Source organism: Azospirillum soli, from assembly GCF_017876165.1.
In the GTDB taxonomy this organism is placed as follows: Bacteria; Pseudomonadota; Alphaproteobacteria; order Azospirillales; family Azospirillaceae; genus Azospirillum; species Azospirillum soli.
This window is the reverse complement of the sequence record NZ_JAGINQ010000004.1, coordinates 224516-281094: the sequence shown is the minus strand read 5'-3', so window position 1 is coordinate 281094 and position 56579 is coordinate 224516. Positions and strand designations below refer to the sequence as shown.

Here is a 56579-nt window from a genome sequence, read left to right as displayed (position 1 = left end):
GAGATGTATCCGGAGGGCTTCGCCACCTCCATGGCGGTCGGCGGCCCGGCGGAGGGGCTGTGCGGCACCTTCCGCCCGCAGATGTTCGGCGGCGTGGCTCTGGTCGTCACCAAGCTGTTCCTCCAGGCGCTGCCCGATGTGGCGGTGTTCGGCGAAAAGGATTACCAGCAGCTGATGGTGATCCGCCGCTTCACCCGCGACCTTGACATCCCCGTGCGGGTGGAAGGGCTGCCGACCGTGCGCGAGGCCGATGGGCTGGCCCTGTCCTCGCGCAACGCCTACCTGTCCGCCGATGAGCGCGCCCGCGCGCCGGAGTTGAACCGCGCGCTGGTCGAGGCGGCGACGGCGCTGTCCGCTGGCGTGGATGCCGGCGCGATCCTGGAGGCGGCCAAGGCGCGCATCACCGCCGCCGGCTTCGGCACCATCGACTATGTGGAACTGCGCGACGCCGAGACGCTGGAGCCGGTCCGCCGCGTGGAGCGCCCGGCGCGCCTGCTCGCCGCCGCCTGGATGGGCAAGGCGCGGCTGATCGACAATGTGCCGGTCGCGGTGGGGCCTGTCCCGGCGGAATAAGCCCTCACCCTTCCTTGGAAAGCAGTCCGGACGGCAGCAATCCCGACAGGGCTTCGCGCAGCAGGGCGGGCGACACCGGCTTGTGCAGCACGGAGCAGCCGAAGGCCTTCGCCTCCAACAAGGGGGCGGAGCCGGTCTCGCCGGTCAGCAGGATGCTGCGCACCGGGCCGTCGTACAGGTCCTGGATGGCGCGCAAGACAGCGACCCCGGTGATCTCGTTGCGCAGGCGGTAGTCGGCAATGACCGCGTCCGGCGGGCGCGGCGAGGCGCGCAGCTGCTGGTCCGCCTCCTCCCATGACCCGGCGTCCAGCGTCGCGTAGCCCCACTGCCGGATCATGGCGACCAGCCCGGCGCGGACCAGCGAATCGTCGTCCAACACCATCACCAGCTGGCCGTCGCCGTCGGACGGGTTCGCGCCGACAACGGCAGGCTCCGGCAGCGGCTGGGCGGCGGCGAGGGGAACGATGACCGAGAATTCGGACCCGACGCCGAAGCGCGAGCGAACCTCCACCGGATGCCCCAGCAGGCGCGACAGGCGCCGCACGATGGCGAGGCCCAGGCCGATGCCCAGGTTGCGGTCGCGTTCCGGGTTGGAAAGCTGGGTGAACTCCAGAAAGATGTCTTCCAGCTTTTCTTCCGGGATGCCGATGCCGCTGTCGCGTACGGTGATGGTCAGCGCTTCGGAGTCGGCCCTGCACTCCATCTCGATGCCGCCGTCCAGCGTGTAGGCCAGCGCGTTCTCGATCAGGTTGCGCAGGATTCGGCCCAGCAGCCCCTGATCGCTGCGCACCGCGACGGCGCAGGGGGCGAGCGTCCACGCCAGCCCCTTGGCGGCGGCACGCGGGGCGTAGGTGGCGTTCAACTCGTCCAGCAGGTTGGACACGGGGAAGTCCGACAGGCGCGGCTGAACGGCGCCCGCGTCGAGCTTGGAGATGTCGAGCAGCTGGTCGAGCAGGGAGCGCAGGCCGTCCAGGCTCTTTTCCAGATTGGCGACCATGGTCCGCCCGCGCTCGCCCGCGACGTGGGGGCCGAGGGCGGCGGCGAACAGCAGGGCCGATTGCAGCGGCTGGCGCAGGTCGTGGCTGGCGGCGGCCAGGAACTTGGACTTGGCGAGGCTGGCGCGCTCCGCCTCCTTGCGGGCCAGGATTTCGGCGCGCATTTCCACGGCAGCGCGTTCGTGCGCCTTGCGGTCGGTCAGGTCGGTGGAAATGCCGACGAATCCGATCAGCTCCCCCGCCTCGTTGTGCAGGGGTGAGATGGCGAGAAGAACGGCGAACCGCGACCCGTCCTTGCGGACGTAGATCCACTCGCGCTCCGAACGCAGGCCGCGCCGGGCCTTGGCGACGAAGACCTCGAATCCGGGTTCGACGGAAACGCCCAGCTCGCGGGACAGGCGTTCGGCCTCGTCGGCGATCTCTCGGGGATCATGGAAAGTCGCGGGCGTGGCGCGGCCGATCAGCTCGTCGCGCGAATAGCCCAGCTGCCGTTCGGCGGCCGGGTTGATGTCCACGATGATGCCGTGCTCGTCCGTCGCGACGATGAGGTGCGTGGCGCCCGCAAAGATGGCGTCGCGAATTGCCCGGTGCCGCTCGGCTGTCGCCGGCAGGCCGCCGTTGCCGCTTTCCATGCTCTCCATCCCCTCAGCACGCTCTGCGTGCATTATTCGTCCGCCGCTCAGGCTTTGGGCGGTGCATTCGCTGGGGGTGCATGCTGCCGAATGCGGCGGCGGCAAGTCCAGGGCAAAGTGCCTTGAACCAGCGAAGAAATGCCGCACTGCATCCCGGCGGTCGCAGCCGCGACGAAGCGCCCTATACTCCTTCCTAAACAAACATTGAGGGAAGGAAGGCACGATGCCGTACGATTCCGTGGACACCGCCGCCCGGCTTGGACTGAAGGACGCCGAACTGCTGCGTTTCCAGTGCTTTATCGACGGGCGCTGGGTCGATGCCGACAGCGGCAAGACGGTGGAGGTCACCAACCCTGCCGACGGCACCGTCCTGGGCGCGGTGCCGATGATGGGCGCCGACGAGACGCGCCGCGCCATCGAAGCCGCCAACCGCGCCTGGCCGGCGTGGCGCGCGAAGACCGCCAAGGAGCGCGCCGCCGTGCTGCGCCGCTGGTTCGAGTTGATGATGGCCGCGCAGGAGGACATCGCCCGCATCATGACGGCGGAGCAGGGCAAGCCGCTGGCCGAGGCGCGGGGCGAGGTGGCCTACGCCGCCTCCTTCATCGAATGGTTCGCGGAGGAGGGCAAGCGCGTCTACGGCGACACCATCCCGCAGCATCTGGAAGGCCGCCGCATCGTCGTCACCAAGGAGCCGATTGGCGTCACCGCTGCGATCACGCCCTGGAATTTCCCGGCCGCGATGATCACGCGCAAGGCCGGGCCGGCGCTGGCCGCCGGTTGCCCGATGGTCATCAAGCCGGCGACGGCGACGCCGCTGACCGCGCTCGCCATGGCGGTGCTGGCGGAACGGGCGGGACTGCCGGCGGGGGTGTTGAGCGTCGTCACCGGGTCGGCCCGCGCCATCGGCGACGAGATGACCGGCAACCCCATCGTGCGCAAGCTGTCCTTCACCGGATCGACGGAGATCGGCAAGGAGCTGATGGCCCAGTGCGCCGGCACGGTGAAGAAGATCTCGCTGGAGCTGGGCGGCAACGCGCCCTTCCTCGTGTTCGACGACGCCGATCTGGACGAGGCGGTGAAGGGCGCCATGGCGTCCAAGTACCGCAACACCGGCCAGACCTGCGTGTGCGCCAACCGCATCCTGGTCCAGTCCGGCGTCTACGACGCCTTCGCGGCCAAGCTGGCCGAGGCGGTGAAGGCGCTGAAGGTCGGGCCGGGCCTGACGACCGAGGGCGCGCAGCAGGGGCCGCTGATCGACATGGCGGCGGTGGAGAAGGTGGAGGACCACATCCGCGACGCGCTGGACAAGGGCGCCCGCGTGGTGACCGGCGGCAAGCGGCATTCGTTGGGCGGCAGCTTCTTCGAACCGACGATCCTCGCCGACGTGACCCCGGCCATGAAGGTGGCGCGGGAGGAGACCTTCGGCCCGGTCGCCCCGCTTTTCCGCTTCGACAATGAGGACGAGGCGGTGCGCATGGCCAACGACACCGAATTCGGGCTGGCCGCCTATTTCTACAGCCGCGACATCGGCCGGGTGTGGCGTGTGGCCGAGGGGCTGGAATACGGCATCGTCGGCATCAACGAGGGCATCATCTCCACCGAAGTGGCGCCGTTCGGCGGCGTGAAGGAAAGCGGCATCGGCCGCGAGGGCTCCAAATACGGCATCGAGGACTATCTGGAGATCAAATACTTGTGCATGGGCGGCGTCGGTCGCTGATTTCGCGCGGGAAAGTGGGGCCGGTCGCGTGCGGCGATTTGACCGGCCCCACGTTCTTCCATACACTCGCTTGTCCGATTATTGCCACAGCCCCGCTTGGGGTGGAAAGGCGGCGTGGTGCGGTTTGTCCGGCGCGGCGAGAATGGGGAAACGGTTTCCCTGACACCGCTGGTCATTGCGGTGGCGCTGGTGCTCCTCGCGGCGGCGGGGGCCGGCGGTGTGGCGGCCATCAAGTCGTCCGCGCGCCAGCCCGACGCCAGCGACCGCATGGGGCCGAAGAAGAACTACGCGGCCCTGCCGACCATGACCTTCACGCTGGGCGGTGGGGACGCGCGCATCGTGGACGTCCGCGTGCTGCTGGAAATCGACCCGAATGTGGACAACAAGGTCGCCGATCCGTACGTCCCGCGCATCGCCGACCAGATCTCCGACCGGCTGCGCCAGATCGAGCCGGGCCAGCTCAGCGGGGCCGAAGGGGCCAAGCTGATGAAGGAGACCATCGCGTCGGTGGTGGACCGCGAAATCCGCCCGGTGCGCGTCCGCGACGTGCTGCTGGACCGGATGGTCGTTCGGTGATGTGGCAAGGTTGCGGAGCGCCCGTCCGGACGCTCCCAACCATGTCCGGAACTCAATTCGCGGCGTAGGAGTATGTGCCGCAGGTCTGGTTGCGGGCAAAGCTGTAGAGCGCCAGCGGCATCCGGCCGATGTTCGAGTGCGACTGGACGGACGTCGGGCTGCACATCGTCGCCGACGGCGTGCCGGCCGGCAGCAGCGGCTGCTTCGTGCCGGTCCCCTGGGCGGAGGGCGGCGGCGGGGGCGGAGGAGCCTTGAAGGTGTAATTGACGATGGGAGTCGGCGGCGTCCCATTCTGCCACGGCGACGTGATGGTGATTTGCGCGCCCTCCGGGAATGGCGCCCCGTGGAACCCGACATTGGTCCCCGCGCCGGTGCCGGTCGGTGCCGCCGGGCAGACCGATGGGTAGTCCTTGTCGTTGACCCACACGTTCATGGCGGACATGCCGGTGTCGAGCAGCATGGTGCCGCACTGCGCCGCGGTCGGGGTGCCGCCGCCCGGCGGGGTCACCTGGAAGCAGCCTTCGGCGCTCATCGCCGGCGTGCCGTCCTGCGTGGTCTGCAACAGCGGAGCCCAGGCGGAGAATTTCCGCGTCACCTGCTGGTTCAGGCCGACGACGACCTGATCGCCCTGAAAGATCCAGCCCTGCGTCTCGATGCCGGGAATCTGCTGGAACACGTTGGTCAGCGTCGGCAGCTTGCCGGTCTTGAGCGTCACGCTTGCCGGAGGCGTCTGGAAGCCGATGCCCATCATGCCGGGACCGCCGACCTTGCCGGGAGCCGGCTGAACCAGCGCCTCGCAGTTGGTGGGCGACTCGGTGTTGTTGCTGCCCTTCACGAACGAGCATTTCTCGACGGCGGCGTACAGTTCCACCGGGGAACTGTTCACCGTGGTTCCCAGCCGGTCCTTCAACTGCACGGTCGTCCTGACCATGTAGCCCAGGTAGCCGTTTCCGCTGCTGCCGTAAACGTACTGGGACTTGGCGGAAATCACGAAGCCCGAGGTGTCGTTGTCCGGATCGCTGGGAAATCCGGCGACGGCGTAATGGGGAATGACCAGAACGTTCGAGCCGGTGTCGAGCATCACGTCCGCGAACAGACGCCCACCGTCGGCGGACACCTGCAGGAAGTAACCGTCGTCCAGTGAAAAGGGCTGGTTCGGCTGGGTCAGCGCCGACAGGGTGTAGGACTTGCCGGTGGCCGAGATGGTGCAATTCTGAGCCAGGGCCGGTGATGCAACGCTGGCCATCAGGACACCAGCGGCGGCGATGCGCGCGGTACGCTTCATGAGACCTCCGGGACGATCGTGAAAGCGATCAATATCCTGGAGGCATATCCAAATAATTGTGTTGGAGAAAGAAAACTCTCGCACGCGTGCGGCAATGTCACACTCTCTCCCTGCCGCCTCTCCCGTCCAGGGACGGGAGAGGGAACGGCGGAGAGGGTTACTCCGCGGCGGCGGCGGCGCGGCGTTCGCTGTCGCGCTGGAGGCGGACGCGCTTCAACTCCTCGGCGAGGAGGAAGGCCAGCTCCAGCGACTGGCTGGCGTTCAGGCGCGGGTCGCAGGCGGTGTGGTAGCGCAGCGCCAGCTTGTGATCGGTGATCGCCTGGGCGCCGCCGGTGCACTCCGTCACGTCCTGGCCGGTCAGCTCGAAATGGACGCCGCCGGCGTGGGTGCCTTCGGCCTGATGGACGGCGAAGAAGTTCTTCGCCTCCGCCAGGACCTTGTCCACCGGACGGGTCTTGTAGCCGTTCGACGCCTTGATGGTGTTGCCGTGCATCGGATCGCACGACCAGACCACGACGCGGCCCTCGCGCTGAACCTTGCGGAGCAGGGGCGGGAACTTTTCCGCGACCTTGTCGGCGCCCATGCGGACGATCAAGGTCAGGCGGCCGGCCTCGTTGGTCGGGTTCAGGACGTCGATCAGGCGGATCAGCTCGTCCGGGTCGGTCGTCGGACCGCACTTCAGGCCGATCGGGTTCTTCACGCCGCGCAGGAATTCGACGTGCGCGCCGTCCAACTGGCGGGTGCGGTCGCCGATCCACAGCATGTGGGCCGACACGTCGTACCAGTCGCCGGTGGTGCTGTCCACGCGGGTCAGCGCCTGCTCGAACGGCAGCAGCAGCGCTTCGTGGCTGGTGAAGAACTCGGTCTCGCGGATCTGCGGGGTGGTCTGGGCGGTGATGCCGCAGGCCGCCATGAAGGCCAGCGTCTCGTCCAGGCGGTTGGCGATCTCGCGGAAATGCTCGCCGGCCGGCGACCGTTCCACGAAGCCCAGCGTCCACTGGTGAACCTTGTGCAGGTCGGCGTAACCGCCCTGGGAGAAGGCGCGCAGCAGGTTCAGCGTCGCGGCGGCCTGGGTGTAGGCCTGCATCATGCGCTCCGGATCCGGAACGCGGGCGTCGGGGGTGAAGTCGAAGCCGTTGATGATGTCGCCACGGTAGGACGGCAGCTCGATGCCCTCGATCTCCTCCGTGTCGGCGGAGCGCGGCTTGGCGAACTGACCGGCCATGCGGCCGACCTTCACCACCGGGATGGACGCGCCGAAGGTCAGCACGACCGCCATCTGCAGCAGGACGCGGAAGGTGTCGCGGATGTTGTTCGGGTGGAACTCCGCGAAGCTCTCGGCGCAGTCGCCGCCCTGCAGGAGGAAGGCGTTGCCGGAGGCGGCGGCGGCGAGGCTTTCCTTCAGCCGGCGCGCCTCACCGGCGAAGACGAGCGGCGGATAGGAGGACAGACGCTGCTCCACCGCCTCGACCTTGGACGGGTCCGGATAGGTCGGCATCTGCTTCGCAGGCTTCGACCTCCAGCTGTCGGGGGACCAACGCTCGACCATGACGCCTACTCTTCCTTTGCTAAGGGTGGGCCTCCATTAGGCCGATGATCGGCCCAAGGGGTCAACTCTATAGTCGTGTTTTTGAAACTTTTCCACAGTTTCTGGCGCAACGTTTGCAATTGTATGTGCGTCATGGCGCCCGAAAAAGCGCTCTGGCGGCTGATGTACGGGCGTCCTATACACGGAAGAGACCGATTTTGAAGGGCTTTATCCGGTGAAACCGTCGTCCTGGGGCGAAGCGGCCTCCGTCTATCTGGACCGGCGCGTGCTGGCCATCCTGTTCCTGGGCTTTTCCGAAGGGCTGCCGCTGGCGCTGACCGGGGCGACTCTGTCGGTCTGGTTGCGGGAAGGCGGGATCAGCAAGACGGCCATCGGCCTGTTCGCCCTGGTCACCATGCCCTACGCGCTGAAGTTCGTCTGGGCGCCGCTGATCGACCGGCTGCGGCTGCCGGTCGTCACGCGGCTGTTCGGGCGGCGGCGCGGCTGGGCGCTGGTCACCCAGGTCGGGCTGATGGCGGCGCTGGTCGGGCTGGGCAGCACGGACCCGGTGACGCAGCTGTGGTGGACGGCCTTCTTCTCGGTCGTGGTCGCCTTCTGCTCGGCCAGCCAGGACATCGTCATCGACGCCTTCCGCGTCGAGGTGCTGGAGGAAAGCCAGCAGGCGGCGGGGGCGGCGGTGCTGGTGCTGGGCTACCGCTTCGGCATGCTGGCGGCAGGGGCGGGGGCGCTCTACATCGCGGAATTCTTCGGCTGGCACATGGCCTATTACGCGATGGCGGGCCTCGTGTCGGTCGGCATGGTCACGATCCTGCTGAACCGGGAGCCGCGCGTCGCGGCCTCGGCGGAATCGCAGGCGCGGGAACGGCACGTGGCGGAATGGCTGGCCGCGCGTCCGCACCTGACCGGGCGGCAGGCGGACCTGCTGGCCTGGTTCTACGGGGCGGTGGTGGCGCCGTTCGTGGAGTTCATGACGCGCCCGGCCTGGGCCGGCGTGCTGCTGTTCATCGCCTGCTACAAGCTGGGCGACGTGCTGGCCGGGGTGATGGCGGCGCCCTTCTACGTGGACCTGGGCTTCGAGAAGACGGAAATCGCCAACGTCACCAAGCTGTTCGGTCTGTGGGCGACGATCATCGGCGGGCTGGCCGGCGGGGTGCTGGTCGGCCGGATCGGCGTCATGCGCGGGCTGCTGGTCGGCGGCCTGATGCAGATGGCGTCGAATCTCGGCTACGTCATGCTGGCCTGGGTCGGGCACGACGTGTCGGCGCTGGCCGTGACGGTGGCGGTGGAGAACGTCTGCGGCGGCATCGCCACGGCGGCCTTCGTGGCCTACCTGTCGAGCCTGTGCAACGTGGCCTACACGGCGACGCAGTACGCGCTGCTGAGCAGCTTCTACAAGCTGGGCGGCGATTTGTTCGGGGCGTCGTCGGGCTGGCTGGCGGACCGCATGGACTGGGTGAGTTTCTTCCTGCTGTCGATGGGCGGCGCCCTGCCGGGGCTGATGGTGCTGCTGTGGCTGATGAGCCGGCCGCGACCCAAAGTTCCTTCTCCCCTCTGGGGAGAAGGTTAGGATGAGGGGGTTCGGCACCAGCCGAAGACCCAGCCAAAGACATTGTAGCCGAAGAGCATGAGGCGCGCGGCCCCCTCACCCTGACCCTCTCCCCAGAGGGGAGAGGGAATTGGGGAGCCGAACGCGGCCTTTACTTCGCGGCCTTGGTCATCTTGCCGGCGCCCGGACCGGCGCCCAGGTCGGCACCCGTCAGCGGGTTGACATCCGTCCGCGACTTGGTGCGGGCGGCGGTCTGGTTGATGGCGGCCATCTCGGCGGCGGCGAGCTTGACGGACGGGTTGCCGTCGCCGCCGTTGACCGGGCCCTGGTTGGACTTGACCTCGACGAACTCCCACTGTTCGCCCTGGTTCCAGGGGCCGCGCGCGTCGCCCGCACCCTGGCTCATGTTGTAGTACTTGTCGGTGTATTCGGGGTTGCCCGGCAGCTTGCCCGGCGGGAAGTTGTTCTCGATCGAATAGAGCGCCTTCTCGAACATCTTCTGGTGCGCGACCTCGCGCGTCATCAGGAAGGTCAGCGCGTCCTTCACGCCGGGGTCGGGCGTCAGGTTAATGAGGCGTTCGTAGATGATCTTGGCGCGGGATTCCGCCGCGATGTTGGACCGCAGGTCGGCGGTCGGCTCGCCGATGGAGTCGATGTAGCCGGCGTTCCACAGTTGGCCGGCGGAGTTGGTCAGGGCCGGGCCGCCGCCGTAGAGGACGGCCAGCGTATGACTGCCGTTGCCCTTGGCGATGTCCCCGTAAAGCTCCGCCGCTTCCTCCGCACCCTCGGCCAGCTTGCCCTTCACGCCTTTGGTCAGCATGGCGACGATGCTGCCGATGATCTCAAGATGGCTCAATTCTTCGGTCGCGATGTCGATCAACATATCCTTACGGCCCGGATCCTCGTCGGCCAGACCTTGCGTGAAATAACGCAGGGCCGCCGCCAGTTCGCCCTGCGGGCCGCCGAACTGTTCCAGCATCAGGCTGGCGAGCCTCGGGTCCGGTTCCGAAACGCGCACCGTGTACATCAAATTCTTATTGTGCATGAACATTCGGAGATTCCTCGCGCTCGGTTGCAGAGGGGAAGGAGGTCTCCGGACCGTCCGAAAGAGGAAGATCGGGGCCGGGCCGGAAACGCTGTCCCGCCCACAACAGCAGGCGCTTTAGAAGCGTTCCAAAACCCCGGCCCCGAAACTGAGATCTTAGCCCTGAAATTACGCAACCTTCTCGCGCATCAGGACGAACTCCTCGGCGGTCGAGGGGTGCAGGGCGATGGTGCGGTCGAAATCGCGCTTGGTGGCCCCGCAGTTCAGCGCGATGCCCAGGCCCTGCACGATCTCCGGCGCGTCCATGCCCATCATGTGGCAGCCGAGCACGCGCTGGCTGTCGCCGTCCACGATCAGCTTCATCAGCACCCGCTCGTCGCGGCCGGACATGGTGTGCTTCATCGGGCGGAAGCCGGCCTTGTAGATGTCGATCTTCGGGTGTTTGGCCCGCGCCTCCGCCTCCGTCAGGCCGACGGTGCCGAGCGGCGGGACGGAGAAGACCGCCGTCGGGATGTTGGCGTAGCTGATGCTGGTCGGGTTGTCGTTGAAGACCGTCTCGACGAAGGCGCGGCCCTCCGCGATGGCGACGGGGGTCAGCGCCATGCGGTCGGTCACGTCGCCCACGGCGAAGATGTTGTCGACGTTGGTGCGCGAATACTCGTCCACGCGGATGGCGCCGGCCTCGTCCAGCGCGATGCCGACGTCCTCCAGGCCGAGGTCGCGGGTGTTCGGGCGCCGGCCGGTCGCCGCCATGACGAGGCCGGCCGAATGCTCCCGCCCCAGATGGTCGGTGATGGTGAAGCCGCCGTGGCCGTTTTCGATCTTCTCCGGCTTGGTGCGGGCGACGATGTTGATGCCGCGCTTGCGCATTTCCTGGGCGAGCGTGATGCGGATGTCGTCGTCGAAGCCGTTCAGCAGCTCCTCGCCGCGAATCATGATGGTCACTTCGGCGCCGAGGCCACGGAAGATGCCGGCGAACTCCACCGCGATGTAGCCGCCGCCGAGGATGATGACGGAGTGGGGCAGGGTGCCGAGCTGCAACGCCTCGTTGGAGGTGACGGCGTGCTCGATGCCGGGAATCTTCGGCAGCGACGGCCAGCCGCCGGTGGCGATCAGGATGTTTTTGGCGGTGTAGCGCTTGCCCGCGACCTCCACCGTGTGGCGGTCGATCAGGCGGCCGAAGCCGGTGAACAGCGTGACGCCGGAATTCTCAAGCATCTTGATGTAGATGCCGTTCAGCCGGTCGATTTCCTTGTCCTTGCGGGAAATCAGGGTCGGCCAGTCGAAGGCGGGCACGTGGCTGTCCCAGCCGTAGCCGCAGGCATCCTCGAACGCGTCACGGAACTGGGAGGCGTAGACCAGCAGCTTTTTCGGCACGCAGCCGCGGATCACGCAGGTGCCGCCGACCCGGCTGCCCTCGCAGATGGCGACCTTGGCGCCCATGGCCGCCGCGCGCCGGCTTGCCGCGACGCCGCCGGAGCCCGCACCGATGGTGAAGAGGTCGAAATCGAACTCGGCCACAGCCGTCTCCTTACATCCCGTTTTTCGTTTGGTCCGGAGTGTTCCGCATTCCGGACGCCCTGTCGAGGGGGCAGGGTTCGCTTGAAGAGGATGTAGGTTTGGGAGGCTCAGCGCAAAAGCATCTCCTGCACCAGCACCTGGCGGACCTTCAGGGGACGCATTTCCTTGGCCGCCGTCTGCATCACCGCGTCCTTGATGAAGAGGGAGCCTTCGCCGCCGCGCAGTTCGGCGGGATCCACGTCCAGCATGCGGGTGCTGAGGGCGTTGGTGATCCGTGGAACGAACGAATCGACGGCCTTGGCCTCCACCGCCGGATCCATCTCCAGCACCACGCGGACGCGGAGTTCGTGCAGGCGGTTGCCGTCGCTCAACGTGAAGTTCATGGTCGGCAGACGGGCGTAGTTGGCGACGGGCCGCACCGCTTCCGCCACCGGACGGCCGGCGTGGGCCGTGCCGGGCTTCAGCAGGAAGATGCCCCCGGCGCCGGCAGCGGTCAAAGTGACAAGCACCGCAAGAAGAGCCAGGATGACCTTGCTTCCGACCCGGTCGGGCATCGACGGCGATTCGGCCCTGTCAATGACGGCGTCGCTCATGATGTGCCTCTTCGCCCCGTGCCCAAGTCATGAAACTCTTGTCTTGAGGGATATGTTGGAAGAAGCCGGAGGCAGTGTCAAATTCGGGTATTTTATACTATTGAATGCGAGGTAACTCTTGTCGGAAGGTCGGCCGTTGTTTCTCTGGTGTTTGGTTTTGAAATGGTTCGAAATTCGTAATGGATTTTTCGTGTGTTCGCTTGGTTGAGCGGATGCCGTCAACAATCCGGAACCGAGGCGCAACGCCGCCGCTTGCGCGCCGTTTACAGGGATGAAGCCTCTTCCACCGGAGGCTTAGGGCGTATAATGCTGGTTTTCCAACCGGATCGCCGTTCCCGCCCAAAGCGAGGGGCCGCGACCCGGTACCGTGGGAAGGGCAAGAGCGGGAAGACGAAGGACACCGCCATGGATGAGACCAAAAACCGGACGCCGGCCAGTCACCCCTCTGCCCCGGCGATCGCGGAATGGACCGACACCTACTTCAAGCGGACCAAGGAGGCGGTCGGCAAGTTCGGCGACAAGAGGGTCACCTACGCCGTCTTCATGCGCCGCCCGGTGGTCTGCGCGCCGCGACTCGCCATCGAATGGCTGCAAGCCGTGGCGCGCGACCGCGGATTCGAGGTGGACGTCGAGCTGATGTACCCCGAGGGCAAGTGGGTCGGCGCCGGTGAGCCGATCATGTACATCACCGGCAGCTTCTACCATCTGGTGGACACGGAAACGATCATCCTCCAGAAGCTCGGGCCGGCCTGTGTTGGAGCGTACAACGCCTTCACCATGTGCGCGGACCTGCCGAAGGTGGCCTTCCTCGCCATGGAGGCGCGCCACTGCGCCGGCACGGAGATGGAGGAGATGATGGCCTACGCCGCCTCCGTCGGGTCCGACCGGGCCAAGCGGAAGGTCGGCGCCAAGGGTTTCATCGGCAACGCCACCGACGCCACCGCCCATTTCTTCGGCCAGAAGAAGGGCATGGGCACCATGCCGCACGCGCTGATCGGCTATGCCGGTTCCACCGTGCGCGCGGCGGAGATGTTCCACGAGACCTTCCCCGACCTGCCGCTGACCGTGCTGGTCGATTACTTCGGCCGCGAGATCACCGACGGGCTGGAGGTTTGCCGGCGCTTTCCGGAACTGGCGGCGCAGGGCAAGCTGGCCGTGCGGCTGGACACGCCGGGCGGGCGCTTCGTCGAGGGGCTGGACCCGCCGGGGTCCTACGCGGTGCTGGAGCGGCACGCGCCGCACGCCATCCGCGGCTATCGCGACGAGACGCAGCTGCGCTACCTGATCGGCACCGGCGTGTCGGCGGCGGCGATCCATTACGTGCGCGAGAAGCTGGACGAGGCCGGCTTCCCGGCGGTGAAGATCGTGGCGAGTTCCGGCTTCGGTCCGGCCAAGTGCCGCCTGATGGCGGAGGCCAACGCGCCGGTGGACGTGATCGGCACCGGCAGCTATCTGCCCGAACGCTGGACCGAGACCTACGCCACCGCCGACATCATCGAATACGACGGTGAGAAGCGCGTGAAGGTCGGCCGCGAGTTCCTGTTCCGCCGGTGATCGGCGGTGGGCGTGTGCCCCTCTCCCGGTCCCGCCAGGAGAGGGGACGCAACGTCATGCCCCGTAGCGGCGGCGCAACAGGGACACCGGCTGGGTTTCGTCCAGGCTCGGCTGGAAGGCCACGGTGATTTCCGTCAGCGCGTGTGCCCAGCTCGCCTCGTTGGTGCATTCCGGCGCCTCGACCGAGGTGAATCCGGTGCGGACCAGGAAGCGGTACTGGTCGGGGATGACGTGCCCGACCGCGCGGATTTCCCCCCGATAGCCGTAACGCTCCCGCAGTTCGCGGGCGGTCGAGAAGCCCCGGCCGTCGCGGAACTTCGGGAACTCCACCGCGATCAGGGCGAAGCGGTCCAGGTCCGCAGCGATGGCCGGGGCCAGCGTCCCGCTCTTCACCCGCACGCCCAGCGCGGCGTTGCGGCCGGCGAAGCCGTCGCGCTCGGCCTGCCAGCGCTCGAAGCTGATGATCGCCGGACGGTCGGCGGGCACGGCCTCGCCGTCCGCGACGGTAGTCCAGCCGTCTTCGACGATGCGGCCGTCCTTAATGAGCGGCATAGACTCTCTCCTTGAACGGGCCGTGGCCGATGCGCTTGAGGGTGTCGAGGAAGCGTTCCCCGTCGCTGCGGGTCGCCAAATAGACCTCGACGATGGCTTCGATGGCGTCCACCGTCTCGTCGGCGGTGATCGCCGGGCCGAGGATGTCGCCGATGGCCGTGGTCAGGGTCGGGTCGCCGCCGACGGTGATCTGGTAGAATTCCTCGCCCTTCTTGTCCACGCCGAGGATGCCGATGTGGCCGACGTGGTGATGGCCGCAGGCATTGATGCAGCCGCTGATCTTGATGCCCAGTTCGCCGATGGCCTGCTGGCGGACCGGATCGGCGAAGCGCGCTGAGATGTCCTGGGCCAGTGGGATCGAGCGGGCGTTGGCCAGCGCGCAGTAGTCGAGGCCGGGGCAGGCGATGATGTCGCCGATCAGCCCGGCGTTCGGCGTGCCGAGGCCGTTGGCCTCCAGCGCCTGCCAGACCGTAAACAGGTCGTCCTGGCGGACGTGCGCCAGCACGAGGTTCTGGGCGTGGCTGACACGGATCTCGCCGAAGCTGTAGCGCTCGGCGAGGTCGGCAACCAGCTCCATCTGCTCCGAGGTCGCGTCGCCGGGGATGCCGCCGGCCGGCTTCAGCGAGATGGTGGCGATGGCGTAGCCCGGCGCCTTGTGCTCGGCCACGTTGACGCCGACCCAGCGGGCGAAGGCGGCGTTCTGCGCCTTGGCCTTTTCAAAGCTGTCGGACACCGTTGGCAGCGTCTCGAAGGCCGGGGCGCCGAAGCGCTTGCGGATCTCCGCGACCAGTTCGGGGTCGAGGCGGTACTTCGGCCCGCGCAGCCGCGCGAACTCCTCCTCGACCTCAGCCGTGAACTTCTCCTGGCCCAGCTCGTGGACGAGGATCTTGATGCGCGCCTTGTAGATGTTGTCGCGCCGGCCGTACTGGTTGTAGACGCGCAGGACGGCTTCGAGGTAGGCGACGAAGTCCTCCTCGGCCACCCACTCGCGGATCAGCTTGCCGACGAAGGGCGAACGGCCGAGACCGCCGCCGACGTAGAAGGTGAAGCCCGGCTCACCCGCCTCGTTGCGCTTGGCGAGCACGCCGACATCGTGGGTGCGCAGGGCCGCGCGGTCGCTCTCCGCGCCCATGATGGCGATCTTGAACTTGCGCGGCAGATAGGTGAATTCGGGGTGCAGCGTCGTCCACTGCCGCAGGATTTCGGCGTAAACGCGGCCGTCCACGATCTCGTCCCGGGCGGCGCCGACGAACTGGTCGGTGGTGACGTTGCGCACGCAGTTGCCGCTGGTCTGCAGCGCGTGCATGTCCACCTCGGCCAGCTCGTTCAGGATTTCCGGAGTTTCCTCCAGCTTGATCCAGTTGAACTGCAGGTTCTGGCGCGTAGTGAAGTGGCCGTAGCCCTTGTCGTACTTGCGCCCGATCTCCGCCAGCTTGCGCAACTGCTTGGAGGTCATGACGCCGTACGGCACGGCGATGCGCAGCATGTAGGCGTGCAGCTGGAGGTACAGGCCGTTCATCAGCCGCAGCGGCTTGAACTCCTCCTCGGTCAGCTCGCCGGACAGGCGGCGGGCGACCTGGGCGCGGAACTGCTCGACGCGCTCCGCCACGAACTGGCGGTCGATCTCGTCGTAGCGGTAGACCCCGGCCTGAGCGCCGGGCGCGATGTGGTTCATGGAACTCGCCCTTGATGAGGAGATCAGGCAGCAGCCTGCTTGCCGAGGTCGGTGCGGACGGAGGGGCCGAGCGCGCGGATGCGCTCGCGGGCCTTCACGGGCAGGATTTCCCCGTCCGCGACGGTGACGTCGAAGGCGTAGACGTCCACCCCGAACTGCTCGCCCTCGGCCTGCGCCTTGGCGGCGGCCAGGGGCGCGTCGGCCTCCGCGCCCTCGAACAGAGCCGCGTCGGCCAACTGCTCGACCCACGTGGAATTGGCCCCGAGGAACACGACGGTGCCGTCGCGCAGCCGGTTTGCGGTGATGGCCTTCAACGCCATGTCATCCTCCATAGTCACTCACGCCGACACGGCGGTTTTTGAAAACTGATGTCCAACCGTCTGCTGCCATTCGCCGATCCAGCCGCGCAGCCGCACCACCTCGCCGACCACGATGATGGCGGGGCGCTTGGCCTGTAGCCGGACCACGTCGCGGGCGCAATGGGCAAGGTTGGTCTCGATGACGCTCTGCGCCTCGGTGCTGGCGCTGGAGACGATGGCGATCGGGGTCATGGCCGGCTTGCCGGCGGCGACCAGCCGCTCCGCGATCGCCTCCATGGTGCCGAGCGCCATGTAGAACACCAGGGCGCCGGGCATCCGGGCCAGAACGTCCCAATCCAGATCGGCCGGCAGCCCGCCGGCCTTGTCGTGCCCGGTGACGAAGGTCGCCGTGGTGCCGAAGCCCCGGTGCGTCACCGGAATGCCCGCGCAGGCCAGCCCGCCGATGCCCGACGTTACGCCCGGCACCACGCGGAAGGGGATGCGCGCCTCGGCCAGCGCCAGGCATTCCTCGCCGCCGCGCCCGAAGACGAACGGGTCGCCGCCCTTCAACCGCAGAACGCGCAGGCCCCGCCGCGCCAATTCCACCAGCCGCGCGTTGATCTCTTCCTGCTTGGGCGAGGGGCGCCCGGCCCGCTTGCCGAGGTCGATCAGCTCAGCGCCGGGGTTCGCCATGTCCAGGATGCCGTCGCCGACCAGCGCGTCATGCACGATGGCGTCGGCCTCGGCCAGTGCCTTGGCGGCCAGCAGGGTCAGCAGCCCCGGATCGCCCGGACCGGCCCCGGCCAGCCACACGGTCCCCGGCTCGAACACGGGAAGTTTCGCGGCGAAGGGAACGGTCATGGCAGCCACCCCTTTCCGGTGATGAAGTCCCGCGTCGCGCGGATCACGTCCGCTCCCCTGGCGCCCTCCGCCCGCAGCCGGTCGCGCAGCGCCGCGATCTCCGCGATCCGCTCCGCCCAGGCGGCCGGGAACAGGGCCTCCAAACGTTCGCGCACCATCTGCGCCAACGCGGGGCTCTTGCCGCCCGTGGAGACGGTCAGCAGCAGGTCGCCGCGACGGACCACACTGGGCGCGTGGAAATCACACAAGGGAACGACGTCCTCCACATTCACCAAAACGCCCAGCTCTCGCGCCTGCGTTGCCAAACCCTCGGCCACGTCCGGTTCCAGCCCGACGACGAACAGCACTCGCACCCCCGCCAGATCGTCGGGGGAGGGAAGGGACCGTACCAGACGATCTCCCGCCAAAGCTGTGAAATCCGCGTCCGGCTCCGGCGCATAGACCGCCGGCCGCGCGCCGCCGTCCAGAAGCTGGGCCAACCGCTTGTGAGCCAAAGGCCCTTGCCCCGCGAGCGCGATGCGCACGCGGCCGGGATCCAGCGCGATGGGGATCACCGGCGCCTCCCGAAAATCACACAAATGGCAGCGTGGATATGCGTCATGGCAGTATTTAAGCGTGGTAACGTGGTTCAATCAACACATTTCACAAAACCACATAAACCTATAACACAAATAGGAAATGTATTTGCGTTGCAACACCGTGGGTCGAGTGATATTGTGCAAATTGTCATATACAACCCACTGTGTAGATAGACAATAAGCCGATGCCCGAAGGACTTGCTCTTGATAAGACCGCGATCCAAGTGGCGGAGCTGAATGCCCGTTACGGGGATCTGGAAGGTGCGGCGCTCCTCGGCGCCCTCGCGCGGAACGCGTTTCCGGGGCGGATCGCTCTGGTCTCGTCCTTCGGGACGGAATCGGCGGTCCTGCTGGCGCTGGCGGCAGAGGCGGACCCGTCCTTCCCGGTGATCTTCGTGAACACCGGGAAGCTGTTTGGCGAGACCCTGCGCTACCGCGACCAGCTGGTGAAGGCGCTGGGCCTCACCAACGTGCGCGAGGTCGGGCCGACGCCGCAGGACATTGCGGCCGGCGATAGCGATGGGTTGCTGTTCACCCGCTCGCACGACGCCTGCTGTCATTTGCGCAAGACCGTGCCGCTGGAACGCGCGCTGAACGGGCTGGACGCCTGGGTCACCGGGCGCAAGCGCTTCCAGTCGACGACCCGCGCCGCGCTGCCCCTGTTCGAGGAGGCGAACGGCCGGATCAAGATCAACCCGCTGGCGTCGTGGGACCGCGAGCGGCTTGACGAGGAATTCGCGCGCCGCGACCTGCCGCGCCACCCGCTGGAGGCCGACGGCTTTCTTTCCATCGGCTGCTTCACCTGCACGGAGCGGGTCGCCCCCGGCGCCGACATCCGGTCGGGCCGCTGGGCGGGCAGCGCCAAGACCGAATGCGGCATTCACACCTTCTCGACGGGGATTGCCCGATGAACGCCCTTCTCGACCTGCCGCGCCCGTTGGCCGCCGCCAATCTGACCCAAGTCTCCCACGCCGTGGCGGTGGAGGAACGCACCGCCGCCAACGGCCACAGGGGCGGCATCCTGTGGATGACCGGCCTGTCGGGTGCGGGCAAGTCAACGCTGGCCATGGCGGCGGAACGCGCGCTGTTCGAACGCGGCTGGCAGGTCTTCGTCCTGGACGGCGACAACGTCCGCAACGGCCTGAACGCCGGCCTCGGCTTTTCCGCCGCAGACCGATCGGAGAACATCCGCCGCGTGGCCGAGGCCGCGAAGCTGTTCGCCGACGCCGGCATGCTGGTGATCGCCTCGCTGATCTCCCCGCTCCAGGCCGACCGCGCACGCGCACGCGCCATCGGCGGCGACCGCTTCCATGAGGTTTTCGTGGCCGCCAACCTCGCCACCTGCGAGAGCCGCGACCCCAAGGGCCTCTACAAGAAGGCCCGCGCCGGCGCCATCCCGGAATTCACCGGTATCTCCGCGCCTTACGAGGCCCCGGAAACCGCCGAACTGACCATCGACACCGGCGTGCTGAGCCGCGCCGAGGCGCTGGACGAACTGCTCGACTACATCGACCGCGCGTTCGGCAAGGCCGCCGTGACGCAGGGCCGGGTGTAAAAGCGCCAGCGGTGGGCCCCATCCCAACTTACAGGGCGATTGCATTCGGAGATTATCATCCTGCCAAGGGGAAAGCCGTCATTCCCGCGAAGGCGGGAATCCAGAAGCGAGCGTCCGCGAGCCTTATGACTCATGTCGCCGCTATCGCGGCTCTCGCTGGATCCCCGCCTTCGCGGGGATGACGGTTGTCTTATGGAATGACAACAGTCTCCGAATGCAATCGCCCATCCCAATCTTCCCCACCGGACGGTGGGGAAGGCGTCATCGTTGCGCACCTGCTGCACGATGGTCGCTTTGCCGCATCTAGAAAAACATAACAAAACAGTAAAATATACAATCACCTCCGCATCATATGTAAATTCATCTCTTCCATCCGGCGTGATCCATGCTAAATAGGCTGGGCATTCCCCATAGGATGGACGAGATGACGACCCTGACCCGACGCTCCGCGATGCTGGCGCTGGCCGCCTTTACGTCCCTTGCCGCTCTCGCGCCGGGCATGGCCCGCGCCGCGGATCCGGTGAAGCTGGAGGTCGGCTACATCCCGATCCTCGCCGCCGCGCCGCTGTTCATCGTCGATGGCGAGGGCTGGGCGCGTGAGGCCGGCATCAACCTGAAGCTCACCCGCTTCGAATCAGGCCCGCACGCCATCCAGGCGATGGCCGCCGGCCAGATCGATCTGCTCTACGCCGGCGTCGCTCCCGTCCTCGTCGCCCGGTCCAAGGGCGCGGACGTGTCGGTCATCGCCAACTCGGCCGTGGAGGAAATGGTCGTCGCCAGCCGTGGGCAGTTCGCCAAGGCGTTGGGCGGCAAAGCCACCCCGGAGTCCTTCGCCAAGTTCGTCGCCGACAACGGCCGCAAGGTGAAGATCGGCACCCAGCCGCCGGGCTCCGTCCCCGACACGGTGCTGCGCCACTGGCTGTTCAAGGTCGTGAAGGTCGATCCGGCGAACGTCGAGATCATCTCCATGGGCATCGAGAAGACCCAGCAGGCCCTGCTGGCCGGCGCGCTCGACGCCGCCACGATCCGCGAGCCGACGGTCACCGTCACCAAGCAGATGGACCCGAACGTCGCGCTGCTGGCCACGGGTGCCGAGATGTTCCCGAACCAGCCCGGCACCGTCATCGCCGCGCGTGGCCCGGTCATCAAGGACAACGCCGAGGCGCTGAACAAGCTGATCAAGGCGCACGTCCGCGCCGTCGATCTGATCGCCAAGGATCCGGCCCGCTCCGCCAAGGTGGCGAACGAGTATCTGGGCAAGGGCCTGATGGAGCCGGCGACCCTGGAAGCGGCCTTCCGCTCGCCCGGTTCCAAGTTCGTGGCCGACCCGCGCGGCGTCGTTCCGGCGGTCGAGAACATGATGGCCTACGCCAAGGAAATCGGCTCCGCCGAGGGCACCATTCCGGTCGCCGAGGCCTTCGACTTCCGCTTCTACGACGCGGCGGTCGGCAAGTAATGAAGCCGGCGCCCCTCAAGCTCCACACGTCGCTGGTGCTGTCGGCGCTCGGCGTCGGCGCTTTCCTGATCGCCTGGGAAGTGTTGGCGCGGAGCGGCGTCGTGCCCGCCCGCTTGATCCCGTCACCGAGCGCCGTCCCCGGCGCCTTCATCGCCGAGTTCCAGAGCGGAACCTGGCAGCGGATGGTGGTTGCCAGCCTGTCGCATTACCTGACGGGCCTGCTGTTGGGCACCTTCCTCGGTGTCGCGGCCGGCGCGGCGGCGGCGCTGTGGGGCTGGTGGGACGCCTTCCAGGCGTGGGTGGTGCGCATGCTGCGCCCCATCCCCTCCATCGCCTGGATTCCCTTCGCCATCATCTGGTTCGGGGTCAGCGAGGCGGCGGCGACCTTCCTGATCGCCCTGACGGTCTTCTGGATCAACTACTACGCCGCCTATTCCGCCGTGCGCGGCGTGGACAAGGACCTGATCGAGCTTGGCTATGCCTTCGGCCAGGGCGGGCTGATCCCGCGCCTGTTCAAGATCATCCTGCCGGGCGCTCTCCCCGGCATCCTGTCCGGCGTGCGTGCCGGGTTGGGTCAGGGCTGGATGACCGTGGTGGCGGCGGAGCTGTTCGGCATCGCCGGCCTCGGTATGCGCATGTCCGACGCGTCGGGCCTGCTCGCCACCCACATCGTGGTGCTCTACATGGTGACCATCGCCGCTCTCTACGGCGTGTGCGACTTCCTGTTCATGCAGGTTCAGCAGCGGGTGCTCGCATGGCAACGGTAATTGAAAAGGCGAGGGCCGGGGTGAAGGAAGCCGTCATCGACCTGCGCGGCGTCGCCATCGGCTACGGCGCCGACACCCCGCCGGTGCTGGTCGAGGTGGACCTGTCCATCGAGCGCGGCAGCTTCGTCGCCATCGTCGGCCCGTCCGGCGTCGGCAAGTCCACGCTGCTGCGCGTGGTCGCCGGGCTGCACACGGCGCGCGGCGGGGCGGTGACCATCCACCAGTCGGACAAGCCGGGTCACCGTCCGGTCGGCCTCGTCTTTCAGGATCCGCGCCTGCTGCCCTGGCGCCGGGTCGCCAGGAACGTCCAGCTTGGCTTGGAAGGGCTGCCCGTTTCCAAGGCCGAGCGTGATGAGCGCGTGGCCGAGGCCCTGCGCCTCGTCCGCCTCGACGACTATGGGAAGCGTTGGCCCTACGAGCTGTCCGGCGGGCAGCGGCAGCGCGTGGGCATCGCCCGCGCCATGGCCGTCGATCCCGACATCCTGCTGATGGACGAGCCGTTCGGCGCGCTCGACGCCATCACCCGGCACAGCCTTCAGGACGAGTTGCGCCGCATCCACCGCGAGACCGGCAAGACCATCCTCTTCGTCACCCACGACTTGGAGGAGGCGGTTCACCTCGCCGACCGGATCATCGTTCTGGGCGGCAGCCCGGCCCGCATCGTGCGCGACGTGCGCAACGAGCCCGGCCGCGAAGGCGTGGTTTTCCGTGAGCAGGTCGAGCAGCTGCGCAGCGGGATCGCCGACAACTACAGCATCTAACTATTGGGGAAACACCCGCCGCACGTCCCGCGCGGTGAGGTGGATGTTGGCGTCGGGGTCGAGGTTGCGGTCGGTGATCCGCGCCTCGACCGCCTTGTCGAAGACCGGCCGGTTCATGCAGACGAACTGCAACGCTTCCTCCGGCTTCGGCGTGTGGCCGACCAGGGATTGCAGGGCGCGGCGCGGGATGAAGACCTGGCCGTGGTATTCCCCGACCTCGACCGCGAATTCGACAGCGTCGGCCTCCTCGTTCCAGGTCGGATCGTCGGGGAACACGAAAATCGGCATCACGGCCTCAAGGTTGGGTCACTTGAGGATGTAGGTAACATCGTAGCCGCTCTTCTTGAAGGTGGTCTTCAGCAGCGTGCCATCGGCGGCGTACCAAAGATCGCGTTCCACGTCGCCGTTGATCCGATGGTGCCGGGCCTCGACACGGCGGCCGGCGATGTCCAGGGACGTTGGGCCGAGGTCGGTGGCGTGGACGTTGTTGGGCTTGCCGTCGATGACCGAGAGCAAGACCGGGCGCTTCAGCACCTCCGGCGTCCAGAGGGTGAGGGGCAGGGCGTTGGCGGGGGCCTCTCCGGTCTTGCCGTCCACCGTGACGGCGTAGCCGGAGCCGCGCCGGGTCATTTCCAGCGCGTGGGGCGTGCCGTCGTCGTCCGTTTTGGCGCGGACCGAATCGAGGGCGCCGCCCTTCCACACCTCCTCCCGCTGGTGGTCGTAGCGGAAGTTGAGGAACAGCACCTTCACCCGCGTGGTGGCGTTGACGGAGACCTTCAGCGTGTCGCCCTGCGGCTCCAGCCGGACCGTCTCGGTCCCGACCGGGTCGTCGCCCATCAGGATCTGGTAGGTGAGGGTGCGCGGGCCGGCGGCCTCGGCGGATGCCGCCGCCAGAACCAAGGCAGCGGCGAGGGTGGCACGGAACGCGTGCTTCATCGTTGTTTCCTCCCTGGGGTTGGCGGCGGCTTGCTGCCGCCGTCCGGTTCTTACTCGTCGAGCAGCTGGGCCAGCTTCAGTGCGATGCCCATGGAGCCGTCCACCTTCAGCTTGCCCATCGTGAAGGCCAGCATCGGGTTCAGGCGGCCGTCCATCAGCTTCTTCAGGTTCTCCGCCGAGATGCGGATGGTGCAGTCAGCCTCGCCGTCCTCGCGGCTGATGGCGACGGGGGTGTTGCGGGCGTCCACCCGAACCACGTCGCCGGTCTCCAGAGCGAAGCGCACGGCGGCGTTCAGGCCACGGAAGCTGGTGGAGCGGGTCTGAAGCTCCCGCACGATGTCCTCAACCATAGGGCGATCTTTCTCCGAAAAGTCGTGTGCGACAGGTCTTGACAGTAGGCGCGCTTTACGTTTACGTCAACGTCATAACCAAAACGTTCCCGGCAGCCAAGACGGCGAGATACGCCACGGCAAAACCGATCCAGGGAACCCGGAATATGGGGAGTGAAATCATGCTGAACGCCGCCACGCCCGAATTCCCTCAACGCGATTCCGCCTCCCGCCACCGCATCGGCTGACCGCCCGCGAAATACGGATGGGAGGATCGGACATGACCGAGAATCTTGCGCGCAACGCGTCGAAGGGCGGGGCCAACGGGCGGCCTTGGCTGAACAGCTACCCGCCCCGGATCGAGTGGGACCAGCCGATTCCGGTGGTGCCGCTGTCGGAGCTGTTCGACGAGGCGGCGGTGCGCTTCGCCGCGCGGCCCTGCCTGGACTTCCTGGGGCGGCGCTACTCCTACGCCGAGGTCGGGGCTCTGGTGAACCGGGCGGCCAAGGGCTTCGCGGCACTGGGAGTGAAGCCGGGCGTGAAGGTCGGCCTGTGCCTGCCGAACACGCCGACCTACGTGATCGCCTATTTCGGCATCCTGAAGGCCGGCGGCACGGTGGTGAACTACAACCCGCTCTACGTGGAGCGGGAGTTGGAGCACCAGATCGAGGATTCCGGGACCGAGATCATGGTCACGCTCGATCTGAAGCAGATCTACCCGCGCATCGAGGCGATGCTGCGGCGGACGCGGCTGAAGACGGTCGTGGTCTGCCGGATGGCGTCGATCCTGCCGCCGGTGAAAAGCGTGCTGTTCCGCGTTCTGAAGCGCAGCGAACTGGCCGCCATCCCGAACGACTCGCGGCATATGGACTTCGATGCGCTGCTGGCGAACGACGGGGTGTTCTCGCCGGTCAAGGTGGATCCGCACCGGGACGTGGCCGTGTTGCAATACACCGGCGGGACGACCGGCGTGCCGAAGGGGGCGATGCTGACGCACGCCAATCTGGTGGCGAACACCCGGCAAGTGCTGGCGTGGTTCCCGGACATCGCGCTGGGGCAGGAACGGATGATGGCCGTGCTGCCCTTCTTCCATGTCTTCGCCATGACCGTGGTGCTGAACATGGGGCTGGCGGCCGGGGCGGAGATCGTCATGCTGCCGCGGTTCGAGGCGGTGCAGGTGCTGAAGACCATCGCGCGCCGGAAACCGACGCTGCTGCCCGGCGTGCCGACCATGTACAAGGCGCTGCTGAGCCACCCGGACGTGGCCCGCCACCCGATGACCTCCGTCAAATACTGCATCTCCGGTGGGGCGCCGCTGCCCATGGAGTTGAAGCGGCAGTTCGAGGGGGTAACCGGCTGCGTGCTGGTGGAAGGCTACGGGCTGAGCGAGGCGTCGCCGGTCTGCGCTTGCAACCCGCTGACGGGGGAGAACAAGGAAGGTTCCATCGGGCTGCCGCTGCCCGGCGTGACCTTCGAAATCCGGGCGCTGGACGATCCGGCGCGGGTGCTGCCGCCGGGCGAGAAGGGGCAGGTCGCCCTGTCCGGCCCCAACGTGATGGCCGGCTATTGGGGACGGCCGGACGAGACGGCGCGCACCATCGTGGACGGCTTCCTGTTCACCGGCGACGTCGGGATCATGGACGAGGAGGGTTACGTCTTCCTGCTGGACCGGCTGAAGGATCTGATCATCTGCGGTGGCTACAACGTCTATCCGCGCATGATCGAGGAAGCCATCTACCAGCACCCGGACGTGATCGCGGCCTGTGTCATCGGCGTGCCGGACGATTACCGCGGCCAGAGCCCCAAGGCCTTCGTGCAGTTGAAGCCCGGCGCCACCATGACGGCGGAGCAGCTGAAGGACTTCCTGCGGGACAAGATCTCGCGAATCGAGATGCCGAAGTTCATCGAATTCCGCGCCGAACTGCCGAAAACCGCGGTGGGCAAACTGTCCAAGAAGGAGCTGATCGCGGAAACACAGCAAAAGGCGGAGGGTTGAGAGGGGAGAGACGGGCACGGCTTTGTAACACCGCCGCTCGTGTGCTACGAACGGCACCGCCGACCGGGACTGTGGAGAACAAATATATCAACGCCACAGGACGGTCGGCGCGACGTGAACGAAGGCGTGCCCCCCTATGGAACAGCTCTACACGGTCAATCAGTTGGCGGAGGAACTTGGCATCACGCCGCGTGCCCTTCGCTTTTACGAGGTCAAGGGGCTGCTGTCGCCCAACCGCGTCGGCAACAACCGCGTCTACACCAAGCGCGACCGCGCCCGGCTGAAGCTGATCCTGCGGGGCAAGCGGCTGGGCTTCTCGCTGGCGGAGATTCGGGAATATCTGGATCTCTACAACGTGGACGGCGGTGTGGAACAGCTGAAGGTCCTGTTGAAGCGGATCGACAGCCGCCTGAAGGATCTGGAGCAGCAGCGCGAGGATCTGGAAGCGACCGTCGAGGAGCTGAAGGACATCGAGTCTCAGGTCGTCGCCGCGCTGGACGAGCGCGGGTCGAAGAACAAGAGCGCCTGAGCGGGACGGCACCGTCCGCCCCGCCGGGCTCCGGTCAGGAGACGGAGGGGAGATGAAGGCCGCTGAGTGGGTGTGCGGGGTGCGGGTGCCATGAACCTGCTGTTCCGCTTGGTCGCCGTGGTGATCGCGGCGCTGACCGGCCGGGGAAGCGGATTCCTGGAGACGGCCCGGCTGCGCTTTCGGGTCTGGCCGACCGACCTCGACTTCAACATGCACATGACCAACGCCCGCTATTTCAGCGTCATGGACCTGGGGCGGGTGGACATGATGCTGCGCTGCGGCTTGGGGCGGGCGATCCTGCGCCAGCGCTGGCAACCGGTGATCGGGGCCGCCAACGTGCGGTTCCGCCGGCCCCTGCGCCCCTTCCAGCGGTTCGAGCTGGTCAGCCGGGTCCTGTGCTGGGACGACAAGTATTTCTTCATCGAGCATCGCGTGGAAACCGCGACGGGAACGGCCGCCCTCGCGGTGGTTCAGGGGGCCTTCGTGGCGCGCGGGGGCGTGGTGCCGCCGGCCGAGGTGCTGGCGATGATGGGCGAAGAAGCGGTGTCGCCGCCCATGCCGGACTTCGTCGCCGCATGGCGCGAGCGGCCGATGGCGGCGTGAACAAAACCCGAGGGGAGGAGACAAGAACCATGAAGGTGCTGGTGCCCGTGAAACGGGTGGTGGATTACAACGTGAAGGTTCGCGTGAAGGCGGACGGTTCGGGCGTTGAGACCGCCAACGTGAAGATGAGCATGAACCCCTTCGACGAGATCGCCGTCGAAGAGGCGGTTCGGCTGAAGGAAGCCGGCAAGGCTTCGGAGATCATCGTCGTGTCGGTCGGCCCGGCGGCATCGCAGGAGACGCTGCGCACCGCGCTGGCCATGGGCGCGGATCGCGGCATCCTGGTGCAGACCGACGCCGAAACGCAGCCGCTGGCCGTCGCCAAGGTGCTCAAGGCCCTCGTTGACAAGGAAGGCCCGACGCTGGTCATTCTGGGCAAGCAGGCGATCGACGACGATTGCAACCAGACCGGCCAGATGCTTGCCGCCCTGCTCGGCTGGCCGCAGGGCACCTTCGCCTCCAAGGTCGTGCCCGGCGAGGGTTCCCTTACCGTCACCCGCGAGATCGACGGCGGCCTGGAGACGGTGGAGCTGAAGCTGCCCGCCGTGGTCACCGCCGACCTGCGCCTCAACGAGCCGCGCTACGCCAGCCTGCCCAACATCATGAAGGCCAAGAAGAAGCCCATCGACACCATCACGCCTGACAGCCTCGGCGTCGATGTGGCGCCGCGCCTGACGACGCTGAAGGTCGCCGAGCCGCCCAAGCGCAAGGCCGGCGTCAAGGTCGCCGATGTGGCCGCCCTGGTCGACAAGCTCAAGAACGAAGCGCGGGTGATCTGACATGGCTACGCTCGTGATTGCCGAACACGACAACGCCACCCTGAAGCCGGCGACGCTGAACGCCGTCACCGCCGCGCGGGACATCGGGGGCGAGGTTCACATCCTCGTGGCCGGGCGCAACGCACGCACCGTGGCGGACGCCGCCGCGAAGATCGCGGGCGTCGCGAAGGTGCTGCTGGCCGACGACGCGGCCTATGAGCACGCCCTGCCGGAGCCGCTGGCCGCGCTTGTGGTGGAACTGGGGCGGGGCTACAGCCATTTGCTGGCGCCGGCGACCTCGGTGGGGAAGAACGTGGCGCCGCGTGTGGCGGCCCTGCTGGACGTGGCGATGATCTCGGAGATCACCGGCGTGGTCTCGCCGGACACCTTCGAGCGGCCGATCTACGCCGGCAACGCCATCGCGACCGTGCAGTCGGCCGATCCGGTGAAGGTCATCACCGTGCGCGCCACCGCCTTCGAACCGGTCGGCGAGGGCGGCTCCGCGACGGTGGAGGCCGTGACGGGTGTCGGCGATTCGGGCCTGTCCAGGTTCGTTTCGGCGGAACTGTCGAAGTCCGAGCGGCCAGAACTGACCTCCGCGCGAATCGTCATTTCCGGCGGGCGCGGCATGCAGTCGGGCGAGAACTTCAAGCTGCTGGAAGCCGTTGCGGACAAGCTGGGCGCCGCCGTGGGCGCCAGCCGCGCCGCCGTCGATTCGGGCTTCGTGCCCAACGACTATCAGGTCGGGCAGACCGGCAAGATCGTGGCGCCGGACCTTTATGTCGCGGTCGGCATCTCCGGCGCCATCCAGCATCTGGCCGGCATGAAGGACAGCAAGGTCATCGTCGCCATCAACAAGGACGAGGAAGCGCCGATCTTCCAGGTGGCCGATTACGGCTTGGTGGACGACCTGTTCAAGGCATTGCCGGAACTTCAAGCCGCGTTGTAAGGGCCGCGCTGTAATTTCCCGTCAGCAGTGCGTAACTTGTGGGCCGGGTGCTTGGGCATCCGGCCTTCTTCTCGCGAAAATACAACATAAAAATACCGTGATATGCGGACGGCGGAGAGGTGCGTCCCGAATGGTTTTGTGTGAAAGCGTTGACGCTTTTGTCCGGCACGAAATAGGGTGATGGCTGGCACCCCTTCGCTGCCTTATGATTTGGCGGTCGAACGGTGTGAATTTATGGGGTTCGAAGGATGGCCATGACCGAGGAAGAAGATCTGCGCGAACAGCTGCGCGGCTCGCTGAAGAACCGGGCGCTGTTCTATCTCGCGATCTATCGTGAACTGGCGCGCGAGCATGGCGCGGAATCCGCGGCCAAGACGCTCGCCAAGGCGATCCGGGAACGGGGGGCCGAGGTGGGCGCGCGCTTCGCCGCTTACGCGCCGGCCGATTTCGAGGGGCTGAAGACCGCCTTCCTCGACTTCGTGCCCGACCACGGCAAGATGTTCGAACCGGTGGTGACCCGCTGCGACTCCGGCGGCCTGGACATCGCCTTCAAGCGCTGCCCGCTGAAGGAAGCGTGGGAGGAGCATGGCCTTCCGCCCGACGAGCTGGCGAACATGTGCGCCATCGCGGGCCAGGTGGACAATGGCACCTTCGAAGCCGCCGGTTTCACCTTCGAGGGTGAGACGTGGAAGCCGGGCCGCGAGGGGTGCTGCATCCTGCGCGTCCGTCCGGGCAATCCCGCCCAGTGATTCGCTGCCGAGTGAGAGGAGACAAGACCATGACCATTGCGAAGACGATCCTGGGCGCTCTGGCCGGTGTCGCCGTCGCCGCCTCGGCGGTGCCGGCGCTGGCGCAGAAAACCATCGCGCTTGGCTATCAGGCCCCGCTGACCGGCGAGATGTCGCAGTACGGCGAAGTGTTCCGCAACTCCGCCACCATGGCGGTGGAGCAGTTCAACAAGTCCGGCAAGCTGCCGGGGGCCACCGTCGTCCTGAAGTTCGAGGACAGCAAGAACGACGCGAAGGAAGGCGTGAACATCGCCAAGAAGTTCGTGGACGATCAGGAAATCGTCGGCGTTTTGGGCGACTTCTCCTCGACCGTGTCGATGGCCGCCGCGCAGGTCTACGCGCAGGCGGGCGTGCCGCAGTTGTCGCAGACCGCCTCGCACCCGGACTACGTCAAGATCAGCGAATGGCAGTTCCGCAACATCACCACCCAGGCCTATGAAGGCCCGTTCGTCGCCAAGTGGGCGCTGGGCGAGGGCAAGAAGAAGATCGCGGTCATCGCCATCCAGAACGATTGGGGCCAGTCGGTCGTCTCCAACTTCAAGGACGCGGTGGAGAAGAACGGCGGGCAGATCACGGCCGTCGAGTTCTACAACCCCGGCAACCGCGACTTCCGCACCATCCTGACCAAGATCGCTCGCGAACGGCCGGACGCCATCTACCTCGGCATGTTCGACGAGGACGGCGCCACGCTGATGCAGCAGCGCCGCCAGCTGAACGTGCAGATCCCGACCTACGCGACCTCTTCGCTTTACTCGCCGAAGCTGGTCGCGCTGGCCGGTCCGTCCGCCGACGGGCTGAAGCTGTCCACCACCTTCGCCGTGGACAACCCGGAGCCGGTCGTGAAGGCCTACGTGGACGAGTACAAGGCCCGCTACAAGGCCGACCCGACCATGTTCGCCGCCCAGGCCTATGACGCGACCAACATCATGCTGGCCGCCATCGCCAAGGTCGGCCCGAACGTGGACCGCAAATCCTTGCGCGACGCGCTCGCCCAGACCGCTGGTTTCCCCGGCGTGACCGGCGAGACCACCTTCGATCCTCAGACCCGCGAGCCGTCCAAGCAGCTCGCCCGCATGGAGATCAAGGGCGGTCAGTTCACGCTGGTGAAGTAACGTAACGCGCTGGGCCCCACCCTAACCCTCCCCCATCTTCGACGGGGGAGGGGATTTGGGGCTCCTTCCCCCGCCGAAGGTGGGGGAAGGTTGGGATGGGGGCCCATTTCCGGGGCTTTTCAATGTTCGACGCCTTTTTCGTCCAGCAGCTCGTCAACGGGTTCTCCGTGGGGCTGGTCTATGCGCTGATCGCCATCGGATTCACGTTGATCTTCGGCGTGCTGAACGTGGTGAACTTCGCGCATGGCGAGGTCTACATGGTCGGGGCCTATGCGGGCGTGGTGCTGATCACCGCGTTCGCGCCGCCGCTGATCGCGGTCGTCCTGTTCGTCATGGCCGTGGGCGCCGTGGCTGGATTCGGATTGGAGCGGTTGGCCTTCAAACCCTTCCGCCGGTTCCAGGACGAGGCGTCGCTGAAATCCAAGGCGATGCGCGAGGCGACGCTGCTCTCCTCGCTCGCCGTGTCCATCGTCGTGCGCGAAATCGTGGAGAAGCTGTTCGGCGGCGCCATGCGCCCCGTGCCGTTCGAGGCGCAGCTGACCGAACCCATTCAGGTGGGGGATCTGTCCTTCTCCACCGGGCAGTTCGTGATCTTCGGCGCGGCGGTCGCCATGTTCGCCGGCTTGCAGTTCCTGCTGTACCGGACGCGCATCGGGCTGTCGATCCGCGCGGTCGCCAACAACCCGCTGGGCGCCAAGTACGTCGGCATCAACACGGACCGCACCATCATCGCGACCTTCGTGGTCGGGTCGGTGATGGGCGCCGTCGCCGGTATTCTGGTGGCGCTCTATTACGGGTCGGTGTTCCCGCACATGGGCTTCGCGCCGGGTGTGAAGGCCTTCGTCGCCATGGTGATGGGCGGGTTGAGCAGCATTCCGGGCGCGGTCATCTGCGCCATCTTCCTGGGTCTGTCCGAGGCGGTGGCGACCGAATTCCTGGCGCAGGGCTGGAGCGAGCTGATCGCCTACGGTTTCCTGCTGCTGACGTTGATCTTCTTCCCGACCGGGCTTTTCGGCGGAGCGCGCGACCGTGTCTAAGAACATTAGGCTTCCGCTGATTGTCGGGCTGGCGGTGCTGGTGCTGTTGCCCGCCTTGTTGCAGGTGATGGGCTCCGGCTACCTGTTCCGGGTGTCGATCACCGCCATGATCTTCGTGATCCTGGCGGCGAGCTTGAACTTCATCACCGGCGTCGCCGGACTGCTGTCGCTGGGGCACGCGGCCTTCTACGGGATCGGGGCCTACACGGCGGCGCTGCTGGCGACGCGGTACGGCGTGCCGTTCCTGCTGACCATCCCGCTGGCGGGCGTGGCGGCGGCCATCGGTGGGGTGCTGGTGGCGCTGCCGACGATGCGGCTGGTCAGCATCTATTTCGCCGTCGCCACGCTGGGCATGGGCGAGATCATCTACGGCACGCTGCTGAACTGGGTGGACTTCACGCGTGGGCCGATGGGCATTCCGGCGATTCCGTCCTTCAAGGTGTTCGGGCTGGACCTGTCGGGGAATCTCGGCAGCTATCTGGTGGTCGCGGTGGTAATGCTGGCCTCGCTGTGGGTGCTGCACCGGCTGACACATTCCTATTATGGCAACGCCCTGCGGGCTCTGCGCGAGGACGACCAGTGCGCCGACAGCATGGGCATCGACGTGGTGCGGCTAAAGGGCGAGGTGTTCGCCATCGCCTGTTTCTTCGCGGGGATTGCCGGATCGCTGTGGGCGCACACGACCGGTTACATCAGCCCAGGCGATTTCCGGTTCGGCGAGTCCATTCTGGTGCTGGCGATGATCGTCGTCGGTGGCCTGGGCAGCCTGCCGGGTGCGGTGGTGGGTGCCGTGCTGCTGATCGTGCTGCCGGAGGCTTTGCGGCCGGTGGGCGACGTGCGGATGATCGCGGTGGGCTGCGTGATGTTCTTCTCCATCCTGCTGCTGCCCAAGGGGTTGTTTGGTGAGGTGTCCGCGCTGAATCTGGTGCGCTCGTCCTTCGGGGCGGGGTGGAAGCCGGGCGTGCGTGGCGTGGTTGGGTGGCGGTGATGGCGGCACTTCTTGAGATCGAGAACCTGACCCGGCGCTTCGGCGGTCTGTTGGCCGTGGACAACGTGTCGGGGCATGTGAACGAGGGCGAACTGGTCGGGCTGATCGGGCCGAACGGTGCTGGCAAGACGACCCTGTTCAACCTCATCAGCGGCTTCACGCCGCCGAGCGAGGGGAGCGTGCGGTTCGGCGGGGAAACCATCTCCGGCATGAAGCCGTGGCGGGTCGCCCGGCGCGGGCTGGGGCGAACCTTCCAGAACCTGCGCATCTTCCCGAACATGACGGTGTTCGACAACGTGTCGGTCGGTGCGATCGGCGCGGTCGGGCATTCGCCCTGGCGGTCGCTGCTCCGGGGGGCCAAGGGCGAGGCCGACGCGCGCGAGGTCAGCGAGCGGACCTGGGCGGCGCTGGAGCGCGTCGGGCTGGCCGGGCAGGGGCACGAGCTGGCGGCGAATCTCAGCTATGGCAAGCGCAAGTATCTGGAGATCGCGCGGGCGCTGGCGCTGGGTCCGAAACTGCTGATCCTGGACGAGCCGGCGGCCGGTCTGAACGACAGTGAGACGGCGGAGCTGGCGAGCTTCATCAAGGGGCTGCACACGGAGGGGCTGACCGTGCTGCTGGTGGAGCACGACATGACGCTGGTCATGGGCATCTGCCAGCGGGTGATGGTGCTGGCGTCGGGCCGCAAGATCGCCGACGGCGCGCCGGCCGAGGTGCGCAAGGATCCGGCGGTGCTGGAGGCCTATCTCGGCGGCGACGAGGACGAGGAGGACGCGGCGTGAGCCAGCTTCTGGAAATCCGCGACCTGCGCGTCTCCATGGGCGCGCAGCCGATCCTGGAGGGCGTGTCGCTGGACGTGCCCGAGGGCGGGATCGTGACGGTGTTGGGCTCCAACGGCGTCGGCAAGACGACGCTGATGCGCGCCATCTCCGGCATCTACAAGGTGACGGGCGGCGACATCCGGCTGGACGGCAAGCCGATCAACGGCCTGCGCAGCGACGAGATCGTGCGGTTGGGCATCTGTCAGGCGCCGGAAGGGCGGCAGATCTTCTCCAACATGACGGTGCTGGAAAACCTGAAGCTCGGCGCCGGGCCGCGCACAGGCCGCGCCTACGAGGAGGATCTGGAGCGCATCGTCGGGCTGTTCCCGCGCCTTCAGGAGCGCTTCACGCAGAAGGCCGGGTCGCTGTCGGGCGGCGAGCAGCAGATGCTCTGCGTCGGGCGCGCTCTGATGGGTCGCCCGCGCCTGCTGCTGATGGACGAACCGTCGCTGGGCCTCGCGCCCAAGCTGGTGCGGCAGATCTTCGACCTCGTCGCCGCGATCCGCGAGGCGGGGACGGCGATCCTGCTGGTCGAACAGAACGCCAAGGCGGCGCTGCGTGTGGCCGATCAGGCCTATGTGATGGAATCCGGGCGCATCGTCTTGCAGGGACCGGCGGCTGAACTGGCCGAGGACCCGCGCATTCGCGCCGCCTATCTCGGAGGGCATGTGCATTGACCTCAACCGTCGCGTTGCCGCCGTCGCTGTGGGCGAAGACCGCCCCGCCGGCCCCGGTCCTGCCGTCGCTGGACGGCGAGGTGGAGGCGGACGTCGCCATCGTCGGCGGCGGATTCACCGGCCTGTCCACGGCGCTGCATCTGGCCGAGGCCGGCGTGAAGGCCGTCGTGCTGGAGGCGGCGGAGCCCGGCTGGGGCGCTTCCGGCCGCAACAACGGGCAGGTGATCCCGACGCTGACCCGCGCCGATCCGGACGACCTCGTTGCCCTGTGGGGCGAGGCGAAAGGCGAGCAGTTCGTGCGGGTGCTGAAGGACGCGCCGGACCTGCTGTTCGGGCTGGTCGCCAAGCACGGCATCGAGTGCGAGGCGGTACAGAACGGTTGGGTGCAGCCGGCGCATCGCCCGAGCCGCCTTGCCATCTCCCGCAAACGGGCGGAGCAGTGGGGGCGGCGCGGCGCGCCGGTGGACCTGCTGGACCGGGAACAGTGCGAGGCCATCACCGGGTCGCGTACTTGGTTCGGCGGGTGGCAGAACTGCTCGGGCGGGCGGATCAACCCGTTGGCCCTCGCGCGCGGAATGGCGCGGGCGGCGGTGCAGACGGGTGCCATTGTCTACGCGGGCAGTCCGGCGACCAGCCTGACCCAGGCGGGCGAGCGCTGGCGGGTGACGACGCCGCGCGGCAGCGTGGTCGCGAAGAAGGTCGTGCTGGCGACGAACGCCTACAGCGACGCGCTGTGGCCGAAGCTGGCGCAGACCATCGTCCCGGTGCGCTCCTACCAGATGGCCACGAAGCCCCTGCCGGAGGAGGTCCGCCGCTCGGTCCTGCCGCAGGGGCACGCGCTGTCGGACACGCAGGGCGACCTGTACTTCTTCCGCCAGGACGCGCAGGGGCGGCTGGTCACCGGCGGCGCGCTGGTGTTCGACGTGGATTCGGAACGGCGCCTGAAAGCCCGAATCGGCGAACGGCTGAAGCGGGTCTATCCGCTGATCGGCGACATCGGATTCGATTATGTCTGGTGGGGCTACATCGGCATGACGCCGGAGCGCCTGCCGCGCCTGCATGAACTGGCGCCGGGCGTGGTCGCCTGGATCGGCTGCAACGGGCGCGCGGTGGCGTTGGGCACGGCCATGGGCAAGGAACTGGCGGAGTACGGCAAGGGGCGCCCGGCCGCGGAACTGCCGATCCCGCTGTCCGGTCTGAAGCCGCTGCCGTTCCACGGCATTGCGCGGACGCTTGCCCGCGGCATGCTGCTGCTCTATCGCTGGAAGGACATTCAGGACTGACCGGCGAACGGGAAGGGGTTGGGGGTATGGGCGCACACGGCATCAACGGCATCGACCATCTCGTCATCGCGGTTCGCGATCTGGAGAAGGCGCGCGAGGCTTACGCCAAGCTGGGCTTCACGATCACGCCCCAGGGTCGGCACACCGAGCTGAAGTCGATCAACCACACCATCATGTTCGGCGCGGACGACTATCTCGAACTGCTGGCGGTCGAGGAACCGCACCCGGTCACCGCCCATTACAGCGACTTCCTGAAGGCGCGCGAGGGCATCGCGGCGGTGGCGCTGAAGACCGACGACGCGCGGGCGGCGCAGAGGCAACTGGTCGAGGCCGGGTTCACGGCGTCGGAGGCGGTGGATTTCGGCCGGCCGGTGGCTCTGCCGGAGGGGACGAGGGACGCGCGCTTCTCCATCACGCCGATCGATCCTTCGCAGACGCCGGGGGGCCGCGCGTTCCTGTGCCAGCATCACACCCGCGACGTGGTCTGGCGGCCGGAGTACGTGGAGCACGAGAACTCGGCGGCCGGGCTGGCGGCTCTGGTCGTGGCGGCCGACGATGTGGACGGCGTGGCGGCCTCCTACGCCCGGCTGTTCGGGACCTCGGTGGAGCAGCGCGGCCCGGCGCGCCTTGTGCCGACTGGCGACACGCCCATCGTGGTGGCCGACCCGGCGGCGCTGCATTGGGCCTGGACCAGCGATCCGGTTCTGACCGCCCCGCGCCCGTTCCTGGCCGGGATGGTAGTGCGCGTGAAGGACGAGGAGCGTGCGCAGCAGGCCTTGCAGAAGAGCAAGTTCCCGACCGTGGTCGGCAACGGCGTGATGCGTGTGTCGTCGGCCAATGCCTGCGGCGTGATGCTTGCCTTCGCCAAGGACTTCGACCTGCGCAACCTTATTCCCTAAAACGGGATAGAATCTTCGCCGTATGCGAGCGGCGGCGTGTCGGGTAAAGTCTTCGGCGGAAACTCATCTATTGGAGCCGCGCGAAGACGCAATGCCGGTGGCGAGCGAACAAGACAGGCCGGGCGCGGATGTCCTCGTGCGGGAGGGTGTCGATCCGTTTGCCCTGGTGGGCGGCGGCGCGCTGTTCGACGTGTTGCCGGTGCCAGCCTTCGCCGCCGATCCGGGCGGGGTGGTTCTCGGTTGCAACCGGGTGTTCGGGGAGGTTTTCGGTTCGCCGACGGAGTTGGGCGCCATTCTCGGTGGTACGGGGGCGGTGCGCGAGGGGCGGTTGACCCGCCGCGACGGCATCGCGCGCGATGTGCAGGTTCAGATCAGCCCGTTCGGTGATGCGGGCGCGGTTATCGGCGTGGTAACCGACGTGACCGAGCGGCGGCAGGCCGAACGTGCCACGGAGGACGCGCGCTACGGGCTGGAGGTGGCGACGCTCCAGCTGGAGGAGGCGTACCGCACGGCCAAGCTGGGCTATTGGGAATACGGCATCCACAGCGGCAAGCTGGCGCTGAACGCCGAAGCCTACGGGGTTTTCGGACGGAGTCCGGAACGGTTCGAGCCGACCTTCGACAACCTGCTGGACATCCTGCACCCGGACGACCGGCAGACCTTCGGCAACATGCTGGAAGGCGTCATCGGCAATCCGAAGCGTGTCTATTTCGATTATCGCGTTCGGGACGAGGGCGGGAAAGTCCGGTACGTCTCCTCCTCCTGCGCGCCGCGCTTCGACCGCGAGGGGCGGCTGAGCCACGTCTTCGGCGTGATGCTGGACGTGACCGACCGCGCCGAGGCGGCCTCGCAACTGGAAGCGGCCAAGCAGCGGCTGGAGGAGGCCTACCGCACCGGGCACCTGGGTTACTGGGAATACGGCATCCACACGGGCGAGCTGCTGTGGAACCGCGAGGCGTTCGAGGTCTACGGGCAGGACCCGCGCAGCTTCGAGCCGACCTTCGACAATCTGCTGGGCATCCTGCACCCGGACGACCGCCTGCGCTTCGGCAACATGCTGGAGAGTGTGATCGGCAATTCCAAGCGCGTTTATGTGGAGTACCGGGTCATCGACAGGGTCGGCGATGTCCGCTACGTCTCCTCCTCCTGCGCGCCGCGTTTCGACATGGAAGGGCGTCTCAGCCACGTCTTCGGCGTGATGCTGGACACGACGGAGCGTGCCCAGGCCGCCGCCGCCCTGCGCGCCGCCAAGGAGCGGGTGGAGGCTGCCTACGCCGAACTTCAGGACGCGCAGGACAGTCTGGTGCAGACGGAGAAGATGGCCTCGCTCGGGCAGCTGGTGGCCGGCGTGGCGCACGAGGTCAACGGGCCGGTGGGCGTCGCGCTGACCACCGCGTCTCACCTGATGGGGCGCACCGACGACGTGAAGCGGCAGTTCGCGGCGGGCACCCTGACCAAGACGGCGCTGTCCGGCTATCTGGACGTGGCGCAGGAAGCCGGGCATCTGCTGGTCAGCAACACCGAGCGCATCGCGGCGCTGGTGCAGATGTTCAAGCAGGTGTCCGCCGACCAGACCGGGGACGAACGGCGCATTTTCTACCTGCGCGAATACATCGAGGACGTGCTGCTGAGCCTGCACACGCAGATCGGCGCGTCCGGCCACCGGGTGAAGCTGACCTGCCCGGAGGCGATGCAGCTGGAAAGCTTTCCGGGCGCCTTTGCCCGCGTGGTGACGCATCTGGTGCGCAACGCGCTGACCCACGCCTTTCGGCCGGAGCAGAACGGCGTCATCACCCTGACCGTCGAACCGCTTGGCGACGAGTGGATCGAGGTGCGGCACAGCGACGACGGGCAGGGCATCCTGGAAACCGATCTGCCGAAGATCTTCGACCCGTTCTTCACGACGGCCCGGCACGAGGGCTGCGTGGGCTTGGGTCTGCACATCGCCTATAACCTCGTCACGCAGACGCTGGGCGGACAGTTGGTCGTGGACAGCCGAGCGGGCGAGGGGACGACGTTCGTCCTGCGCCTGCCGCGCATCGCACCGCAAACCGCGGCTTAAATCCAATAGCGGGGGTAGGCGCGGTCGCGGCGCAGGTTGTTCATCAGCAGGCCAATGCCGATCAGCGTCACCGAACCGGCGAGCACGCTGGGGATCAGTAGGACATGGTCGGTGCCCGCCGACAGGGCCAGAAGCGGCACCGCACCCGCCGGGGCGTGCAGGGTGCGGGTCAGCTGCATCAGCGCGATGGCCGTGCCCACGGACAAGGCGACCACCCAAGGCTGGGTGCCGAAGACGGTCAGCGCCAGAACCCCGACCAGGGCGGAAACGAGATAGCCGCCGACGACGCTGCGCGGCTGGGCCAGCGGGCTGTCGCTCGCCGCGAAGATCAGCACGCAGGTGGCGCCGAAGGGTGCGATCAGCAGGGGAAGCTTGCTGAGCATGGACAGGCCCGCCACGGCGCCCATGCCGGCGCTGCCGCCCAGCCACGCCCACAGAACGTCGCGCACCGGCGGACGCGCCGGTGGCTGGCCCTGGCCCTTCATCTTGCCGAAGTACGCGCCAATTCTCTTCATGGCGGCGAAAGTAGCGGCTTGTTCAAAAGAGCGTCAAGTTGCCGGAAAAATCATCACTGATTTTGGGGGGGCGGGTGTGGCTTTCAGGCCAGCGTCACCTTGGGGCGCTCGTCTGAAAAATCATGGGGGGCGCGCTGCTGGGCGGCGCAGGCGAGGCGGTAAAGCTCGTCGCCGTCCAGGATGATGACGATTCGTCCGTCGTTCAGCAGGGAGACGCCGCCCACGCCCGGCACCTCGGCAAGGCCGGGGTGGCTTTCGCGTACGAACAGGTCGCCCCGGCGCAGCAGGCGGTCGATCTCCAGCCCGATGCGGCGGTCGCCGTGGCGCAGGACTACGAGGAGGCGCTGGCCGTCGCCGCTGGGCGGCCAACTGCCTTGGGCCGGGAAGCCTAGCGCGTCGGCGAGGCGGACGACCGGCAGCACGCGGTTGCGGCGGAGCACACTCCAGCAGCCGGAGACCGGGTGGAACTCGTGCCCCGCGAAGCCGCAGACCTCCTCCACGAAGCGGTCGGGGATGGCGAGGACCTGATCGTCCACCTGGACCAGCAGCGTGCGCAGGATCGCGGCGGACAGCGGCAGGTCAATGGCGAAGGCGGTGCCGAGGCCCTCGCGCGTGCGGATCGTCACCGTGCCGCCGAGCCGGGTGATGTTGTTGCGCACCACGTCCATGCCGACACCGCGCCCAGAGGTCTCGGTGATCTTCTCCGCCGTGGAGAAGCCCGAGGCGAAGATGAACTCGTGGATGTCGGCGGGGGCGAGGCGGCGGCTGTCCTCCTCCGCGATCAGGCCGTTGCGGACGGCCTTGGCGCGCACGGCTTCGGTCGAGATGCCCCGTCCGTCGTCGGCGATCTCCACGATGACGCGGTTGTTGCGCTGGACGGCGCGCAGCGTCAGCGTGGCTTGTGCGGGCTTGCCGGCGGCCTCGCGGTCCTCGGGGGATTCGATGCCGTGGTCGATGCCGTTGCGGACCATGTGCATCAGCGGGTCGTAGAGCATTTCGACCATGCTCTTGTCGATGCGCACGTCGCCGCCGTCCATGTCGAAGCGGATCTTCTTGCCCTGGACGCGCGCCAACTCTCGGACCACGCGCGGGAACTGGTTGAACAGGGTCTCGATGGGCACCACGCGCAGGTCGAGCGCGGATTCGCGCAGGCGGTCCACGGAGCGGCTGAGCTGGTTGTCGAGGTCCAGCAACTCGCGGCGGTGGCGCTCCAGAAGTTCCTGAAGGACGCGCACGTCCGGATCACCGGCGCCGAGCCGTTCGGACAGGGCCGTGATCGCCTGCTCCAGGCGCAGATCGTTGGCCGTGGCATTCAGGTTGCCGGACAGCAGAACCATGCTGTCGATGCGGGCCATGAAGCGGTCGATGGTCTCGCCTTGCACGCGCAGCACGCCGCCGGGCTGGGCGGTCTGGCGGGCTGGGGACGCCGCCGGGACCGTGGTTTGCGGGGCTGCGGGCTGCGGGGCGGTTGCCTCCAGGGCGCGTGGGGTGGCCGGGACGGGGAGATCGGGGGTGGGGACCGGTTTCTCGGGCATGGCTTCGGCGGGCTGTTCGGCGGATGCCTCGCCGGGAATGCAATGGCGAACGTCCAGGAACCGACCGCTGGGATCGATGGTGGAGAGTGCGTTGCGCAGCGTCTCCAAATCCTGGGGGGACGAGACGAGGACCTTCAGCCAAGTCTTGCCGTCTATGAACTCTGGCCAGTTGGTGATCGCCTGGACTTTGGTGCCCAGCCACACCGCGAAGCCGGAGGCGACCTCCGCCGAGGTCTCCAGAAAGGCGGTCACCTCGTAGAGGCCGATGGCCGGATCTCCGACTGCGTCGCGCAACGCGGCGGAGCTTTCCGGTGACAGGAAACGCAGCAGCCCGGCGTCGAGGCCGAGGGAACGCAGCTCGTCGGCGGTGAAGGGGCGGCGGGCGGCCTCCTCGGCGTCGGCGGTCTCGACGAACTCCTGCAACAGGGTTTCCAGCTTCACCGCCGTACCGGTGTCTACGTCCTCCGGCGGGTCGGAGGTGGCGTGCAGGGCGATGAAGTCGATGGTCTGGCGTGCGTCTGCCAGCACGGCGGGCCAGCGTTCGTGGCTGTGCGGGGCCATGCGGCGGACCACGTCGGCGATCCGGCGGACCAGCGAGGCGGCGCGCGGCAGCTTCACGATGTCGAGGGTGGAGCCCATGCGCTCCAGCACGGCGGCGAGGTCGTCGCCGGCGGTTGCCGCATCGGCCATGAGGTCCAGCGCCTTGGCCGCGCCCTTGGACAGGGCCTGGGCGTTGTGGTCGGCCAGCAGAGTGGCGAGGATGGCGGTGCCGGCGTCGCGGCCGGACAGGCGGCCGACACGGGCGCTGGCCAGCGCCACCGCCTGAAGGTCGCGCAGGATGGCGTCGGGGTCGCGGGCGGAGACGTCCTCACGGAACCGGCGGAAGGTGTCGGCGAAAGGCAGGAAGTTCAGCCGTTCGCAGGCGATCTCCAGCCGTTCGGAGGCGTCGTTCACCTCTTGGAGGCCGTCGCTGTCCAGCGTGTCGAGGTCGAGCGGGCGCGTCAGCGTCGCCATGCTGTCGCGCAAAAGATCGACGAAGAGGTTGAGGAGCTTGTCGTTGTCGTGCAGGCGGGCGGGCTTAGGCGATTGAGCAGGGGCGGTGGGGTGGGGCGCCGCCTTCCGGTCGGGATCGCCGAGGGCGTCCAGCTTCGCCAGAACCGCCGCCGGGGGCGTGCCGTCGCGGCGTTCGCCGACGGCCGCCTCCATCAGGGCGCGCAGGGCGTCGAGCGATTCCAGCAGCGGCTCGGCGACCTCGTCGGAGAAGGGGAGCGTGCCGGAACGGACCCGGCCCAGCACGGTCTCCGCCCCGTGGGCAAGCTTTTCCATGCCGAACATGTCCATCGCCCGCGCCGCACCCTTCAGCGAATGGAAGGCGCGGAACAGCGAAGCGATGCGCTCGCGTTCCGGCGTGTCGGCACCGGCCGGAGACAACAGGCGCTCGATCGCGTCGAAGTGCTCGTTCGACTCGACCCCGAACTGCTGCCAGAGGGTTTCGATCAGCTCGCTCATGGCCCTCGCGCCTGCTTGGTTCTTCGCCCCTCTCCCCTTGTGGGAGAGGGGTTGGGGTGAGGGGTAAACGCCGATACCCCGACACCTTTCCGGCCTTCGGCCGCCCCCTCATCCCAACCCTTCTCCCACACAGGGGAGAAGGGCTTTTAGGCCTTTGCTGGGGGCGGGAGGCCGGCGGCGCGGCGGATGGCGACGATGATGTCGTGACCTTTTTTGTGCGCGAGATCGAGGCTCATCGTGCCGGACGGCTTGGCGATGATCTCGACGGCGCCCAGGGAACGGGCCTCGTCCGCTTCCGCCGAACCGATCTGGGCCACCGAGGAAATGATGATGACCTTGGCGCGGGAGATCAGCGACAGGTGCTCCATCACCTCAAGGCCCGTCATCTCCGGCATCTCGATGTCCAGAAGGACGATGTCCGGCTTCAGGGACTTGACCATGTCCAGCGCGACCTTGCCGTTTTCGGCAGCGCCGATCAGCTCCAGCTCCTCGTCGGACCGGACGATGTCGCCGATGATGGTGCGCATCAGCACCGAGTCGTCGACCAGCAGGATCCTAGGCTTCGCCATCGAACCGATTTCCTATGCTTCTTGAATGTTGAAGAGATGATTCAGCTTTCGCGCGATGGAGGCGACGGGTAGCACCTCGCCCGCCACGCCGGCGCGGATCGCCGATGTCGGCATGCCGTCCACCGCGCAGGACGCCGGGTCCTGGACGAGGACATGATGATTGCGGGCGGCGAAGGTTTTCGCCCCTTCCGTGCCGTCGTCCCCCATGCCGGTGAGGATGACGGCGACCGGCGCCACGGCCTCCGTCCCGGCGGAGCGGAACAGCTGGTTGGCCGAGGGGTGATAGATCTCCGCGCTGTCGGGGACTGAGCGCAGGACGAAGCGGCCCGAGGGTAGACGGCGCACCGTCCAATCGATGCCGCCCTTCAGGATGGTAACGACACCGTTTTCCAGCGTGGACCCGTCGGCGCCTTCCTCGACAGGACGTTTCAGCGAGCGGCCGAGTGAGGTGGCGAAGCCGCCGGTGAAGCTGGCCGGCATGTGCTGCGCCACGACCAGCGGGCAGGGGAGCTTGTCCAGCGCGCCCAGCAGTTCGACCAGGGTCACCGGGCCGCCGGTGGAGACGCCGACCACGACGAGGTCCGGGCGGCGCGCGGCACCGGGAGAAACAGTGCCGGGGGAAACGGTGCGGCGGACGGGTAGCGGGGCCGGTTCGGGGGCGGGGGCTTCGGCCGTCCGGCGCCAGCGGCCCCAGTGGCGGACCTTTTCGGTCAGCTGCCTTTCGATGGAGGCGAAGTCCAGCGTCACGAAGGACGTGTTCTTGCAGACAAAATCCACTGCGCCCGCCTCCAGCGCGCGGATGGTGGCCTCGGCCCCCTCCGACGTCTCGTTGGAAACCATAATGGAGGGCGGGCCCTTCTCACGCGAGATGGCCTGCACCGCCTCGATGCCGTCCATGATCGGCATGTTGAGGTCCATGGCGATGACGTCGGGCTTCAGCTTGCGCGACAGGCGCAAGGCCTCGGCGCCGTTGCGGGCCTCGCCGACGATGTCGATGTCGGTCGCCGATTCCAGCATCTTGCGCAGGGCGATGCGCACGAAGTTGGAATCGTCCACGACCAGCAGGCGGATACGCGGTTCGGTCATGCCAACGCTCCGGAGGGGAGGCGGGCGGGTACGGTGTCGGGCATCAGGCCCTCGGGCCGCAGCACCGGGATCAGCGCGTTGTCGAGGCGGATGACCGCCGAGGTCAGCCGGTCGGACATCGGGTCCACATTGTCGGAGGGGACCTTGCGGATGCGCTGCACCTCGTCGGCGACGACGGCGACGGTGCCGCCGGCGATCTCCACCAGGATGGCGGTGCCGAGATGGCTGGGATCAGCGCCCACTGGACGGCGCGTCAGCAGGCGGCGCAGGTCGAGGATGGGCAGGATCGCGCCGTCCACGTCGGTGATGCCGTCGAAGCTCTGCCCGCCGTTGGGAAGGCGCAGCCGTTCGGAGGACTCCACAACGCGGCGCACCCGTTCGAACTCCACGGCGTAGACGCGCCCATCGACGGTGAAGGTCAGGAAACGGCGGTAGTGGCGCTGTGGCAGGCGGCTGTCGTCCAATTCGCGCGCTTCCGGGATCAACCGGCCGATGTCGTCCAGATGGTCGCCGAGCATGCGCGTCCCGCTCCTCACTTCCAGCCAAGTGCCATCGTATTCGACGATTTCATCCGGTGCACTTCCATCGTTGCGTTCGGTAGCCTTCAGTTGATCTTCCGTAAAGCGCACGACGCCCCGCACGCTGTTCACTTGGACGGCGACGGGGCCGTGCGGGGTGGCGTAGACGACAGCGTGGCCGGAAGATGCAGAAGGTGCTGCGGCGAGCCCCCTTCCTCCCACGCCTTCGGCGCGGGCCCCTCCTTCCCCCACCTGACGGCGGGGGAAGGTTGAGTTCCCTCCCCCGCCGTCAGGTGGGGGAGGGTTAGGGTGGGGGCCCTTCGCGAACACGTCCACCAACAGCACGGGGTGGTGCTGCACCTGGCTCATGCCGCGTACGATGGCGGGAGCGTTGGGCAGAGGGCGGAGATCGGTGATCGCGAAGATCAGCACGATGTCGCGCATGTCCAGCGCGTAGCCACGCCCGCCAGCCTCGACAATCAGCAGGCGGACGGTTGGGCGGGGCGCGCCGTTGTTGAGCGGGGACGCGGCGACGCCGACGAGGGCGGCATCGTTCGGCAGATCGGCGAAGGCCATGCCGTGGCCGAGTTCGATGCGGGCCGGGTCGATCAGGCGGATGCCACGGCCGGCGTGATCGAAATGCGCGGCGATGGGGGAGGGACCGGCATCCTGAGGTTCGACGGCTTCGCGGGCGAGGGTTCCGCCGATGCGCCCGGCACGAAGGGCCAGCGTGCCGGCGCCGGAGCGCAGCACGACGAACAGCCCTCCCTTGCGGTTGGCGGGCCAGGTGAGGTCAAGCGCGGGGTAGCCGGTCAGATCGACGATGGGCAGCAGATGGCCGGCAACGTTGGCGATCCCTTCCACATGGACGGGGGCAAAGGGCAGGCGGGTCGTGGGAACGGCCTCGGCGATCTCCTCAACGTGGGATTCATCCACGGCGAAGGCGTGACCGGCGATGTCGAAAATCAGCAGGCCGCCGCTCATGCAGGGCCGCCGATTTTTCGGTAGGCCAGCGCGCGGTCGCCGCGATGCCTTTCGAACAGCTCCGGCCGGATGGGGCGGTCGGTGGTGCCGAGGACGAGCCAGCCGCCGGGACCGATCGCCTCGATCAGTTGGGTCTGCGCGGCGCGGCGGCTGTCGTCGTCGAAATAGATCATCACGTTCCGGCAGGACACGAGGTCGAAGCCCGTCTCCGGCGGCTGTGGGGCCATCAGGTTGTGCTGCTGGAAGCGCACCACCTTGCGGGCGTCGGCGCGCACCTTGCGGTAGTTCGGATCGGCGCCTTCCAACGGCACGAACCAGAGCCGGTATTCGGCCGGCAGGTCGCGGAAGGCGCCGAGCCCCTCGCCGCTGTAGCAGGCGTTGCGGGCCTGGCGGACGGCGATGCGGCTGATGTCGGTGCCCAGCACATCCACCGTCCAGGCGGTGACGACGCCGTGGTCGGTGCGCTGAGCCTCCCCAAGATCGGCCAGGGTTTCCAGGGCGAGGATGGCGAGGGAGTAGGGCTCCTCCCCCGTGGCGCAGCCGGCGCTCCACAGGCGGATGGTGCGCTCGGTTCGGCGGGCCTGGATAATGGCGGGCAGAACGTGGCCGCGCAGATGCGCGTGGTGGGGCAGGTCGCGGAAGAAATAGGTTTCGTGGATCGTCAGATTCTCGATCAGGCTCAGCCAATCCGGGCTGTCGGCGGGCGACTGCTCAATCACGCGGACCCAGCTTTCCAGCATGTCCAGCGGCATGGCCATCAGAATTCTGGACAGCTTACGCTCCAGCGGGCGGTCGTGGCGGATGCCGCTCTTGCGCCGCACGTCGTCCAGCAGGCGCCGCGCCAGCGCGCCTGTCACGTCGTTTGGCGTGACGTCTTCCGGAAGGTCGAGCGTGCCGGCGCCAGACATTCACGACGCCTTCAGGCGGGCAACGTGCTGGCGCGTTTCCTCGGCAAGGCGGGAGAGCTGGACCATGGTGGCCGTGATCTCCTCCGACGCGGCGGCGTTCTTGGAGGCGACGGTGCGCACGCTTTCCACGTTCGCCTCGATGCCCTTGATGGAGGCCTGCTGCTGTTCCATGGCGATGGCGACGGACTGGAACATGCGGTCCAGCTGCGTGACCCGCTCGGCAATGCCGTCCATCAGCTTGCCCACCTCGGCGGTGGCGGTCATGCCTTCCTCGGCCATGGTCGAGGCGGATTCGACGATCTCGGCGATCTGGCGGGCGCTTTCGACGGCGTTGTCGGCGAGCTTGCCGACCTCCTCGGCGACCACCTCAAAGCCCTTGCCCTGCTCCCCGGCGCGGGCGGCCTCGATGGAGGCGTTGACGGAGAGGATGTTGGTCTTGACGGCGATCTGGGTAATCGCCTCGGTGATCCGCCCGATGCGCCGGCTGTTGTCGGCGATGGTCTGCGACACGCGGACGAGGCGGGCCATCTCCTCCTTGCCCCTGGAGGCGAAGCCGGCGGCGGCCTTGACCATGTCCGAGGCGCTGCGCGTGTTGTCGGAAACGTCGGCGATGGCCTGGGCCGACTGGCCGATAGCCGAGGCGACGAGGTCGAGATCATCGGTCTGGGTCGAAGCGCCGTCGGCGACCTGCCCGACGGCGGTGCTCGCCTGACCGGCGGCGATGGCGACCTGGGTGGCCTGCTCGCCGATGCGGCGGAAGGTCGCACGAACCTCGTTCAGCTGCGCCGCCGTATCGGCGTGCGCACCGGCGAGCAGGCCGGCGGGGTGGTTCGGAGCCTCGGCGGCGGCATCGGTCAGGCTGCGGATGTCGGCGCGCAGGGCGGATTGCACCTGGGACAGGCGGTTGAGGGCGGCGGCGGTTCGGCCGAACTCGTCGTCCCTGCTGGGATGAGGGGCGGCGTCGAGGTCGCCGGAGGCGAGGCGGGCGGCCGATTGCTCCAGGGATGCCGCAGCGTCGGCGATGTCCAACAGGACGATCAGGCCGAAAACCAGGGCGACGGCCAGCGCGCCGCCGGTGACGGGCCACAGCAGGTCCGGCGCGTGCGTCGCCGTGACGGCGGGGGCCAAGGCGGCCACCGTGAAGAGAAGGACAAGGAGCAGCAGCTTCCGGGAGATGCGCAGGTTCGCCAGAAAGGACATGGTCACCCCTCTTCGTCCCGGTCGTAAAAACCTTCTTCCGTGTGCGGACAAATAGCATATCGGGGTAGATTTGTCTAAACTGCGGGAAGGCGCGCCGCCGAACTCCACCAACTGAGGACACCGCTGACGATGCCGATCGGAACCCGCATCGCCTTGGGCTTCGCCACCGTTCTCTTGCTGACGGTCAGCGTCGCGGTCATCGGCTGGAACGGGCTGTCCACCTACGCCGGGCGTGTCGAGCTGGCGAGCCGGACCAGCAGCCTCGACGCGAAGCTGAGCCGCGCGCGGCAGGAGGAGGGCCGCTATCTGGCCGAGGGCGATCCCACCGCCGTCCGTCGCGTCCGCGCGCTGTCCGACGAGATGAAGGGGGAGGCCGAACAGCTGCTCGCCCACACGGATTTCCCGGTGGATGCCGAGGCGTTGCGGGAGGTGGTCGCCAAACTGGATGCCTACCGAAAGGCGTTCGATCAGGTGGTGGCGCTGGGCGCGGACAAGTTCGGTGGCATGGAAAAGCTGCGCAAGCAGACGGCCTCGCTGATGGTGGTGGCGCAGACCCTGAATCAGGCGCAGGCGCCGCGCCACGCCGAGGCGTTGCGCCAGTTGAAGGCCGGCGAGGCGGGCGAGGACACGCTGGAGATTCTGGAGTCGTCCGGGCTGCTGCTGAACATCGCGGGGCGGCTGGTGCAGGAAACGCGCGGCGCGCTGCTGGGCGTGCAGCAATTCCTGCTCGACAACAACCCCGCCGGGCGGGCGCGCCTCGACGAAGGGATCAACAAGCTTCTGAGCGTCACCGGCGACGCGCGCACGAACGCGCGCGACAAGGCGACGCTGGCCGAGGTGGACAAGCTGACCCCCAGCGTGCTGGCCGTGGAGACGGAGTTCCTGCTGGTCGTCGATGTGGTGGAACGGCAGAACAAGGCGCGCGCCGCCATGATGGACGCCGCTGCGGCGGTCAGCGACCGCGTCGCCCATGTGGTTGCCGAGCAGATGGCCGACCGGGAGGCGGAGCGCACCCGTGCCTCGACCCTGATCACCGTCGGGGCGCTGGGGGCGCTGGCGGTGGGCGTGCTGTTCTCGCTGCTGATCGGGCGCAGCCTGACCCGGCCGATCACCGCCACCACGCGGGCGATCCAGCGCCTGTCGGAAGGCGATCTGACCGTCACCGTGCCCGGCACAGATCGGCGCGACGAGCTGGGGGCCATCGGGCTGGCGATCCAGAACGTAATCGCGGTGCTTCATGGGCTGCACGGCGAGATGCACCGGCTGTCGGGCGTTGCCGTGCAAGGGGGCGGGGAGCCGGTCGCCCATCAGGAATTCAAGGGCGCCTACGGCGAGATGGTGGCGCTGTTGCAGGAAACCGGCGCCGCCTTCCGCCGCATCGGGGAGCAGGCGACCCAGGTGGCCGTCGCCGCCGGGGAGGCCAGCACCGCCGTCGGCCACGTCTCGGAAGGCGCGCAGGAGCAGACCGACGACCTGGATCTGGTGGTCTCCGCCGTCGGGCAAACGGCGCGCGCCATCGCTCACGTGTCGGACAACACCCGCAACGCGTCGGACATGGTCAAGGCCGCCGCCGGCTTCGCCGAGCAGGGCAAGGAGGACATGGCGCGCCTCTTGAAGGTTTCCCAAACCATCGCCGACAACAGCCGGCGCATCGGGCGGATCACCGAGGCGATCACCCAGATCGCCGTCAAGACCAACATCCTCTCCGTCAACGCCTCCATCGAGGCCGCCCGCGCCGGGGAGCAGGGCAAGGGCTTCGAGGTGGTCGCCGAGGAGGTCGGCAAGCTCGCCGACAACGCCGTCGAAAGCGCCCGCCAGATCGCCGAGATCGTCGAATCCGCCTCGACCATGGCCGAGGAGGGCATGCAGGTGACCGGGCAGGTCGGCCGCATGATGGACGATCTGGCCGAGCGGGTGGCGCAGCTCGACCGCGTGTTCCAGTCGGTCGCCGTGGCGATGGAGGAGCAGCAGTCCTCCGTCAAGGAGATTGAGGCGAACGTGGAGAGCGTGCGCACCGTCGCCTCCAAGAACGCCGCCGCGTCGGAGGAGATCGCCGCGACCATGCAGCAGCTGTCGCGGCTGGCCGACGAGACCCGCCAGCAGGTGGCCCGCTTCAAAGCGGTTTAGCTGTTATATCAGAAACATATAGTCGCGTTGCAAAACGCATATTGGACAGCCGCCAAAGGCCGGGCGCACAGTCTTGCTGCAATGCAGCGTGCGTGAGAGGCAATTGTGGCGGACGGTGGTTTCGGCGGGCCGATCGAGGCGGCCCAAGGCGAGGCGGCCCAGAACTATCTCGTGGCGGGCAGCCCGGCCTACAAACGGGCGAGTCGAATCCTGTTCGTGGCCGGCTTCTCGACCTTCGCCACGCTCTACTGCGTGCAGCCGCTGATGCCGGAGTTCGTGCGGGAATTCGGCGTGAGCCCGGCCGAATCCAGCCTTGCGCTGTCGCTGTCCACCGGCGTACTGGCCATCGTCATGCTGATCGCCGGGGCGATTTCCGACCGGTTCGGGCGCAAGGCGATCATGGCCGCCTCTCTGCTCGCGTCGGGCGGGCTCGGCATCCTGGGGGCGCTGGCGCCGGACTGGGGATGGCTGCTCGGCGTGCGGGCGCTGGAGGGCATGGCGCTGAGCGGTCTCCCCGCCGTCGCCATGGCCTATGTGGCGGAGGAGGTCGATCCGCGCTCCGCCGGGGTTACCATGGGGCTTTACATCGGCGGTACGGCGCTGGGCGGCATGTCGGGGCGCGTCCTGACCGCCGTGGTCGCGGATGTGGCGACGTGGCGGGCGGCGATGGGCGTGGTGGGCGCGCTGGGCATCGTCGCGGCGCTGGCCGTGTGGCTGGGCTTGCCGGCCTCGCGCCGTTTCGTGCGGCGGCCGGCGGGGTTCCGGGAACTGGTCGCGGCGTGGCGCGGCCATCTGGGCGACGGCGGCATGCTCGCCCTGTTCGCCATGGGCTTTCTGTCCATGGGCGGCTTCGTGACGGTGTTCAACTACGTCAGCTTCCGCCTGATCGAACCGCCCTTCGACCTGCGGCCGGCGGCGGTCGGCGCGGTCTTCCTGGTCTACCTGTTCGGCGTGGTGAGTTCGCCGCTGTTCGGCGGTGTCGCCGGGCGGCTGGGGCCGGGGCGGGTGATGGCCGCTGCCGCGGTGATGATGACCGCCGGTTTGGCGCTGATGTGGCCGGACAATCTGTGGAGCGTTGCGGCGGGCATTGCGCTGTTCACCTTCGCCTTCTTCGGCGTCCATTCCATCGCGTCGGGCTGGATCGGGCAGCGGGCCAAGGCTAACCGGGGGCAGGCCTCCGCCATCTACCTGTTCTGCTATTACATGGGTTCGACCCTGGCCGGCACCGTGGGCGGATTCTTCTGGCACGGGCACGGTTGGGCCGGGGTGGCCGGCTTCGTCGGCGTACTGCTGGCGGTCGGCATGGTGGTGTCGCTGCGGCTGGCGATCCGGCGGTAGCTCTCCGATAACGCGCGTATGCTGTTGATTGTTAGCGTCGGGGTGGTTGCGTTTCCGGGGAATGAGCCTATTCTGGACGCATGACCCGCCTGACCGTCTACAGCGACAGCGACCCGAGCACCGTTGAACATTCGACCACCGACCGGGCGGTGATCGAAGCGCACCTCGCGTTGGCCGGCATCCTGTTCGAACAATGGGAGGCTGAGCAGCCCATCGCCGACACCGCCGATTCCGGTGCCGTGCTGACCGCCTACGCCGGGGCTGTCGCGACGCTGAAACAGGCGCGGGGCTTTCGGTCGGCCGACGTGGTGCGCGTGCCCAAGGGCATGCCGGGCACGGAGCCCCTGCGCGCCAAGTTCCTGTCCGAACACACGCACGAGGAAGACGAGGCGCGCTTCTTCGTGGAGGGCTCCGGCGCCTTCTACCTGCACCTGGACGACAAGGTGTACCGCATCGTGTGCGAGGCGGGCGACCTACTGAGCGTCCCGGCGGGGATCAAGCACTGGTTTGACATGGGGCCGGAGCCGCATTTCGCAGCCATCCGTTTCTTCACCCGGTCGGACGGTTGGGTTGCTGCATTCACGGGCGATGTGATCGCCGATCGCTTTCCCAAATATGACGGGCCCAAATATGACGGGCCCAAATAATCCGCAACGTTGACTGAGACCAAAGTACAAGGTTGGGGCCTGTCTCATTTGGTCGCAGCCCGTTGCGGACATGATGATCCACTGATACAAGCCATCCGGACATGAAACGTTTCTGACGCCGCTCGTGTTCGTCGGCGCCCAGGACTTCGGAGGTCGCATGACCACGGACGGCCACTCCGTTCCGCGTACGGGCAACAGCTTCATCGACGTGACGCACGCTGCGCTGATGGACCGCGTTGGAACGATTCGGCGGGAATGCGCGACGGGCGCGCCGCGCGAAGAGGTCGTTCCGCATTTCAGCGCCTTCGTGGAGGAGATGCGCGCGCATTTCGGCCATGAGGAGGTCATTATCCGCGCGGCCGGATTCGGCCATTGGGAGCAGCACGCGCACCAGCATTCCATGCTCGACCAGCAACTCGGTCGGCTGGTCGATTACGTGCGGGAATGCGAGGTTTCCAACGACTTCATGTGCACGGTTGCCGGCACGCTGGACGCTGTCCTGTGCAAGCACGAGATCCGCCACGACAGCGAATACGCTGGCCTGGTCCGCGATGCCTCCGCCCCCATCGAGGGCAAGACGCTGATCGTCTGGGGGGACGAGTTCGAAACCGGTGTGGCGCCGGTCGATGCCCAGCACCGTCAGCTGGTCGAGTGTCTGAACGAGCTTTATCGGATGAGTCTCGGCGGCGCGGCGGAGGCGGAAGCGCTGGCCCTGCTGGAGGCGGCGCACGACCATGTGCATGCCCATTTCGCGATGGAGGAGGGCGTGCTGCGCGCCTCCGTTCCCGGCCGCTTCCTCGCCCACCACGCGCATCACAAGATGCTGGAAGGGCAGTTCGCGCAGATCCGGCGGGAGGTCGAGGCCGAGCGTCTGGACTTCGGCGTGGCCGTGCGTGACTTCCTGCGCTTCTGGTTGATGGACCACATCCTGGGATCCGACCGCCCGGCCTTCGCGGCCGCCGGGATCGGGCGCAAGGCGCCATAAAAAAATCACTTGAATCCCAGGCCAAAAAGCGTAATTCATCGCGAACGACGCACTCGCACGTGCCAATGGCCCTCTGTGGTTATGCAACGACGTACCGCGTCCTTTTTGGCAGAACCGGTCATCAGTGGGCCGGTCCCGAGAGGGAGGTAAGTATGTTGGCTCACCACGGCTGGGCACTCAGACGGTAGCCCGTAGCCGGACATCGACGCTTTAGCACGCGGAGCGGTTTTGCCCGCGTGGGCGCTCGGCCCGGCTTTTCACCGTCACCTTTCCGAACAAACCGAATTCCGTTCCGTGGCCGCCAACGCCACGCCGGATCGCCGTCTGCTCACTGGGCCCTTTTGAACAGGGTGGCCCAGGGTAAGGAGTGCGCCATGGGCTTCATCCGTTCCCGTTCCGCCGTCGCCCCGCTCCGTCGTGGCATTCCCGTCCAGGCTTCGGCCGTGGCGACCCGCCGCACGTCGGTCGTGCAGGCCGTCGCCATGCACCAGCCGGAAGACCCGATGCACTGCATCCGTCCGGGCGTGCTGAAGGACACCGCGCGCAGCTTCGTCGCGGCCTTCGATCAGGCCGTGGCCGGCGACGTGCTGTACGCCGTGAAGTGCAACCCGGAACCGGCCGTGCTGCGCGCTCTGTGGGACGGCGGCGTGCGTCATTTCGACGTGGCCTCGCCGGGCGAAATCCGCCTGATCCGCCAGATGTTCCCGGACGCCGAGCTGCACTACATGCATCCGGTCAAGGGCCGTCAGGCGATCCGCGCAGCCTACCAGCAGTATGGCGTGCGCGACTTCGTGCTCGACAGCATGGAGGAGCTTCAGAAGATCCTGGAGGAGACGGGCGACGCGCAGGATCTGGGCCTGGTCGTGCGGCTGGCGCTGCCGAAGGGCAACGCGGTCTACGACCTGTCCGGCAAGTTCGGCGCGGCGTTCGACGACGCGGTGGAGCTTCTGCGCGCCGTGCGTATGGTCGCGCCGAAGGTCGGGCTGTCGTTCCACGTCGGTTCCCAGATGCTGGACCCGGCCGCCTACGAACGCGCGCTGGAACTGGCCGGCCGCGTGATCGCGGAGTCCGGCGTGGTGATCGACGTGCTGGACGTGGGCGGCGGCTTTCCCGTCTCCTACCCCGGCGTCACCCCGCCGCCGCTTGGCGACTTCATGGCGGCGGTCGCCCGTGGCGTGGCGCGGCTGGATCTGCCGGCGCACTGCCGCGTCTGGTGCGAGCCGGGCCGCGCGCTGGTGGCGCCGGGCGTGTCGCTGGTCGTGCAGGTGATCAAGCGCCGGGGCAACGAGCTGTTCATCAACGACGGCGTCTATGGTGCCCTGTCGGACGCGGGCGTGCCCGGTTTCCGCTTCCCGGCCCGGATGATCCGCCCGTTCGCGGCGATGGCCGACGCGCCGCTGGAGGCCTTCTCCTTCTACGGCCCGACCTGCGACAGCGCCGACAAGATGAACGGCCCGTTCCACCTGCCGGCCGACATCCGGGCCGGCGACTGGATCGAGCTGGGCCAGTTGGGCGCCTATGGCTCCTGCCTGCGCACGGCCTTCAACGGCTTCGATCAGGCGCGGGTGGTCGAGGTGTTCGACCGGCCGCTGCTGGAGACGCCGGGCTACGACCTTGAGACCTGCGCGGCCTAAATGTCGCGCGGAAAAGCTGTGGATATCTCAAGAAAATCACCGTAAACACTCACCGCGAACATTCGTTGGCCTGACGATCCCCGCCGCCCGTAAGAAGGGGCGGGATCGTCGGGCTTTGGTTTTGACTCGCCAGCCTCGGGGGACCTTTCATCATGACCCTGGACACCAAGCACTGCACGTTCACCGGCCGCATGGTCATTGTCGGCTTCGGATCGATCGGCCAGGGAGTGTTGCCCCTGATCTTTCGCCACATCGGCATCGCGAAGGAGCAGATCACCATCGTGACCGCCGAGGAGCGCGGGCATGAGGAGGCGGACGAGTTTGGCGTCAAGTTCATCAACCTGCCGCTGACGAAGGAAAACTATGTCCAGGTGCTTGAGCCGATGATCGGCAAGGGCGACTTCCTGGTGAACCTGTCCGTGGACGTGTCCTCCATCGCGCTGTTCGAGTTCTGCCACAAGGTCGGCGCGCTCTACGTCGACACCTGCATCGAGCCGTGGGTCGGCGGCTACACCGACACCTCGCTGTCACCGTCGCTGCGCTCCAACTACGCGCTGCGCGAATCGGCGCTGTCGCACCGCCCGGCCTTCGAGGGCGGGCCGACCGCCGTGATCACCCACGGCGCCAACCCGGGTCTGGTCTCGCACTTCGTGAAGCAGGCGCTGCTGAACATCGCCCGCGACACCGGCGCGCCGGTCGAGACGCCGACCACCCGCGAGGGCTGGGGCAAGCTGGCCGCCGGCCTCGGCGTCAAGGTGATCCACATCGCCGAGCGCGACACCCAGGTCGCCAGCGTGCCGAAGAAGGTGGGCGAGTTCGTCAACACCTGGTCCATCGACGGCTTCGTTGGCGAGGGCTGCCAGCCGGCCGAACTCGGCTGGGGCAGCCACGAAAAGCATTTCCCGGAGGACGGCCGCCGGCATGAGTTCGGCAGCGACGCGGCCATCTACCTGATGCGTCCGGGTGCCTCGACCCGCGTGCGCACCTGGACCCCGCTGGAGGGGCCGTTCCACGGCTTCCTCATCACGCACAGCGAGTCGATCTCCATCGCCGACTACTACACGGTGCGCGAGGGCGGCCACGTCGCCTACCGGCCGACCGTGCATTACGCCTATCACCCGTGCGACGACGCGGTGAAGTCGGTGCACGAGCTGGCCGGCAAGAACTGGCACATGCAGAGCGAGCAGCGCCTGCTGATGAACGAGATCGTCAGCGGCACCGACGAGTTGGGCGTCCTGCTGATGGGCCACAAGAAGGGGGCCTACTGGTACGGCTCGCGCCTGTCCATCGACGAGGCGCGCAAGCTGATCCCGTACAACAACGCCACCTCGCTCCAGGTGACTGTGTCGGTGCTCGCCGGCATCGTGTGGGCCATCGAGAACCCGAACCGCGGCATCGTCGAGCCGGACGAGATGGATTTCCAGCGCGTGCTGGAGGTCTGCTCTCCGTACCTCGGCGAGGTGGTTGGCGCCTATGGCGACTGGACGCCGTTGCAGGACCGCAACCGCCTGTTCCCGGAGGACGTGGACCAGGACGATCCGTGGCAGTTCAAGAACTTCCGCGTGGTGTGAGGATGAAAGGGGCTCTTCGGGGCCCCTTTTTCATTGGGGCGTAATGCGGCGATTCATGAACGGAATTTCATGTTCCCGCAACGGAGGGGACAGCCGCCGCCCGCTATAAACTCCGTCATTGCGATGGTTGATTTTCATCGAGTTACCCCCCGGCGGCACCCACCGCCGGCCTCTGCGACCCGGTTCTCTCCCCGCTATGCACCGGGTCGCGTCCTTTCGGCGGAGCGCGAAGGGAGGGTCATGTGGGTTCCGGCATCCCCCGCCACCGGAACCCGCGATCCTTCGCGCTCCGTCTTTTTCTTTTTTGGGCGCTCAGCTTTTCAACAACAGCCAAGACACCGCAGCGCTTGACGCGAGGGCCGGTGGGCGGGATTGAATGGGGCTCGTCCCACCCGTCCCGTTTCCCCCGCGAGACCCCGTGCGCCCCGCCATCCTGTTTCCCCTGTTCAAGCCGGTGACGGCGCTTCCCGGCCTCGGTCCGCGTCTGGGCAAGCTGGTCGAAAAGCTGGCGGGCCCCTGCGTGGTGGATCTGCTGTGGCATTTGCCGTCCGGCGTCATCGACCGGCGCTTTTCGCCGAAGATCGCCGACGCGCCGAACGGGCGGATCGCGACCATGACGGTGCGGGTCGATTCGCACGCGCCGCCGGTCAACCCGCGCCACCCCTACAAGATCCGCTGCACCGACGAGACCGGGGTGTTGGAGCTGATCTATTTCCATGTGAAAGGCGACTGGCTGACCAAGCAGTTGCCGGTCGGGCAGACGGTCGTGGTCTCGGGCAAGGTGGAGTGGTTCCACGACACGCCGCAGATCACCCACCCGGATGCGGTGGTTCCGCTGGAATCCAAGGACGAGATTGAGGCGGTCGAGCCGGTCTATCCGATGACGGCCGGGTTGCCCGCCAAGACGCTGCGCAAGGCGGTGCGCGCCATGCTGAACGACGTGCCGGACCTGCCGGAGTGGCAGGATGCGGCGTGGCGGTCGCGCAACGGCTATCCGACTTGGGCCGAGGCGATCCGCCGCGCCCACACGCCGGAGGACGAGGCCGATCTGGCGCCCACTGCGCCGATCCGGCGGCGGCTGGCCTATGACGAGCTGCTGTCCAACCAGTTGGCACTGACGCTGGTCCGCATGCAGCAGCGGCGGCTGTCGGGCCGCGTGACGCAGGGCGACGGGCGGCTGCGCGGCAAGGTGCGGGAGGCGCTGCCCTTCGCGCTGACGGGTTCGCAGGCGGAAGCGCTGGAGGAGATCTACGCCGACATGGCGGCGGAGCGGCGTATGCTGCGGCTGCTCCAGGGCGATGTCGGCAGCGGCAAGACGGTGGTGGCTCTGCTCGCCATGCTGAACGCGGTGGAGGCGGGGTCGCAGGCCGCGCTGATGGCGCCGACGGAAATCCTGGCGCGGCAGCACGCGGAAAGCCTCGCCCCGCTGTGCAAGGCGGCGGGGGTGGACATCGCCCTGCTGACCGGGCGCGACAAGGGCAAGGCGCGGCAGGCGGTGCTGGACCGGCTGGCCTCGGGCGAGCTGCCGCTGCTGGTCGGCACGCACGCACTGTTCCAGGAGGATGTGGCCTTCAAGGATCTGGCGCTGGCCGTCAT

Annotated in this window: 52 protein-coding genes (2 of these 52 running past the window's edge); 31 read left to right on the top strand and 21 right to left on the bottom strand. The window is 67.5% G+C overall.

Translation table 11 applies throughout. The features are described from left to right. A protein-coding gene (gene panC / locus J2852_RS09005; RefSeq protein ID WP_209874094.1) for a pantoate--beta-alanine ligase crosses the window boundary here: on the top strand, nucleotides 1-573 show its 3' portion. The gene continues 321 nt to the left of window position 1, outside the view; 573 of the gene's 894 nt are visible here — the last part of the coding sequence; its start codon lies off the left edge, out of view; its stop codon occupies nucleotides 571-573. A gap of 4 nt (nucleotides 574-577) precedes the next feature. Here the strand turns inward: panC and J2852_RS09000 are convergent, their stop codons facing one another. Further along, nucleotides 578-2200, bottom strand: coding sequence for a hybrid sensor histidine kinase/response regulator (locus tag J2852_RS09000; protein WP_209874090.1), 1623 nt, complete (start codon nucleotides 2198-2200; stop codon nucleotides 578-580). Between the two features lie 223 nt (nucleotides 2201-2423). On the opposite strand from J2852_RS09000, the gene gabD reads away from it, so the two are divergent. Both gabD and J2852_RS08990 read left to right on the top strand, forming a co-directional pair. Further along, entirely contained in the window at nucleotides 2424-3917 is a 1494-nt protein-coding gene (gene gabD / locus J2852_RS08995; protein WP_246499396.1) for an NADP-dependent succinate-semialdehyde dehydrogenase, read from the top strand. A 114-nt stretch (nucleotides 3918-4031) separates the two neighbouring features. Continuing rightward, nucleotides 4032-4493 carry a flagellar basal body-associated FliL family protein gene (locus J2852_RS08990; protein ID WP_343206702.1) on the top strand — a complete coding sequence of 154 codons (462 nt, stop codon included), beginning with the start codon at nucleotides 4032-4034 and terminating at the stop codon, nucleotides 4491-4493. A gap of 52 nt (nucleotides 4494-4545) precedes the next feature. On the opposite strand, the gene J2852_RS08985 is transcribed toward J2852_RS08990, so the two are convergent. Together J2852_RS08985 and J2852_RS08980 are read right to left on the bottom strand one after the other, a co-directional pair. After that, complete coding sequence (locus tag J2852_RS08985; RefSeq protein WP_209874086.1) at nucleotides 4546-5778, bottom strand: hypothetical protein; 1233 nt, start codon at nucleotides 5776-5778, stop codon at nucleotides 4546-4548. A 157-nt stretch (nucleotides 5779-5935) separates the two neighbouring features. Continuing rightward, nucleotides 5936-7327 (bottom strand): class II 3-deoxy-7-phosphoheptulonate synthase, encoded by a 1392-nt coding sequence (locus tag J2852_RS08980; protein WP_209874083.1) that lies wholly within the window; start codon nucleotides 7325-7327, stop codon nucleotides 5936-5938. Nucleotides 7328-7541: 214 nt separating this feature from the next. Here J2852_RS08980 and J2852_RS08975 point away from each other — a divergent pair, with 214 nt between their 5' ends. Continuing rightward, nucleotides 7542-8894, top strand: a complete 1353-nt coding sequence (locus J2852_RS08975) for an AmpG family muropeptide MFS transporter (RefSeq protein WP_209874080.1) — start codon at nucleotides 7542-7544, stop codon at nucleotides 8892-8894. 130 nt (nucleotides 8895-9024) lie between these two features. Here J2852_RS08975 and J2852_RS08970 read toward each other — a convergent pair whose 3' ends face one another. The 3 genes from J2852_RS08970 to J2852_RS08960 all read right to left on the bottom strand — a co-directional run bounded on the left by J2852_RS08970 (nucleotide 9025) and on the right by J2852_RS08960 (nucleotide 12032). Continuing rightward, nucleotides 9025-9924: a manganese catalase family protein gene (locus J2852_RS08970; RefSeq protein WP_209874077.1), complete on the bottom strand. Its 900-nt coding sequence runs from the start codon at nucleotides 9922-9924 to the stop codon at nucleotides 9025-9027. A 162-nt stretch (nucleotides 9925-10086) separates the two neighbouring features. After that, nucleotides 10087-11439 (bottom strand): glutathione-disulfide reductase, encoded by a 1353-nt coding sequence (gene gor / locus J2852_RS08965; protein ID WP_209874073.1) that lies wholly within the window; start codon nucleotides 11437-11439, stop codon nucleotides 10087-10089. 107 nt (nucleotides 11440-11546) lie between these two features. Next, entirely contained in the window at nucleotides 11547-12032 is a 486-nt protein-coding gene (locus J2852_RS08960; RefSeq protein WP_209874070.1) for a flagellar basal body-associated FliL family protein, read from the bottom strand. Nucleotides 12033-12437: 405 nt separating this feature from the next. Here J2852_RS08960 and J2852_RS08955 point away from each other — a divergent pair, with 405 nt between their 5' ends. Next, nucleotides 12438-13586: a nicotinate phosphoribosyltransferase gene (locus J2852_RS08955; protein WP_209874067.1), complete on the top strand. Its 1149-nt coding sequence runs from the start codon at nucleotides 12438-12440 to the stop codon at nucleotides 13584-13586. 54 nt (nucleotides 13587-13640) lie between these two features. Here the strand turns inward: J2852_RS08955 and J2852_RS08950 are convergent, their stop codons facing one another. Genes J2852_RS08950 through J2852_RS08930 form a run of 5 tightly spaced genes read right to left on the bottom strand, consistent with a single transcriptional unit; the run spans nucleotide 13641 to nucleotide 17527 of the window. After that, complete coding sequence (locus J2852_RS08950) at nucleotides 13641-14138, bottom strand: DUF934 domain-containing protein (protein ID WP_209874064.1); 498 nt, start codon at nucleotides 14136-14138, stop codon at nucleotides 13641-13643. Beyond that, nucleotides 14125-15813 (bottom strand): nitrite/sulfite reductase, encoded by a 1689-nt coding sequence (locus J2852_RS08945; RefSeq protein ID WP_209874061.1) that lies wholly within the window; start codon nucleotides 15811-15813, stop codon nucleotides 14125-14127. The genes J2852_RS08950 and J2852_RS08945 overlap by 14 nt, the downstream gene beginning before the upstream one ends. 23 nt (nucleotides 15814-15836) lie before the next feature. Further along, nucleotides 15837-16133 carry a DUF2849 domain-containing protein gene (locus J2852_RS08940; protein WP_209874059.1) on the bottom strand — a complete coding sequence of 99 codons (297 nt, stop codon included), beginning with the start codon at nucleotides 16131-16133 and terminating at the stop codon, nucleotides 15837-15839. 18 nt (nucleotides 16134-16151) lie between these two features. Continuing rightward, complete coding sequence (gene cobA, locus J2852_RS08935; RefSeq protein ID WP_209874056.1) at nucleotides 16152-16973, bottom strand: uroporphyrinogen-III C-methyltransferase; 822 nt, start codon at nucleotides 16971-16973, stop codon at nucleotides 16152-16154. Next, nucleotides 16970-17527 carry a precorrin-2 dehydrogenase/sirohydrochlorin ferrochelatase family protein gene (locus J2852_RS08930; RefSeq protein ID WP_209874053.1) on the bottom strand — a complete coding sequence of 186 codons (558 nt, stop codon included), beginning with the start codon at nucleotides 17525-17527 and terminating at the stop codon, nucleotides 16970-16972. Before J2852_RS08930 ends, cobA begins: the two co-directional genes overlap by 4 nt. 209 nt (nucleotides 17528-17736) lie before the next feature. On the opposite strand from J2852_RS08930, the gene J2852_RS08925 reads away from it, so the two are divergent. From J2852_RS08925 to J2852_RS08905, 5 genes are all read left to right on the top strand, one after another. Further along, entirely contained in the window at nucleotides 17737-18462 is a 726-nt protein-coding gene (locus J2852_RS08925; protein WP_209874050.1) for a phosphoadenylyl-sulfate reductase, read from the top strand. Then, a complete protein-coding gene (cysC, locus tag J2852_RS08920; RefSeq protein WP_425514360.1) occupies nucleotides 18459-19106 on the top strand; it encodes an adenylyl-sulfate kinase in 648 nt (215 codons plus the stop codon). The genes J2852_RS08925 and cysC overlap by 4 nt, the downstream gene beginning before the upstream one ends. A gap of 424 nt (nucleotides 19107-19530) precedes the next feature. Beyond that, complete coding sequence (locus J2852_RS08915; RefSeq protein WP_209874048.1) at nucleotides 19531-20562, top strand: ABC transporter substrate-binding protein; 1032 nt, start codon at nucleotides 19531-19533, stop codon at nucleotides 20560-20562. Then, on the top strand, nucleotides 20562-21329 hold the full coding sequence (locus tag J2852_RS08910; protein ID WP_209874045.1) for an ABC transporter permease: 768 nt from the start codon (nucleotides 20562-20564) through the stop codon (nucleotides 21327-21329). The genes J2852_RS08915 and J2852_RS08910 overlap by 1 nt, the downstream gene beginning before the upstream one ends. After that, nucleotides 21317-22090, top strand: a complete 774-nt coding sequence (locus tag J2852_RS08905; RefSeq protein ID WP_209874042.1) for an ABC transporter ATP-binding protein — start codon at nucleotides 21317-21319, stop codon at nucleotides 22088-22090. The genes J2852_RS08910 and J2852_RS08905 overlap by 13 nt, the downstream gene beginning before the upstream one ends. On the opposite strand, the gene J2852_RS08900 is transcribed toward J2852_RS08905, so the two are convergent. The 3 genes from J2852_RS08900 to J2852_RS08890 are packed head-to-tail and all read right to left on the bottom strand — an operon-like array spanning nucleotide 22091 to nucleotide 23376. After that, nucleotides 22091-22378, bottom strand: a complete 288-nt coding sequence (locus J2852_RS08900; RefSeq protein ID WP_209874039.1) for a DUF1488 family protein — start codon at nucleotides 22376-22378, stop codon at nucleotides 22091-22093. Nucleotides 22379-22396: 18 nt separating this feature from the next. Then, nucleotides 22397-23026 (bottom strand): DUF6134 family protein, encoded by a 630-nt coding sequence (locus J2852_RS08895; RefSeq protein WP_209874036.1) that lies wholly within the window; start codon nucleotides 23024-23026, stop codon nucleotides 22397-22399. 50 nt (nucleotides 23027-23076) lie between these two features. Next, nucleotides 23077-23376 (bottom strand): SCP2 sterol-binding domain-containing protein, encoded by a 300-nt coding sequence (locus J2852_RS08890; RefSeq protein ID WP_209874033.1) that lies wholly within the window; start codon nucleotides 23374-23376, stop codon nucleotides 23077-23079. A gap of 259 nt (nucleotides 23377-23635) precedes the next feature. Here J2852_RS08890 and J2852_RS08885 point away from each other — a divergent pair, with 259 nt between their 5' ends. The 14 genes from J2852_RS08885 to J2852_RS08820 all read left to right on the top strand — a co-directional run bounded on the left by J2852_RS08885 (nucleotide 23636) and on the right by J2852_RS08820 (nucleotide 37857). Further along, nucleotides 23636-25351 (top strand): long-chain-fatty-acid--CoA ligase, encoded by a 1716-nt coding sequence (locus J2852_RS08885; protein WP_209874030.1) that lies wholly within the window; start codon nucleotides 23636-23638, stop codon nucleotides 25349-25351. Nucleotides 25352-25487: 136 nt separating this feature from the next. Then, complete coding sequence (locus J2852_RS08880; protein ID WP_209874027.1) at nucleotides 25488-25880, top strand: MerR family transcriptional regulator; 393 nt, start codon at nucleotides 25488-25490, stop codon at nucleotides 25878-25880. Nucleotides 25881-25970: 90 nt separating this feature from the next. Next, nucleotides 25971-26483, top strand: coding sequence for a thioesterase family protein (locus J2852_RS08875; protein WP_209874024.1), 513 nt, complete (start codon nucleotides 25971-25973; stop codon nucleotides 26481-26483). 29 nt (nucleotides 26484-26512) lie between these two features. After that, the gene (locus J2852_RS08870) at nucleotides 26513-27262 is read left to right on the top strand and encodes an electron transfer flavoprotein subunit beta/FixA family protein (protein WP_209874021.1); all 750 of its coding nucleotides are present in this window, start codon (nucleotides 26513-26515) and stop codon (nucleotides 27260-27262) included. Between the two features lies 1 nt (nucleotide 27263). Beyond that, nucleotides 27264-28190, top strand: coding sequence for an electron transfer flavoprotein subunit alpha/FixB family protein (locus J2852_RS08865; RefSeq protein WP_209874018.1), 927 nt, complete (start codon nucleotides 27264-27266; stop codon nucleotides 28188-28190). A gap of 254 nt (nucleotides 28191-28444) precedes the next feature. Further along, on the top strand, nucleotides 28445-28939 hold the full coding sequence (locus tag J2852_RS08860) for an L-2-amino-thiazoline-4-carboxylic acid hydrolase (protein WP_209874015.1): 495 nt from the start codon (nucleotides 28445-28447) through the stop codon (nucleotides 28937-28939). Nucleotides 28940-28968: 29 nt separating this feature from the next. Beyond that, nucleotides 28969-30090 carry an ABC transporter substrate-binding protein gene (locus J2852_RS08855; RefSeq protein ID WP_209874013.1) on the top strand — a complete coding sequence of 374 codons (1122 nt, stop codon included), beginning with the start codon at nucleotides 28969-28971 and terminating at the stop codon, nucleotides 30088-30090. A 122-nt stretch (nucleotides 30091-30212) separates the two neighbouring features. Then, entirely contained in the window at nucleotides 30213-31127 is a 915-nt protein-coding gene (locus tag J2852_RS08850) for a branched-chain amino acid ABC transporter permease (protein ID WP_209874010.1), read from the top strand. Next, the gene (locus tag J2852_RS08845) at nucleotides 31120-32115 is read left to right on the top strand and encodes a branched-chain amino acid ABC transporter permease (RefSeq protein WP_343206701.1); all 996 of its coding nucleotides are present in this window, start codon (nucleotides 31120-31122) and stop codon (nucleotides 32113-32115) included. Before J2852_RS08850 ends, J2852_RS08845 begins: the two co-directional genes overlap by 8 nt. Continuing rightward, complete coding sequence (locus J2852_RS08840; RefSeq protein ID WP_209874008.1) at nucleotides 32115-32897, top strand: ABC transporter ATP-binding protein; 783 nt, start codon at nucleotides 32115-32117, stop codon at nucleotides 32895-32897. The genes J2852_RS08845 and J2852_RS08840 overlap by 1 nt, the downstream gene beginning before the upstream one ends. After that, nucleotides 32894-33613, top strand: a complete 720-nt coding sequence (locus J2852_RS08835) for an ABC transporter ATP-binding protein (RefSeq protein ID WP_343206700.1) — start codon at nucleotides 32894-32896, stop codon at nucleotides 33611-33613. The genes J2852_RS08840 and J2852_RS08835 overlap by 4 nt, the downstream gene beginning before the upstream one ends. Then, complete coding sequence (locus J2852_RS08830) at nucleotides 33610-34896, top strand: NAD(P)/FAD-dependent oxidoreductase (protein WP_211112151.1); 1287 nt, start codon at nucleotides 33610-33612, stop codon at nucleotides 34894-34896. Before J2852_RS08835 ends, J2852_RS08830 begins: the two co-directional genes overlap by 4 nt. A 26-nt stretch (nucleotides 34897-34922) precedes the next feature. Then, complete coding sequence (locus J2852_RS08825) at nucleotides 34923-35795, top strand: VOC family protein (protein WP_209874005.1); 873 nt, start codon at nucleotides 34923-34925, stop codon at nucleotides 35793-35795. Between the two features lie 97 nt (nucleotides 35796-35892). After that, nucleotides 35893-37857: a PAS domain-containing sensor histidine kinase gene (locus J2852_RS08820; RefSeq protein ID WP_343206699.1), complete on the top strand. Its 1965-nt coding sequence runs from the start codon at nucleotides 35893-35895 to the stop codon at nucleotides 37855-37857. Here J2852_RS08820 and J2852_RS08815 read toward each other — a convergent pair. From J2852_RS08815 to J2852_RS08785, 7 genes are all read right to left on the bottom strand, one after another. After that, a complete protein-coding gene (locus J2852_RS08815; RefSeq protein ID WP_209873997.1) occupies nucleotides 37854-38372 on the bottom strand; it encodes an HPP family protein in 519 nt (172 codons plus the stop codon). The two genes, J2852_RS08820 and J2852_RS08815, sit on opposite strands and share 4 nt — an antisense overlap. 83 nt (nucleotides 38373-38455) lie before the next feature. Beyond that, nucleotides 38456-41416, bottom strand: coding sequence for a chemotaxis protein CheA (locus J2852_RS08810; protein ID WP_209873994.1), 2961 nt, complete (start codon nucleotides 41414-41416; stop codon nucleotides 38456-38458). Nucleotides 41417-41562: 146 nt separating this feature from the next. Then, complete coding sequence (locus tag J2852_RS08805) at nucleotides 41563-41985, bottom strand: response regulator (protein ID WP_209873991.1); 423 nt, start codon at nucleotides 41983-41985, stop codon at nucleotides 41563-41565. 12 nt (nucleotides 41986-41997) lie between these two features. Continuing rightward, on the bottom strand, nucleotides 41998-43071 hold the full coding sequence (gene cheB, locus J2852_RS08800; RefSeq protein ID WP_209873986.1) for a chemotaxis-specific protein-glutamate methyltransferase CheB: 1074 nt from the start codon (nucleotides 43069-43071) through the stop codon (nucleotides 41998-42000). Continuing rightward, nucleotides 43068-44573 (bottom strand): chemotaxis protein CheW, encoded by a 1506-nt coding sequence (locus J2852_RS08795; RefSeq protein WP_209873983.1) that lies wholly within the window; start codon nucleotides 44571-44573, stop codon nucleotides 43068-43070. The genes cheB and J2852_RS08795 overlap by 4 nt, the downstream gene beginning before the upstream one ends. Further along, nucleotides 44570-45481 (bottom strand): CheR family methyltransferase, encoded by a 912-nt coding sequence (locus J2852_RS08790; RefSeq protein WP_209873979.1) that lies wholly within the window; start codon nucleotides 45479-45481, stop codon nucleotides 44570-44572. Before J2852_RS08790 ends, J2852_RS08795 begins: the two co-directional genes overlap by 4 nt. Further along, nucleotides 45482-46681 carry a methyl-accepting chemotaxis protein gene (locus J2852_RS08785; protein ID WP_209873976.1) on the bottom strand — a complete coding sequence of 400 codons (1200 nt, stop codon included), beginning with the start codon at nucleotides 46679-46681 and terminating at the stop codon, nucleotides 45482-45484. A 129-nt stretch (nucleotides 46682-46810) separates the two neighbouring features. Between J2852_RS08785 and J2852_RS08780 the strand changes: the two genes are divergently transcribed. From J2852_RS08780 to recG, 7 genes are all read left to right on the top strand, one after another. Further along, nucleotides 46811-48808: a methyl-accepting chemotaxis protein gene (locus tag J2852_RS08780; protein WP_209873974.1), complete on the top strand. Its 1998-nt coding sequence runs from the start codon at nucleotides 46811-46813 to the stop codon at nucleotides 48806-48808. Nucleotides 48809-48913: 105 nt separating this feature from the next. Continuing rightward, the gene (locus J2852_RS08775) at nucleotides 48914-50146 is read left to right on the top strand and encodes an MFS transporter (protein ID WP_343206698.1); all 1233 of its coding nucleotides are present in this window, start codon (nucleotides 48914-48916) and stop codon (nucleotides 50144-50146) included. A gap of 80 nt (nucleotides 50147-50226) precedes the next feature. Beyond that, nucleotides 50227-50793: a 1,2-dihydroxy-3-keto-5-methylthiopentene dioxygenase gene (locus J2852_RS08770; protein ID WP_209873972.1), complete on the top strand. Its 567-nt coding sequence runs from the start codon at nucleotides 50227-50229 to the stop codon at nucleotides 50791-50793. 157 nt (nucleotides 50794-50950) lie between these two features. Then, entirely contained in the window at nucleotides 50951-51778 is an 828-nt protein-coding gene (locus J2852_RS08765; protein WP_209873971.1) for a hemerythrin domain-containing protein, read from the top strand. 374 nt (nucleotides 51779-52152) lie between these two features. Next, entirely contained in the window at nucleotides 52153-53412 is a 1260-nt protein-coding gene (locus J2852_RS08760) for a type III PLP-dependent enzyme (protein WP_209873967.1), read from the top strand. Between the two features lie 152 nt (nucleotides 53413-53564). Continuing rightward, complete coding sequence (locus J2852_RS08755) at nucleotides 53565-54983, top strand: homospermidine synthase (protein WP_209873964.1); 1419 nt, start codon at nucleotides 53565-53567, stop codon at nucleotides 54981-54983. A gap of 418 nt (nucleotides 54984-55401) precedes the next feature. Further along, on the top strand, nucleotides 55402-56579 hold the 5' portion of the coding sequence (gene recG / locus J2852_RS08750; RefSeq protein WP_209873961.1) for an ATP-dependent DNA helicase RecG. The gene runs 904 nt beyond the window's last position; only the first 1178 of its 2082 coding nucleotides appear in the window; it begins with the start codon at nucleotides 55402-55404; the stop codon falls past the right edge of the window.

Excerpts from the sequence above, each read along its gene's own strand:
- J2852_RS09000 (WP_209874090.1), bottom strand. The coding sequence starts at position 2,200 with ATGGAAAGCGGCAACGGCGGCCTGCCGGCGACAGCCGAGCGGCACCGG.
- gabD (WP_246499396.1), top strand. The coding sequence starts at position 2,424 with ATGCCGTACGATTCCGTGGACACCGCCGCCCGGCTTGGACTGAAGGAC.
- J2852_RS08985 (WP_209874086.1), bottom strand. The coding sequence starts at position 5,778 with ATGAAGCGTACCGCGCGCATCGCCGCCGCTGGTGTCCTGATGGCCAGC.
- J2852_RS08980 (WP_209874083.1), bottom strand. The coding sequence starts at position 7,327 with ATGGTCGAGCGTTGGTCCCCCGACAGCTGGAGGTCGAAGCCTGCGAAG.
- J2852_RS08970 (WP_209874077.1), bottom strand. The coding sequence starts at position 9,924 with ATGTTCATGCACAATAAGAATTTGATGTACACGGTGCGCGTTTCGGAA.
- J2852_RS08960 (WP_209874070.1), bottom strand. The coding sequence starts at position 12,032 with ATGAGCGACGCCGTCATTGACAGGGCCGAATCGCCGTCGATGCCCGAC.
- J2852_RS08955 (WP_209874067.1), top strand. The coding sequence starts at position 12,438 with ATGGATGAGACCAAAAACCGGACGCCGGCCAGTCACCCCTCTGCCCCG.
- J2852_RS08950 (WP_209874064.1), bottom strand. The coding sequence starts at position 14,138 with ATGCCGCTCATTAAGGACGGCCGCATCGTCGAAGACGGCTGGACTACC.
- J2852_RS08945 (WP_209874061.1), bottom strand. The coding sequence starts at position 15,813 with ATGAACCACATCGCGCCCGGCGCTCAGGCCGGGGTCTACCGCTACGAC.
- J2852_RS08940 (WP_209874059.1), bottom strand. The coding sequence starts at position 16,133 with ATGGCGTTGAAGGCCATCACCGCAAACCGGCTGCGCGACGGCACCGTC.
- cobA (WP_209874056.1), bottom strand. The coding sequence starts at position 16,973 with ATGACCGTTCCCTTCGCCGCGAAACTTCCCGTGTTCGAGCCGGGGACC.
- J2852_RS08925 (WP_209874050.1), top strand. The coding sequence starts at position 17,737 with ATGCCCGAAGGACTTGCTCTTGATAAGACCGCGATCCAAGTGGCGGAG.
- cysC (WP_425514360.1), top strand. The coding sequence starts at position 18,459 with ATGAACGCCCTTCTCGACCTGCCGCGCCCGTTGGCCGCCGCCAATCTG.
- J2852_RS08915 (WP_209874048.1), top strand. The coding sequence starts at position 19,531 with ATGACGACCCTGACCCGACGCTCCGCGATGCTGGCGCTGGCCGCCTTT.
- J2852_RS08910 (WP_209874045.1), top strand. The coding sequence starts at position 20,562 with ATGAAGCCGGCGCCCCTCAAGCTCCACACGTCGCTGGTGCTGTCGGCG.
- J2852_RS08905 (WP_209874042.1), top strand. The coding sequence starts at position 21,317 with ATGGCAACGGTAATTGAAAAGGCGAGGGCCGGGGTGAAGGAAGCCGTC.
- J2852_RS08900 (WP_209874039.1), bottom strand. The coding sequence starts at position 22,378 with ATGCCGATTTTCGTGTTCCCCGACGATCCGACCTGGAACGAGGAGGCC.
- J2852_RS08895 (WP_209874036.1), bottom strand. The coding sequence starts at position 23,026 with ATGAAGCACGCGTTCCGTGCCACCCTCGCCGCTGCCTTGGTTCTGGCG.
- J2852_RS08890 (WP_209874033.1), bottom strand. The coding sequence starts at position 23,376 with ATGGTTGAGGACATCGTGCGGGAGCTTCAGACCCGCTCCACCAGCTTC.
- J2852_RS08885 (WP_209874030.1), top strand. The coding sequence starts at position 23,636 with ATGACCGAGAATCTTGCGCGCAACGCGTCGAAGGGCGGGGCCAACGGG.
- J2852_RS08880 (WP_209874027.1), top strand. The coding sequence starts at position 25,488 with ATGGAACAGCTCTACACGGTCAATCAGTTGGCGGAGGAACTTGGCATC.
- J2852_RS08875 (WP_209874024.1), top strand. The coding sequence starts at position 25,971 with ATGAACCTGCTGTTCCGCTTGGTCGCCGTGGTGATCGCGGCGCTGACC.
- J2852_RS08870 (WP_209874021.1), top strand. The coding sequence starts at position 26,513 with ATGAAGGTGCTGGTGCCCGTGAAACGGGTGGTGGATTACAACGTGAAG.
- J2852_RS08865 (WP_209874018.1), top strand. The coding sequence starts at position 27,264 with ATGGCTACGCTCGTGATTGCCGAACACGACAACGCCACCCTGAAGCCG.
- J2852_RS08860 (WP_209874015.1), top strand. The coding sequence starts at position 28,445 with ATGACCGAGGAAGAAGATCTGCGCGAACAGCTGCGCGGCTCGCTGAAG.
- J2852_RS08855 (WP_209874013.1), top strand. The coding sequence starts at position 28,969 with ATGACCATTGCGAAGACGATCCTGGGCGCTCTGGCCGGTGTCGCCGTC.
- J2852_RS08850 (WP_209874010.1), top strand. The coding sequence starts at position 30,213 with ATGTTCGACGCCTTTTTCGTCCAGCAGCTCGTCAACGGGTTCTCCGTG.
- J2852_RS08840 (WP_209874008.1), top strand. The coding sequence starts at position 32,115 with ATGGCGGCACTTCTTGAGATCGAGAACCTGACCCGGCGCTTCGGCGGT.
- J2852_RS08825 (WP_209874005.1), top strand. The coding sequence starts at position 34,923 with ATGGGCGCACACGGCATCAACGGCATCGACCATCTCGTCATCGCGGTT.
- J2852_RS08815 (WP_209873997.1), bottom strand. The coding sequence starts at position 38,372 with ATGAAGAGAATTGGCGCGTACTTCGGCAAGATGAAGGGCCAGGGCCAG.
- J2852_RS08810 (WP_209873994.1), bottom strand. The coding sequence starts at position 41,416 with ATGAGCGAGCTGATCGAAACCCTCTGGCAGCAGTTCGGGGTCGAGTCG.
- J2852_RS08805 (WP_209873991.1), bottom strand. The coding sequence starts at position 41,985 with ATGGCGAAGCCTAGGATCCTGCTGGTCGACGACTCGGTGCTGATGCGC.
- cheB (WP_209873986.1), bottom strand. The coding sequence starts at position 43,071 with ATGACCGAACCGCGTATCCGCCTGCTGGTCGTGGACGATTCCAACTTC.
- J2852_RS08795 (WP_209873983.1), bottom strand. The coding sequence starts at position 44,573 with ATGAGCGGCGGCCTGCTGATTTTCGACATCGCCGGTCACGCCTTCGCC.
- J2852_RS08790 (WP_209873979.1), bottom strand. The coding sequence starts at position 45,481 with ATGTCTGGCGCCGGCACGCTCGACCTTCCGGAAGACGTCACGCCAAAC.
- J2852_RS08785 (WP_209873976.1), bottom strand. The coding sequence starts at position 46,681 with ATGTCCTTTCTGGCGAACCTGCGCATCTCCCGGAAGCTGCTGCTCCTT.
- J2852_RS08780 (WP_209873974.1), top strand. The coding sequence starts at position 46,811 with ATGCCGATCGGAACCCGCATCGCCTTGGGCTTCGCCACCGTTCTCTTG.
- J2852_RS08770 (WP_209873972.1), top strand. The coding sequence starts at position 50,227 with ATGACCCGCCTGACCGTCTACAGCGACAGCGACCCGAGCACCGTTGAA.
- J2852_RS08765 (WP_209873971.1), top strand. The coding sequence starts at position 50,951 with ATGACCACGGACGGCCACTCCGTTCCGCGTACGGGCAACAGCTTCATC.
- J2852_RS08760 (WP_209873967.1), top strand. The coding sequence starts at position 52,153 with ATGGGCTTCATCCGTTCCCGTTCCGCCGTCGCCCCGCTCCGTCGTGGC.
- J2852_RS08755 (WP_209873964.1), top strand. The coding sequence starts at position 53,565 with ATGACCCTGGACACCAAGCACTGCACGTTCACCGGCCGCATGGTCATT.